The 57671-nt window shown below is 65.0% G+C and carries 47 protein-coding genes, 2 tRNA genes and 1 pseudogene; 17 read left to right on the forward strand and 33 right to left on the reverse strand.

All coding sequences use genetic code 11. The annotated features are described in order from the left end of the window. The coding region (locus ACS5PJ_RS20810; RefSeq protein ID WP_439436757.1) for a hypothetical protein at positions 1–426 on the forward strand (426 nt) is incomplete at its 5' end. On the opposite strand, the gene ACS5PJ_RS20815 is transcribed toward ACS5PJ_RS20810, so the two are convergent. The 3 genes from ACS5PJ_RS20815 to ACS5PJ_RS20825 are packed head-to-tail and all read right to left on the reverse strand — an operon-like array spanning position 423 to position 7997. After that, the gene (locus ACS5PJ_RS20815) at positions 423–4121 is read right to left on the reverse strand and encodes a 1,4-alpha-glucan branching enzyme (RefSeq protein WP_439436758.1); all 3699 of its coding nucleotides are present in this window, start codon (positions 4119–4121) and stop codon (positions 423–425) included. The two genes, ACS5PJ_RS20810 and ACS5PJ_RS20815, sit on opposite strands and share 4 nt — an antisense overlap. A gap of 1 nt (position 4122) precedes the next feature. Next, a complete protein-coding gene (treS, locus tag ACS5PJ_RS20820) occupies positions 4123–5919 on the reverse strand; it encodes a maltose alpha-D-glucosyltransferase (RefSeq protein ID WP_439436759.1) in 1797 nt (598 codons plus the stop codon). Then, positions 5916–7997, reverse strand: coding sequence for an alpha-1,4-glucan--maltose-1-phosphate maltosyltransferase (locus ACS5PJ_RS20825; RefSeq protein ID WP_439436760.1), 2082 nt, complete (start codon positions 7995–7997; stop codon positions 5916–5918). The genes treS and ACS5PJ_RS20825 overlap by 4 nt, the downstream gene beginning before the upstream one ends. 152 nt (positions 7998–8149) lie before the next feature. Between ACS5PJ_RS20825 and glgP the strand changes: the two genes are divergently transcribed. Continuing rightward, complete coding sequence (glgP, locus tag ACS5PJ_RS20830) at positions 8150–10768, forward strand: alpha-glucan family phosphorylase (RefSeq protein WP_439436761.1); 2619 nt, start codon at positions 8150–8152, stop codon at positions 10766–10768. 11 nt (positions 10769–10779) lie between these two features. Here the strand turns inward: glgP and ACS5PJ_RS20835 are convergent, their stop codons facing one another. From ACS5PJ_RS20835 to glgX, 3 genes are read right to left on the reverse strand one after another with little or no spacing between them, the layout of a single operon-like run. Then, the gene (locus ACS5PJ_RS20835) at positions 10780–11136 is read right to left on the reverse strand and encodes a barstar family protein (protein ID WP_439436762.1); all 357 of its coding nucleotides are present in this window, start codon (positions 11134–11136) and stop codon (positions 10780–10782) included. An 8-nt stretch (positions 11137–11144) separates the two neighbouring features. Then, complete coding sequence (locus ACS5PJ_RS20840) at positions 11145–11624, reverse strand: guanyl-specific ribonuclease (RefSeq protein WP_439436763.1); 480 nt, start codon at positions 11622–11624, stop codon at positions 11145–11147. A gap of 15 nt (positions 11625–11639) precedes the next feature. Beyond that, on the reverse strand, positions 11640–13751 hold the full coding sequence (gene glgX, locus ACS5PJ_RS20845) for a glycogen debranching protein GlgX (protein ID WP_439436764.1): 2112 nt from the start codon (positions 13749–13751) through the stop codon (positions 11640–11642). A gap of 137 nt (positions 13752–13888) precedes the next feature. Between glgX and ACS5PJ_RS20850 the strand changes: the two genes are divergently transcribed. Continuing rightward, positions 13889–14728: a carbon-nitrogen hydrolase family protein gene (locus ACS5PJ_RS20850; RefSeq protein ID WP_439436765.1), complete on the forward strand. Its 840-nt coding sequence runs from the start codon at positions 13889–13891 to the stop codon at positions 14726–14728. A 155-nt stretch (positions 14729–14883) separates the two neighbouring features. Here the strand turns inward: ACS5PJ_RS20850 and rlmB are convergent, their stop codons facing one another. From rlmB to ACS5PJ_RS20875, 5 genes are all read right to left on the reverse strand, one after another. Then, positions 14884–15879, reverse strand: coding sequence for a 23S rRNA (guanosine(2251)-2'-O)-methyltransferase RlmB (gene rlmB / locus ACS5PJ_RS20855; protein ID WP_439436766.1), 996 nt, complete (start codon positions 15877–15879; stop codon positions 14884–14886). A gap of 69 nt (positions 15880–15948) precedes the next feature. Next, the gene (gene cysS, locus ACS5PJ_RS20860; RefSeq protein WP_439436767.1) at positions 15949–17406 is read right to left on the reverse strand and encodes a cysteine--tRNA ligase; all 1458 of its coding nucleotides are present in this window, start codon (positions 17404–17406) and stop codon (positions 15949–15951) included. Positions 17407–17473: 67 nt separating this feature from the next. After that, a complete protein-coding gene (ispF, locus tag ACS5PJ_RS20865; protein WP_439436768.1) occupies positions 17474–17971 on the reverse strand; it encodes a 2-C-methyl-D-erythritol 2,4-cyclodiphosphate synthase in 498 nt (165 codons plus the stop codon). A 2-nt stretch (positions 17972–17973) separates the two neighbouring features. Then, the gene (gene ispD, locus ACS5PJ_RS20870) at positions 17974–18756 is read right to left on the reverse strand and encodes a 2-C-methyl-D-erythritol 4-phosphate cytidylyltransferase (RefSeq protein ID WP_439436769.1); all 783 of its coding nucleotides are present in this window, start codon (positions 18754–18756) and stop codon (positions 17974–17976) included. A 154-nt stretch (positions 18757–18910) separates the two neighbouring features. After that, positions 18911–19393, reverse strand: coding sequence for a CarD family transcriptional regulator (locus ACS5PJ_RS20875; protein WP_026266570.1), 483 nt, complete (start codon positions 19391–19393; stop codon positions 18911–18913). Between the two features lie 270 nt (positions 19394–19663). Here ACS5PJ_RS20875 and ACS5PJ_RS20880 point away from each other — a divergent pair, with 270 nt between their 5' ends. After that, positions 19664–20209 carry a hypothetical protein gene (locus ACS5PJ_RS20880; RefSeq protein WP_439436800.1) on the forward strand — a complete coding sequence of 182 codons (546 nt, stop codon included), beginning with the start codon at positions 19664–19666 and terminating at the stop codon, positions 20207–20209. A gap of 133 nt (positions 20210–20342) precedes the next feature. Here ACS5PJ_RS20880 and ACS5PJ_RS20885 read toward each other — a convergent pair whose 3' ends face one another. Together ACS5PJ_RS20885 and ACS5PJ_RS20890 are read right to left on the reverse strand one after the other, a co-directional pair. After that, the gene (locus tag ACS5PJ_RS20885; RefSeq protein WP_108598564.1) at positions 20343–21023 is read right to left on the reverse strand and encodes a response regulator; all 681 of its coding nucleotides are present in this window, start codon (positions 21021–21023) and stop codon (positions 20343–20345) included. After that, a complete protein-coding gene (locus ACS5PJ_RS20890) occupies positions 21020–22237 on the reverse strand; it encodes a sensor histidine kinase (RefSeq protein WP_439436770.1) in 1218 nt (405 codons plus the stop codon). The genes ACS5PJ_RS20885 and ACS5PJ_RS20890 overlap by 4 nt, the downstream gene beginning before the upstream one ends. Positions 22238–22429: 192 nt before the next feature. Here ACS5PJ_RS20890 and phoU point away from each other — a divergent pair, with 192 nt between their 5' ends. Beyond that, positions 22430–23083, forward strand: coding sequence for a phosphate signaling complex protein PhoU (phoU, locus tag ACS5PJ_RS20895; RefSeq protein WP_439436771.1), 654 nt, complete (start codon positions 22430–22432; stop codon positions 23081–23083). A 147-nt stretch (positions 23084–23230) separates the two neighbouring features. Here the strand turns inward: phoU and ACS5PJ_RS20900 are convergent, their stop codons facing one another. Continuing rightward, positions 23231–23977, reverse strand: a complete 747-nt coding sequence (locus tag ACS5PJ_RS20900; protein ID WP_439436772.1) for a phosphoglyceromutase — start codon at positions 23975–23977, stop codon at positions 23231–23233. Positions 23978–24056: 79 nt separating this feature from the next. Here ACS5PJ_RS20900 and ACS5PJ_RS20905 point away from each other — a divergent pair, with 79 nt between their 5' ends. Next, on the forward strand, positions 24057–24929 hold the full coding sequence (locus ACS5PJ_RS20905) for a class I SAM-dependent methyltransferase (RefSeq protein WP_439436773.1): 873 nt from the start codon (positions 24057–24059) through the stop codon (positions 24927–24929). Here ACS5PJ_RS20905 and ACS5PJ_RS20910 read toward each other — a convergent pair. Both ACS5PJ_RS20910 and ACS5PJ_RS20915 read right to left on the reverse strand, forming a co-directional pair. Continuing rightward, positions 24914–25267 (reverse strand): DUF2516 family protein, encoded by a 354-nt coding sequence (locus tag ACS5PJ_RS20910; RefSeq protein WP_439436801.1) that lies wholly within the window; start codon positions 25265–25267, stop codon positions 24914–24916. The two genes, ACS5PJ_RS20905 and ACS5PJ_RS20910, sit on opposite strands and share 16 nt — an antisense overlap. A gap of 9 nt (positions 25268–25276) precedes the next feature. Then, positions 25277–26467 (reverse strand): trans-sulfuration enzyme family protein, encoded by a 1191-nt coding sequence (locus ACS5PJ_RS20915; protein ID WP_439436774.1) that lies wholly within the window; start codon positions 26465–26467, stop codon positions 25277–25279. A gap of 65 nt (positions 26468–26532) precedes the next feature. Here ACS5PJ_RS20915 and tmk point away from each other — a divergent pair, with 65 nt between their 5' ends. The 4 genes from tmk to ACS5PJ_RS20935 all read left to right on the forward strand — a co-directional run bounded on the left by tmk (position 26533) and on the right by ACS5PJ_RS20935 (position 30088). Beyond that, complete coding sequence (tmk, locus tag ACS5PJ_RS20920) at positions 26533–27189, forward strand: dTMP kinase (protein WP_439436775.1); 657 nt, start codon at positions 26533–26535, stop codon at positions 27187–27189. Then, positions 27186–28328 (forward strand): DNA polymerase III subunit delta', encoded by a 1143-nt coding sequence (locus tag ACS5PJ_RS20925; protein WP_439436776.1) that lies wholly within the window; start codon positions 27186–27188, stop codon positions 28326–28328. Before tmk ends, ACS5PJ_RS20925 begins: the two co-directional genes overlap by 4 nt. A gap of 22 nt (positions 28329–28350) precedes the next feature. After that, positions 28351–29919, forward strand: a complete 1569-nt coding sequence (locus tag ACS5PJ_RS20930) for an alpha/beta hydrolase (RefSeq protein WP_439436777.1) — start codon at positions 28351–28353, stop codon at positions 29917–29919. A gap of 96 nt (positions 29920–30015) precedes the next feature. Beyond that, a tRNA-Thr gene (locus ACS5PJ_RS20935) sits at positions 30016–30088 on the forward strand. A 182-nt stretch (positions 30089–30270) separates the two neighbouring features. Here the strand turns inward: ACS5PJ_RS20935 and ACS5PJ_RS20940 are convergent. Next, positions 30271–31806: an alkaline phosphatase D family protein gene (locus tag ACS5PJ_RS20940; RefSeq protein WP_439436778.1), complete on the reverse strand. Its 1536-nt coding sequence runs from the start codon at positions 31804–31806 to the stop codon at positions 30271–30273. 256 nt (positions 31807–32062) lie between these two features. Between ACS5PJ_RS20940 and ACS5PJ_RS20945 the strand changes: the two genes are divergently transcribed. After that, complete coding sequence (locus ACS5PJ_RS20945; RefSeq protein ID WP_439436779.1) at positions 32063–33010, forward strand: DUF6454 family protein; 948 nt, start codon at positions 32063–32065, stop codon at positions 33008–33010. A gap of 129 nt (positions 33011–33139) precedes the next feature. Here ACS5PJ_RS20945 and ACS5PJ_RS20950 read toward each other — a convergent pair whose 3' ends face one another. Further along, a complete protein-coding gene (locus ACS5PJ_RS20950) occupies positions 33140–34165 on the reverse strand; it encodes a patatin-like phospholipase family protein (protein ID WP_439436780.1) in 1026 nt (341 codons plus the stop codon). A 551-nt stretch (positions 34166–34716) separates the two neighbouring features. Continuing rightward, positions 34717–35622, reverse strand: a complete 906-nt coding sequence (locus tag ACS5PJ_RS20955) for a CPBP family intramembrane glutamic endopeptidase (RefSeq protein WP_439436781.1) — start codon at positions 35620–35622, stop codon at positions 34717–34719. Positions 35623–35801: 179 nt separating this feature from the next. Between ACS5PJ_RS20955 and ACS5PJ_RS20960 the strand changes: the two genes are divergently transcribed. Then, positions 35802–36704, forward strand: coding sequence for a DNA/RNA non-specific endonuclease (locus tag ACS5PJ_RS20960; protein ID WP_439436782.1), 903 nt, complete (start codon positions 35802–35804; stop codon positions 36702–36704). A gap of 319 nt (positions 36705–37023) precedes the next feature. Here ACS5PJ_RS20960 and ACS5PJ_RS20965 read toward each other — a convergent pair. Next, positions 37024–37778 (reverse strand): annotated as a pseudogene (locus ACS5PJ_RS20965) (ZIP family metal transporter). 177 nt (positions 37779–37955) lie between these two features. Here ACS5PJ_RS20965 and ACS5PJ_RS20970 point away from each other — a divergent pair. Together ACS5PJ_RS20970 and ACS5PJ_RS20975 are read left to right on the forward strand one after the other, a co-directional pair. Next, entirely contained in the window at positions 37956–38924 is a 969-nt protein-coding gene (locus tag ACS5PJ_RS20970) for a coiled-coil domain-containing protein (protein WP_439436783.1), read from the forward strand. A 39-nt stretch (positions 38925–38963) separates the two neighbouring features. Further along, positions 38964–39149 (forward strand): hypothetical protein, encoded by a 186-nt coding sequence (locus tag ACS5PJ_RS20975; protein WP_439436784.1) that lies wholly within the window; start codon positions 38964–38966, stop codon positions 39147–39149. A gap of 43 nt (positions 39150–39192) precedes the next feature. Here the strand turns inward: ACS5PJ_RS20975 and ACS5PJ_RS20980 are convergent, their stop codons facing one another. From ACS5PJ_RS20980 to ACS5PJ_RS21015, 8 genes are all read right to left on the reverse strand, one after another. Next, entirely contained in the window at positions 39193–40038 is an 846-nt protein-coding gene (locus ACS5PJ_RS20980) for an aldo/keto reductase (RefSeq protein WP_439436785.1), read from the reverse strand. Between the two features lie 62 nt (positions 40039–40100). Next, on the reverse strand, positions 40101–40577 hold the full coding sequence (locus ACS5PJ_RS20985; protein WP_439436786.1) for a hypothetical protein: 477 nt from the start codon (positions 40575–40577) through the stop codon (positions 40101–40103). Between the two features lie 8 nt (positions 40578–40585). Then, the gene (locus ACS5PJ_RS20990; RefSeq protein WP_439436787.1) at positions 40586–41260 is read right to left on the reverse strand and encodes a bacterial proteasome activator family protein; all 675 of its coding nucleotides are present in this window, start codon (positions 41258–41260) and stop codon (positions 40586–40588) included. A gap of 91 nt (positions 41261–41351) precedes the next feature. Then, positions 41352–41555, reverse strand: coding sequence for a YbdD/YjiX family protein (locus ACS5PJ_RS20995; protein WP_439436788.1), 204 nt, complete (start codon positions 41553–41555; stop codon positions 41352–41354). Continuing rightward, positions 41555–43855, reverse strand: a complete 2301-nt coding sequence (locus tag ACS5PJ_RS21000) for a carbon starvation CstA family protein (RefSeq protein ID WP_439436789.1) — start codon at positions 43853–43855, stop codon at positions 41555–41557. The genes ACS5PJ_RS20995 and ACS5PJ_RS21000 overlap by 1 nt, the downstream gene beginning before the upstream one ends. 314 nt (positions 43856–44169) lie before the next feature. Next, positions 44170–44454, reverse strand: a complete 285-nt coding sequence (locus ACS5PJ_RS21005; RefSeq protein WP_439436790.1) for a DUF1540 domain-containing protein — start codon at positions 44452–44454, stop codon at positions 44170–44172. A 197-nt stretch (positions 44455–44651) separates the two neighbouring features. Then, positions 44652–45263, reverse strand: a complete 612-nt coding sequence (locus ACS5PJ_RS21010; RefSeq protein ID WP_439436791.1) for a PadR family transcriptional regulator — start codon at positions 45261–45263, stop codon at positions 44652–44654. Between the two features lie 133 nt (positions 45264–45396). Further along, positions 45397–46380 (reverse strand): NAD(P)H-quinone oxidoreductase, encoded by a 984-nt coding sequence (locus ACS5PJ_RS21015; RefSeq protein ID WP_439436792.1) that lies wholly within the window; start codon positions 46378–46380, stop codon positions 45397–45399. 109 nt (positions 46381–46489) lie between these two features. Between ACS5PJ_RS21015 and ACS5PJ_RS21020 the strand changes: the two genes are divergently transcribed. The 3 genes from ACS5PJ_RS21020 (at position 46490) to ACS5PJ_RS21030 (ending at position 52242) form a co-directional block, all read left to right on the forward strand. Beyond that, positions 46490–46577 (forward strand) — tRNA-Ser (locus ACS5PJ_RS21020). A 73-nt stretch (positions 46578–46650) separates the two neighbouring features. Continuing rightward, positions 46651–47421, forward strand: a complete 771-nt coding sequence (locus tag ACS5PJ_RS21025; RefSeq protein WP_439436793.1) for a VOC family protein — start codon at positions 46651–46653, stop codon at positions 47419–47421. Between the two features lie 270 nt (positions 47422–47691). Further along, positions 47692–52242: an ExeM/NucH family extracellular endonuclease gene (locus ACS5PJ_RS21030; RefSeq protein WP_439436794.1), complete on the forward strand. Its 4551-nt coding sequence runs from the start codon at positions 47692–47694 to the stop codon at positions 52240–52242. 96 nt (positions 52243–52338) lie between these two features. Here ACS5PJ_RS21030 and ACS5PJ_RS21035 read toward each other — a convergent pair whose 3' ends face one another. The 5 genes from ACS5PJ_RS21035 to ACS5PJ_RS21055 are packed head-to-tail and all read right to left on the reverse strand — an operon-like array spanning position 52339 to position 57653. Further along, positions 52339–53721, reverse strand: coding sequence for an LLM class flavin-dependent oxidoreductase (locus ACS5PJ_RS21035; protein ID WP_439436795.1), 1383 nt, complete (start codon positions 53719–53721; stop codon positions 52339–52341). After that, positions 53718–54686: a TauD/TfdA dioxygenase family protein gene (locus ACS5PJ_RS21040; protein WP_439436796.1), complete on the reverse strand. Its 969-nt coding sequence runs from the start codon at positions 54684–54686 to the stop codon at positions 53718–53720. Before ACS5PJ_RS21040 ends, ACS5PJ_RS21035 begins: the two co-directional genes overlap by 4 nt. A gap of 46 nt (positions 54687–54732) precedes the next feature. Continuing rightward, entirely contained in the window at positions 54733–55662 is a 930-nt protein-coding gene (locus ACS5PJ_RS21045; protein WP_439436797.1) for an ABC transporter permease, read from the reverse strand. Further along, on the reverse strand, positions 55662–56546 hold the full coding sequence (locus tag ACS5PJ_RS21050; protein WP_439436798.1) for an ABC transporter ATP-binding protein: 885 nt from the start codon (positions 56544–56546) through the stop codon (positions 55662–55664). The genes ACS5PJ_RS21045 and ACS5PJ_RS21050 overlap by 1 nt, the downstream gene beginning before the upstream one ends. A 3-nt stretch (positions 56547–56549) precedes the next feature. After that, positions 56550–57653, reverse strand: coding sequence for an ABC transporter substrate-binding protein (locus ACS5PJ_RS21055; RefSeq protein ID WP_439436799.1), 1104 nt, complete (start codon positions 57651–57653; stop codon positions 56550–56552). Positions 57654–57671 lie beyond the last annotated feature (18 nt).

Consider the following 57671-nt stretch of genomic DNA (forward strand, 5'->3'; position numbering starts at 1 on the left):
ACCAGCTGTAAAAACCAGACCACAATCCACGGGATGGACAGGGCCCGGCCAAAACAACCAATCAATAAAACAATTGGTATCAACAAACTTGGCACACTATTGAGTTCTCAAACAACAGACACACCCGGCACCACCACAACATCTCAGCCGTGGATCGCTCCGGAGCAACTTCTCAAACTTACCGGCTGGCTTCCAACTTGTCAAACCGGCGTCCGCGACCTTCATCAGCCTGAGGCTTTCGTGTCGATTTTTCCGTCTGACTCCGTGGAGCAGCGCGGAAATAAACTCTACCACCACTTTTCCGGGATGGCCACCGCGCCTGCCAGGCAGCTCCCCCGGCCGCAACCCCGGGAGACAAAAAAGCCCGGAATCTCAAGGGATTCCGGGCTTTTCTGCCGCCGTCTTAGGAGAGCGGGATCACACTAGGGCAGTATGGCTGCTGCCTGTGCACCGGGCTTGAAGTACGCCGCACCCAAGGGGGGCAACGTGACGGTCAGCGATGCCGGCTGGCCGTCGCGTCCTTCGCCCGTGGCCGTCAGCGGTCCGGCATTCAGGACGCCCGATCCGCCGTAGTCCGCCGCGTCGGTGTTGAGGACTTCGGTCCAGGCCCCCGCAGCGGGAACACCCAAGGTGTACCCGACATGCGGACCCCCCGAGAAGTTGATGGCACACACCAGGGGGTTGCCGTCCTTGTCCCATCGGACAAAACTCAGGACGTTGTGGTCAGCGTCGCCACCGTTGATCCATTGGAAGCCGCCGGGTTCATTGTCCCGGGTGTAAAGCGCCGGCGTCGAGCTGTACAGCTCGTTCAGGGCCTTGGTGAGGAGCTGGATCCCACGGTGCGCCGGGATATCTGCCAGGTACCAGTCGAGTCCGTGCTGCTCGGACCACTCGGCTTCCTGGCCAAACTCAGTGCCCATGAAGATGAGCTGCTTGCCCGGGTGAGCCCACTGGTAAGCGAGGAACGCGCGCAGGTTAGCCAACTGCTGCCAGCGGTCGCCCGGCATCTTCCGGAGCATTGAGCCCTTGCCGTGCACTACCTCGTCATGGCTGATGGGAAGCAGGAAGTTCTCAGTGAACGCATAGACCATGGAAAAGGTCACCGTACCGTGGTGCCACTTCCGGTTGACCGGGTCCTCGGAAATGTACTTGAGGGAGTCGTGCATCCAGCCCATGTTCCACTTGAGGCCGAAACCCAGCCCATTGTGGCTGGTCGGGGCGGTAACTCCGGGGAACGCCGTGGACTCCTCGGCGATCATCACCGCGCCCGGGTGGGTCTTGTAGACAGTGGCGTTGACTTCCTGGAGGAACGACATGGCTTCGAGGTTCTCGCGGCCGCCGAAGCGGTTGGGCGACCACTGCCCTTCTTCCCGCGAGTAGTCCAGGTAGAGCATGGACGCCACGGCATCCACCCTGAGCCCGTCAATGTGGAATTCGTCGAGCCAGTACAGGGCGTTGGCCACCAGGAAGTTGCGTACCTCCGTCCGGCCGAAGTCGAAGATCAGGGTTCCCCAGTCGGGGTGCTCGCCCAGGTTCGGGTCGGCGTGCTCGTACAGCGGTTCGCCGTCGAACTGCGCCAGTGCCCAGGCGTCCTTGGGGAAGTGTGCAGGGACCCAGTCCAGAAGCACACCGATTCCGGCCTGGTGCAGCGCATCCACGAGGTACCGGAATTCGTCAGGGTGGCCAAACCGTGAGGTCGGCGCAAAGTAGGAGGTCACCTGGTAGCCCCAGGAGCCGCCGAAGGGGTGTTCGGCCACTGGCATGAACTCCACGTGGGTGAATCCCAGCCATTTGACGTACTCCACCAGGTCCTTGGCGAGTTCGCGGTATCCCAGGCCGAGGCGCCAGGATCCGAGGTGGACTTCGTAGACGCTCATCGGCGAATTGTGGGGGTCCCGCTGGGCGCGGGCTTCCATCCACTCGGCGTCCTGGAACGCGTAGGACGGCTCAACCACCTTGGACGCGGTCAGCGGCGGGACCTCTGTACCGAATGCCAGTGGATCGGCTTTTTCGACCCAGTAACCGCTCTTGGTCTTGATTTCGAATTTGTAGCACGCCCCTGCTAAAACACCAGGCAGGAAGACTTCCCACACCCCCGAGGAACCCAGTGAACGGAGCGAGTTTTCGCGGCCGTCCCACGCGTTGAAGTCGCCTTTGATCCTGACGGCCTGGGCGTTGGGGGCCCATACAGCGAAGGAGACGCCGTCCACATCGCCGAGGGAAGACTTGTAGTGCTGGACGTGGGCGCCAAGCACTTCCCACAGTTTCTCGTGCCGGCCTTCGCCGATGAGGTGAAGATCCACTTCACCCACGGTGGGAAGGTACCGGTAGGGCTCGTCCATGGTCTGGGGTGCCATGCCCGGGTAAGTGACTTCCAGCCGGTAGTCAGGCACGTGGCCGTGCTGGAGCGGCTCCAGTACCGCCACCCACACACCGTTGGCCTCGTGCGTCATGGGAACCGCACCGGCGGCAGTGACTACGCTGACTTCTTCGGCGAGGTGCTTCACCGTGCGGACCGTCACGTGTCCGTGGTCGTCCAGATGGGCGCCGAGCACCGAGTGAGGAGCATGGTGTTCGCCGTTGCCCACCCGGGCGAGCGTGTCCGCATCAACGTGAAGCGGCACACCGGGCCTGTCTGTTTGTGCTGAGCCTGTCATGTTAATACCTTCCGCTGCTGCCCCGGCATGATCGTCGGGGCCTTTACCGCTGAGGAGCCGTCTGGACGCATTCGCAGGAATGGCCAGCCAGTCAGGTCTGTTCCGCAATTCATAAACCACTTCATAGAGCGCCTTGTCCAGCCACAATGCCACAAAGAGCGGTGAGCCGCGGTCGATCGTGCCGGGCGTAACTGCGGCATAGCCGGCAAGGAACGCGTCCGCGCAATCATCGACCCAGGACGAGGGAACATTGGCACCCTGGTATTCGCGCTCGGCCGCGCCCGCGGCGTAGTCAAAGGACCGCAGCATCCCCACGACATCCCGGAGCGGGACATCGGGGAAGTTCCGTTCAGAGATGGGCCGCAGGGGCTCACCTTCAAAATCCAGGATCGCCCAGCGGTCCGGCTCTTCGCCGCGGCCGGGGACCTGCAGGATCTGGCCCAGGTGCAGGTCGCCGTGGATCCGCTGCAGCGGTCCGGCCGGAACGCCGTCAAGCTCACCAAGCAGCTTGTTCAGCTCGTCGTCGTAAGGCCCGACGGCGGCACCGGCTTCCGCCCATGCCTGGCGGACCCGCTGGGCTACCCCGGGAGCAATGATCTGGCCCGGGGCGGACTCACCGGTCATGCCGAGAGCGTCCGAAAGCCTGCGGTGGACAGTTGCCGTGGCCGCACCGAGGCCGCGTGCCTCGGCGGTGAAGTCGGTTCCGGTGCGCGCGGCGTCCACTGCCAGGCGCCAGGCATCGCGGCCTCCCGCGAGGAATTCGTGGGCCACGGCAAGCTCACCCTGGACCTGGCGGGAATCCGCCGGCACCTGGCCTGATGGCTGGGACAGGGGTGCGATCCACTGCCCGCGCACCCATCCGAGGGTGGCCGGAACCTCGGAGGTGCCCTGGGCGGTCAGGGCTGCTCCTACCTCTACCTCGGGATTCACTCCTTCGGAGAGGACCCGGAAGAATTTCACAATCGCCGCCGACTCGCCGTCGTCCACTATGACCGAACTGTTGGACTGCTCGCCGGAGAGGACCTTGACAACTCCGTGGGCCGTGGGCAGGCGGTGCTCCGACCGGGTCCGGTGGCCCGTCGCGGTTCCGCCAGTGGACCCTTCGGACCGGATCAGCTCCAGCCAGGCGGCGACAAACGACGGGTCGTATACGGCATCGTAGATCCAGGGCATCCCGGCATCAGGCCTCCGCCCGACCAATCCACGCTCGGCACCGGCGAGCGGGAAGTCCCGGTAACTCAACGGAACCTGGACGACGTCCGTCCGGCGTCCGCCGTCGGCCGTGGGGTACGAAACGGCCAGCAGGAAGATCTCCAGCCGCGCCTGCCCCGCCGCGTCCTCGAGCCGCAGGCTCCCCGCCTGTTCCAGCGCAAAATCTGCTGTCTTGACCGGGAACCAGCGCTGGAGCGGAAGCCACTCGCGCAGGACCGGGACCAACATGGCTGTGACGGTGGGTTCGTTCATGTCAGTTCTCGATTGACAGGACGGGAAGGGCCTGCGTGTAGGGCGAGGACGGGTTCGAGGTTGCCGAACGGATGCGCAGCCAGAAGAAGTCGTGGCTCCCCAGGGTGAGGGTCAGTGTTCCGTCGCCGTCGATTCCCGGGAACGGCTGGCCCCCGAACACATCACGCAGTCCGCGGCCTGCGAACTGGGGAATCCGGAGTTTGGCAGCGACAGGGTGCTGCGAGAGGTTGAAGGCGCACAGGATGGTCTCGCCTTCCTCGCCCACCGTGTTGTCATCCGAGAGTTCCCGCAGATATGCCACCACGGAGTCGTGATCTGCCTCCACATGCTTGAACGCCCCCAGCCCGAACGCAGGGTGGTTCTTGCGGACGCTCAGGATCTGCCGGGTCCAGCGGAGCAGGGAACCGGAGTGGGCGGCTTCGGCTTCCACATTGGCCATGGAGTAGTTGTACACGAGCGACTGGATCACGGGGAGGTACAGCTTGCCTGGATCGGCATGGGAGAAGCCCGCGTTCCGGTCCGGATTCCACTGCATGGGCGTACGGACGGCGTCACGGTCCTCGAGCCAGATGTTGTCGCCCATGCCGATCTCGTCCCCGTAGTACAGGAACGGACTGCCCGGCAGCGACAGCAGCAGGGCGTTGATCAGTTCGATCTCGGCCCGGGAATTGTCCAGCAACGGCGCAAGCCGGCGGCGGATACCGATGTTGGCGCGCATCCGGGGATCCGGGGCGTACCAGCCCAGCATGGCCGCACGCTCGTCAGCAGTGACCATTTCGAGCGTCAGTTCATCGTGGTTCCGCAGGAACGTCCCCCACTGGGCCCCTTCGGGGATTTCGGGAGTGTCCTGCATGGTCTCGATGATCGGAGCGGCCTTCTGGTCCCGCAACGCGTAGTAGAGGCGCGGCATGATGGGGAAGTGGAAGGCCATGTGGCATTCCGGTTCCTCAGCTGTGCCGAAATACTCCACTACCTCGTTGGGCGGCTGGTTGGCTTCTGCGATGATGACGCGGCCCGGGTAGCTTTCGTCCACCATGGCCCGCAGCTTGCGAAGGAAGTCATGCGTGGCAGGCAGGTTTTCGCAGTTGGTCCCTTCCTCCTCGAAGAGGTAGGGGATGGCGTCTGCGCGGAACCCGTCAATGCCCTGGTCAAGCCAGAAACGGACCACGTCGAAGAGGGCCTCGATGACCTTCGGGTTCTCGAAGTTCAGGTCAGGCTGATGCCCGAAGAAGCGGTGCCAGAAGAACTGCCGGCGGATGGGATCGAAGGTCCAGTTGGACTCTTCGGTGTCCACGAAGATGATGCGGGCGTCCTGGTACTTCTCGTCCGTATCGCTCCAGACGTAAAAGTCGCCGAAGGGACCGTCGGGGTCCTTCCGCGATTCCTGGAACCAGGGGTGCTGGTCCGAGGTGTGGTTCAGCGGAAGGTCGATGATGACACGGACACCCCGGGCGTGGGCCTCGGCCACCAGCCTCTTGAAGTCGGTGATGGTGCCGAACTCGTCCAGGACAGAGTTGTAGTCGGAGATGTCATAGCCGCCGTCACGCAGCGGTGACTGGAAGAACGGCGGGAGCCACAGGCAGTCCACCCCCAGCCATTGGAGGTAGTCCAGCCTGTCGATCAGGCCGCTGAAGTCGCCCGAACCGTCGCCGTTGGCGTCCGCGAAGGCCCTGACCAAAACCTCGTAGAACACGGCCTTCCTGTACCAGAGCGGATCATGGGGAAGGCCAGGGGCATTGAGCTCAAAGGTGCTCTTAGGGGTGAAATGCTGGCTGGAACTCTGCGGGTTAAAGCTCACTGATGCAATCTCCTCACGCTCAGGATGTGTGCGGGTTCGACGTGCGCGTCCAGGCGGACGTAGTTGTATTCGCCCCATTCCCAGGATTCTCCGGAAATGAGGTCTTCCACCAGGAAGCCGCCGTTGGGCGAGAGGTCTTCCGGGTCAAGTTCGAGGGCTGCGAGGTCAAGCGATACGGTGCTCTCCCTGATGCCGTGCGGATCAACGTTGACCACCACGAGGATGGTGTCCTTGGTGCCGTCCGGCAGCGTCTTGTGCTTGGAGTACACCACCGTGGCGTCATCGGTGCTGTGGTGGACCGTGAGGTTCTGCAGGTCCTGCAGCGCCGGGTGGGCGTGCCGGATCGCGTTGAGCCGGGTCAGGTATGGCGCCAGGGTACGGCCGGATGCGGCGGCAGCGTCCCAGTCGCGGGCTTTGTACTCGAACTTCTCGTTGTCGATGTACTCCTCCGCCCCCGGGCGTGCTACATGCTCGTAGAGTTCGTAGCCGGCGTAGACGCCCCACAGCGGGCTGGCCGTGGAGGCCAGGGCCGCCCGGATCTTGAACGCCGCCGGGCCGCCGAACTGAAGGTATTCAGTGAGGATGTCCGGGGTGTTGACGAAGAAGTTGGGACGGAAGTAGGCCGGAGACTCGTGGCTGACCTCGTTGAAGTACGTTTCGAGTTCCTTTTTGGTGTTCCGCCACGTGAAATAGGTGTACGACTGCTGGAAGCCGGCGCGGCCCAGTGCGTGCATCATGGCAGGACGGGTGAATGCTTCAGCGAGGAACACGACGCCCGGGGCCTTCTTGTTGACCTGCCCGATCAGCCATTCCCAGAACCACACCGGCTTGGTGTGTGGATTATCAACCCTGAAGATCTTCACGCCGTGGCTGACCCACAGCAGCACGATCCGCAGGATTTCCTTGGAAAGCCCCTCGGGATCATTATCGAAATTGAGCGGGAAAATGTCCTGGTATTTCTTGGGCGGGTTTTCCGCGTAGGCGATGCTTCCATCAACCCGGGTGGTGAACCATTCCGGGTTGGACTGCACCCACGGATGGTCCGGCGCGGCCTGCAGGGCCAGGTCCAGCGCGACTTCCAGCCCGAGTTCCTTCGCCCTGGCCACAAAGGCATCAAAGTCCTCGAACGTTCCGAGGTCCGGGTGGATGGCGTCGTGGCCGCCTTCTTTGGCGCCGATTGCCCAGGGCGAGCCGGGATCGTGGGGCCCTGCAATGAGGGTGTTGTTCGGGCCCTTGCGGTGCTGGATCCCGATGGGGTGGATGGGCGGCATGTAGATCACGTCGAAGCCCATGTCCGCCACAGCGTCCAGCCTTTTCGCCGCCGTCTGGAAGTTACCGGAAGTCCACGCCCCCGTGGTGTGGTCCCGCACGGCACCCTCGGAACGGGGAAAGAACTCGTACCAGGCGCCGCGGCCCGCGAGGTCGCGTTCGACCAGCAGCGGATACTGCTGCGAAACGGTGACCAGTTCCCGGATCGGCTGGCGGTCCACGATGGCGGCCACGTCCGCACTGAATCCGGCGCCGAGGCGTTCCTCCTCGGTCAGGGACTTGTCAACGAGCGAAGCCGCAGCCATGCGCAGGGTCCTCCGGTCAGCCGCTGTGCGGAAGACGTCCTCGGCCGCGTCCAACAGCAGGGCCGAGCCTTCGGCGAGCATCAGCTCGACGTCGATGCCGGCGGCCACCTTGACTTCCGCGTTGTGGTGCCAGGTCCCATAGCGGTCGTGCCAGGCCTCAATGAAAAAGGTCCAGTTGCCAACGGCCGACGGCGTGAGGACACCCTCCCAGCGGTCGGTCCCCATCCCGCGTTCCCCCCGGGGCGGCGCCAGCCTGACGCGCTGGCGCTCCTTTCCGCGGGGATCGAGGAGCACTGCGGAGACGCCGAGCTGATCGTGCCCTTCCCGGAAGGCGGTGGCACCCACCACGATCCCTTCCCCCGGCAGAGCCTTGGCAGGATATTTTCCGTCCTCCACCACTGGTTGCACGGCGGTGATCGGAAAACGGCCAAACCTTAGCCCGTCGGTGATTTTGCCTTTCGGCTTTTTCTTGGAAGAGGCGATGGTTCCTGAGTTAGTCGTCACATGCTCGACGTTAGCGAGAAATGGCCCAGATTGCTAAGCCTGCTCCTGTTTTTCCACTGCGGTTTCGACTTTTCCGGCACGTCAACTGTCATTTACCTAAAAGAAAGCCAAAGCAGTTCCGGCGGTCCTTGTTGTCGGTTAGTGTGGCGCAGGTGAAGGCAATCCGCAGATTTACCGTCCGAACTGTTCTCCCGGAACCCATCCGGCCGCTGGCCCGGCTGGCGACCAACCTGCGCTGGTCATGGCACCGGCAAACCCGTGATTTGTTCGCGGGTCTGAACGCCCGGATCTGGGAGGAATGCGGGCAGGATCCCGTCAGTTTCCTCGGACGGGTCAGCCGCGAGGAATTCCAGAGCCTCGCCGCAAACCAGGCGGTGGTTGATAAGGTGCGGGCCGCCGCGGAGGACCTGGACCGCTACCTTGAGGAACCGCGCTGGTACCAGAGCCTGGGCCAGGACGCCCCGGCCGCGATCGCCTATTTCTCCCCCGAGTTCGGCATCACCGAAGTCCTGCCGCAGTACTCGGGCGGCCTCGGCATCCTCGCAGGCGACCACCTCAAGGCCGCCTCGGACCTGGGCGTGCCCCTGATCGGCGTCGGCCTGCTCTACCAGGCCGGCTACTTCAAGCAGTCACTTTCCCGCGACGCCTGGCAGCAGGAAACCTACCCGGTCCTTGACCCGGACGGCCTCCCCCTGACCCTGCTCCGCGAGCCCTCCCCGGACGGCAACGGCCGGCCGGTACAGGTCTCCCTGCCGCTGCCCAACGGCCGCCGGCTGCTGGCGCACATCTGGCGTGCCGACGTCGGGCGCGTTCCCTTGCTGCTCCTGGACTCCAATGTCCCCGGCAACGACGACGCCGCCCGCGGCATCACGGACCGCCTTTATGGCGGCGGCGGAGACCACCGCCTCCAGCAGGAACTCCTGCTGGGCATGGGCGGCGTGAAGGCGCTGCGCGCGTACCAGCAGCTCACCGGAACCCCCGCGCCGGAGGTCTTCCACACCAACGAGGGCCACGCGGGCTTCCTGGGGATTGAGCGGATCCAGGAGCTGATGGCCGGTGAAGCTGCCCTCAGCTTCGACGAAGCCCTCGCCGCGGGGCGGGCATCCACGGTCTTCACCACCCACACTCCGGTCCCGGCCGGCATTGACCGCTTTGAGATCTCCCAGATCCAACACTTCTTCCAGGCCGGGCTTGCCCCCGCAGTCCCGGTGGACCGCATCCTGGAACTTGGCCGGGAAAACTACGCTGACGGCAACCCGTCCGTCTTCAACATGGCGGTCATGGGCCTGCGGCTGGCACAACGGGCCAACGGCGTCGCCAAACTCCATGGCGAAGTCTCCCGCGGGATGTTCTCGGCCCTGTGGCCCGGGTTCGACCACTCCGAAGTCCCCATCACATCGGTCACCAACGGCGTGCATGTGCCCACGTGGGTTGACGGGCGCATCTCGAAACTGGCACGTGAACAGTTCGGCACCGAAGCCGAAACCATGGGCCGCTGGGACCTTGCCTACAACGTCAGCGACGCCGATGTGTGGGCGCTCCGCCGTGAAATGCGCACGGCATTGGTGGAGGACGTCCGCCGCCGCCTCCGGGCCGCGTGGAAGAAGCGCGGTGCCGCCGACGCCGAGCTCGGCTGGACGGACAACGTGCTGGACCCCGACGTGCTCACCATCGGCTTCGCCCGGCGCGTCCCCACGTACAAGCGCCTGACCCTGATGCTGCGCGAACCTGACCGGCTCAAGGCCCTGCTCCTGCACCCGGAGCACCCGATCCAGCTGGTGATCGCCGGAAAGTCCCACCCGGCCGACGACGCCGGAAAGAAGATGATCCAGGACCTGGTCCGTTTCACTGACGATCCTGAGGTCCGGCACCGGATCGCCTTCCTGCCGAACTATGACATCGCCATGGCCAGGACCCTTTTCCCGGGCTGCGATGTGTGGCTGAACAACCCGCTCCGTCCCCTGGAAGCCTGCGGCACCTCCGGCATGAAAGCCGCCATCAACGGTTCGCTGAACCTTTCGGTGATGGACGGCTGGTGGGACGAGATGTACGACGGCGAGAACGGCTGGGCGATCCCCACCGCCAACAATGACGCGTCCCCCGAGGAACGCGACGACATCGAGGCGGCAGCGCTGTATGAGCTGCTGGAAACGCAGGTGGCGCCGCGCTTCTACGGCAGCACCGTGTCCGAAGCCGCGGGTGCCGCCGGCCCCTCAACCACCGGGTCGGAGAAAGTCCCCACCCACTGGGTCTCCATGATCAAGCACACGCTGTCCCACCTGGGGCCGGCCGTTTCCGCGGAACGGATGCTGCACGATTATGTCAACGTCCTGTACCGGCCCGCAGCGGAGGCAGGCCGCCGCGCCGTGGCTGATTCCTACGCCCAGGCCCGCATCCTGGCGGCATGGACCGCGAAGGTGCGGTCCGCGTGGCCGCTGCTGCATGTGGAGCACGTGGATTCCGTGGGAGTGTCCGAGGACCCGCAGATCGGCGACATCCTTCAGGTGAACGCCTACGTGGCGCTGCACACCCTGACACCGGAGGATGTTTCCGTGGAGGTTGCCTACGGACGCGCCGAGGAAAGTGACACGCTGACCGAGGTAACGGTGATGGACCTGCAGCCCAAGGAGGATCTCGGCAACGGGCGGCACCTGTTCAGCGGCTCCCTGGTCATCGACCGTTCCGGCCCGTTCGGCTATACGGTACGCGTCCTGCCACGCCACGAGGCACTGGCTTCGAAGGCCGAGCTGGGGCTGATCGTCAACGCCTGACGCCCCAGGGGCTACAGCAGTACCGCGGTGACCGCCAGATCGCTCCCGGCGTAGCTTTCGGCGTCCTGCAGGATCTCGCAGATGATCCCGAAGGACCGGTCGCCGCGGAACCGGGCTGCCACCTCCCAGAGGACGGTGACCGGCTCACTGCCGTTGTCGGTGATGCTGTCGGCGAAGTCATGCAGGGAATCGTTCAGCGCATCAAGGTTCACGCCGTAGTGCTCAGGGAACTCCAGGACCTCGCCGAAGGTCTCGAGAACCGCCCTTTTGCTGTCGGCGGCCGGAACCACCAGGCTGCGCCGGCCTGCGTCGGCCACCTGTGCCTGCAGCTCTTCCATGGTCCAGGTATCGGCGGAGTAGATCTTCATGGGGTTGTTCAGCTTCCTTCTGCGATGAATTTGAACGAATCGTAGTGGTCCTGCGTGTAGTACTTTTCTCCCCCGGAGCCGGTGATGATCCGGCGGGCTCCCCTGTCGGACTCCCCCGGGGTGGGAACGGTGTACTCGCGGTAGTAGCCGGAATCCTGCCGCGGGAGGATGCGCTCAAAATTGCCGAAGGTCTTATTGTCCTGGCTGTAGCGGTAAGGTCCGCCGGCACGGATCGAGGCGAGGGTCTGGCGTGCTTCCGCCGGGAGCAGCGACTCGTTGATCTCCGCAAGTGAGGAAGGGTTCGCCGGTGCGGCAGAACCGGCCGGGGCGGCAGGACCGGGAGCCCCCTGACCTGCGGCCGCGCCGGAACTTACCGCCGGCGTCGGACTTCCCGTCAGCGATTCAAGGACGCCGGTACCGCCGAAAGCGAGCAGTACCACCACTGTCAGCCCGGTCAGCAGCAGGGCAGCAACGGAACGGTTGCGCATCCGGTTCCTCCGCCGCTAGGTACGGTAGATGTTGATCGAGTTTGCCTCAATGAGGTCCGTCTCACCTGACGCGACCCGCCCGCCCTGGCGGAGCTCATGGAGCGGCGACGTGGTGAGGCGCAGTTCGAACATCCGGCGCGGCGTCCCGTCGTCGTTCGTGAGCTCCGGCAGGGTGATTCTCACATCGGAGTTGCTGCCGTTGACCACCACGAGCCCTGCCAGAGCGCCGTCGTCGGACCCGAGCAGGAGCTGCATCACCCGGTGACTGGGATCGTTCCAGCGTTCCATGGACATCGGCTGGCCTGAATGGTCGAACCAGTAGAGGTAGGACTGCTCGTCCCGGGCGGGAAAGTCGTGGGGCTGGCTTGCCAGGAACTCTTTGCGCAGCCGGACAAGGCGTTTGGTGCTGCGGAGCATCTCGGAGGACTCGGGCGTCCGCGTCCAGTCGATCCAGGCAATGGGGTTGTCCTGGCAGTAGGCGTTGTTGTTGCCCTGCTGGGTGTGCGCCAGCTCGTCACCGGCAGTGATCATGGGCACGCCCAGGGAAATCATCATGGAAGCCATGAGGTTCCGCCGGGACTGGGCACGCTGCGCCAGGATGCCCTCGTCCTCGGTCCGGCCTTCGAAGCCGTGGTTGTAGCTGCGGTTATCGCCGTGCCCGTCCCGGTTCTGCTCGCCGTTGGCCTCGTTGTGTTTGCGGTCGTAGGAGACGAGGTCGTTCAGGTTAAAGCCGTCATGTGCCGTGACGAAGTTGACCGATGCCAGCCTGGAGCGGCCTGAGCCCTCAAAAAGCGCGGCAGAACCGGACAGCGCATCTGCCAGCCGGGCGACGGACCCGCCATGCCCGCCCGCCTCGATGGCCGCCCGGTCGGAGAGCCAGAAGGAGCGGACGCTGTCCCTGAAGTGATCGTTCCAGTCCACCCAGCCCATCGGGAACTTACCGGTCTGCCAGCCGCCGTAGCCGACGTCCCAGGGTTCGGCTATCAGTTTCACGTCGGACAGCACAGGATCTGCAGCCACCGCCACCAGGAAAGGGTGCCGGGGATCAAACTCGTTGTGGGAGTTCCGGCACAGGGTCACTGCCAGGTCAAAACGGAACCCGTCGATATGGAATTCGTCCACCCAATACCGGAGCGAGTCCAGGACCAGCTGGACAACGCGGGGGTTCCCGAAGTTCAGGCTGTTGCCGCACCCGGTGGTGTCCACGTATTTTCCGTGGCCATCCATACGGTAGTACGCGTTCTCGCCGAGCCCGCGGAAACTGAGGGTGGGCCCGTCAGCGCCGCCCTCGGCAGTGTGGTTGTAGACGACGTCAAGGATCACTTCGAGTCCGGCCGCGTGAAGGAGTTTGACCATTCCCTTGAACTCGTCCTGGATGGCCTGCGGACCGGCCTCCTGGGCGGCCTTCGTTGCGTACCCTGGGTGCGGCGCGAAGAATGCGGCTGTGTTGTAGCCCCAGTAGTTGGTCATGCCGAGGTTTTGCAGATGTGGCTCGTCCAGGTGGAAGTGCACCGGGAGCAGCTGGATTGAGGTCACACCCAGGCTCTTGATGTGCTCGATGATCGCCGGATGTGCCATGCCCGCGTACGTTCCGCGCAGTTCCTCCGGCACGTCCGGGTGCAGCATGCTCTGGCCACGGACATGAGCCTCGTAGATGATGGTGTTCCGCCATTGCAGCCGCGGCCGCTCGTCCTGTCCCCAGTCGAAATCGCCGGCCATCCTGACGTTCGTCAGGAATCCTTCCCGCTGGTCCACCGCACGGCCGTAGGGATCAAGCAACAGGGGCTGGCCGCCGTCGTCGTCCAGGTCCATGGTTGGCACTGACAAAGGCAGCGGCTCGGCCTTGGAAGTAGCACGGAACCCATAGCGCGAGCCGTACGGGAAATCATCAACTATGCCGTGGTGCACACCGTGCGTGACGTTGGGCAGCGTCTGCAGGCGCCATTCGCCGCCGGGGGCCTTGTAGGCAATCTCGAGGGTCAAGACGCCGGGCGCATAGACAGCGACGTTGGCGCTGGAGTGCAGGGCGTTGTCCGCGCCGGGACCCGGGCGCGGAACGCTGACACCGAGTGGATGTGCAGAGGAGGCATCCATGGTGGAAGCGGTGTCGAAAAGCGGCATGACCATCACGTCAATGGTAGCCGCCGGGGCCGGTTCATCCGCACTCCGGCCATTGTGACACCCGCAAGCCGCCGCGGACGTCATGCCGCCTCATGCGGACCCGGGTTGCATACTGGAAGGAAACGTCGAGGCGGAGGTACCAAGTGCGGGTTGTACTGGCTCAGATCATCAGCGGCCGGGACCTGGCCGCCAACTTGTCCACCATCGAACGCGAGGCGCAAAAGGCCAAGTCGGGCGGTGCCGACATGGTGGTTTTTCCCGAAGCCTCCATGCGGGCCTTCGGGAACCCGCTGGTGGACATCGCCGAACCGCTGGACGGACCGTGGGCCTCGCGGGTGCGTAGCATCGCGGCGTCCCTGGACATGGTTGTGGTGGCGGGGATGTTCACCCCGGGGTCGGCTGCCGGTCCGGGTTCCGCCGGCGGAAAAGTGCGGAACACGCTCCTGGCCACCGGGCCCGGCGTCGAGGCGCACTATGACAAGGTCCACCTCTTTGACGCCTTCGGCTTCCTTGAATCGGACACCGTTGATCCGGGTACTGAACCGGTAACGTTCGACGCCGGCGGCCTCACCTTTGGACTGTCCACCTGCTATGACATCCGTTTCCCGGCCCTGTTCACCGCGAACGCCGAACGGGGCGCGGAGGCGAACATCGTCTGTGCCTCGTGGGCCTCCGGGCCGGGCAAGGTTGAGCAGTGGCAGTTGTTGGCCCGTGCGCGTGCCCTGGACTCCACCACTTACGTCCTCGCCTGCGGACAGGGTGACCCCGTCACCCAGGGCGTCCGCGCCAAGGCCGGTTCCCCGACCGGGGTGGGGCATTCGGTCTTCGTCTCACCGTTGGGCGAGGTGCTGGACGAGCTCGACGCCGCCCCGGGCCTGCTCTATGCCGACCTGGACGCCGCCGTGGTCAGGGAGGCCCGCCAGCGGCTCCCGGTTTTGGCCAACCGCCGCGACTTCCAGCCCGCTCGACGCTCTCTTACTTAATGCAGTAAAACCGGCAACCCTCTCTCACCGTGTGAGAGAGGGTTGCCGGTTTTACTGCAGGTAGTGCCAGAGCGTTGGTGGCGCGGCCGGCATCCGGAAGCGTGCGTCAAAGCCACGAAGGCGCAGCATGCGGAGGATGTCAGCCGTGCCGCCCACTACTTGGCGGCGCGCTGCCTGGAGACTTCGTACAGGGAGATGCCGACGGCCATGGAGGCGTTCAGCGATTCCATGGCGGAGTCGATCGGGATGGAGACGATCTGGTCGCAGTTCTCGCGGACCAGGCGGCTCAGGCCTTTGCCTTCAGAGCCGACCACGATGCACACAGGCTCCGTGGCGAGGGTGAGGTCCGGAAGCGAAACATCGCCGTCGCCGTCGAGCCCGAGGACAAAGATGCCCATGTTCTTGAACTGCTTCAGGGCGCTGTTCAGGTTCGCCGCACGGGCCACCGGAACACGCACGGCCGCGCCGGCGCTGGTCTTCCAGGCGGAAGCGGTGACGCCGACGGAACGGCGTTCCGGAACGATGACGCCATGGCCGCTGAAAGCAGAGACGGAGCGGATGATGGCGCCGAGGTTACGCGGGTCCGTGATGCCGTCAAGCGCCACGAACAGCGGCGCGTTGGGTACGTGCCCCTTCTTCCAGGCCGCCACGGTTTCCTCAGCGAGGTCGTAGGCGTCCTGGTACTCGTAGGGCGGGATCTGCAGGACGAGGCCCTGGTGGACGGCGTCGTCTGTCATGCGGTCAAGCTCGGGCTTGCCCGTCTCGAGCAGCGGGATGCCGCGTTCTGCAGCAAGCTTCAGCGATTCCTTAACACGGTCGTCCATCTCAATCCGGATGGCGATGTGCAGGGCTTTGGCCGGGATGCCGGCACGCAGGGCTTCGACAACCGAGTTGCGGCCGGTGACGACTTCCTCGGTGGCGCGGCCCTTGGGACCGGAGCGGGAAGCACCGGCGCTGCGGGCACCGGTGCTGGTGCCACGCTTGGCGGCGGACCGATCCGCGAGCTGCTTGCTCTTGTGGGCCTTGTGGTACGGGCGGTCCTCCGCCTTGGGCGTGGGCCCTTTGCCCTCCAGGGCCTTGCGGCCATGCCCGCCGGTTCCGACGGTAGGGCCCTTCTTCGCTTTTACCGACCGGCGACCATTGTTGGCCATGAGAGTTCCACCCTTGATTGTTTGACTGAGTCTGCCTACCAGTCTACTGAATCAAGTAAAATCGCCGGTTCAGTCCCGCTGCAGGCTCCAGGTGGCGCCGTCGGGGCCGTCCTCAACAGCGACGCCGGCGGCCTTCAGCGTGTCCCGGATGGCGTCCGAGGCGGCCCAGTCCTTGGACGCCCTGGCCTGCGCGCGGGCAGCGAGCTGGGCCTCGACCAGGACCTGCAGGGCCGCTGATTCCCGGGTGTCCGCGACCGCGCCGGAAGCCACATCGTTCAGGCCCAGGACGCGAAGCATGTCGTGAAGGCTGTGCAACGCCTGCTGCGCCTCCTGCAGGCGTCCCTCCGTCAGGGCTGTGTTGCCGGACCGCACTGTCTCGTGGACCACGGCGAGGGCCTGCGGAACGTTCAGGTCCTCGTCCATGGCGCGTTCGAATTCCTCGGGCACCTTGCCGTCGGTGGCGAACGTATGGTTTCCACCGGCGGACAATGCCTGAACGGCGCGGCTCATAAAGCCCTCAATGCGTTCGACAGCGGCCGCAGCTTCGTGCAGCGACGTGGGGCGGTAGTCCAGCACCGACCGGTAGTGGGCCTGCCCGAGGTAGTAGCGGACCACCCGCGGGGAAGCCAGCTCCAGCATCTCCGATGGGCTGATGGTGTTGCCGATGGACTTGGACATCTTGTCGCCCTCGTAGGTGACCATGCCGTTGTGCATCCAGAAGTTGGCGAAGCCGTGCCCGGCGGCCTGGGACTGCGCCATCTCGTTCTCGTGGTGCGGAAACCGGAGGTCCAGGCCGCCGCCGTGGATGTCGAATTCGGTGCCCAGGTACTTGGTGACCATCGCCGAGCATTCCAGGTGCCAGCCCGGCCGGCCGGCACCCCACGGCGAAACCCAGCTCGCCGTCGTCGGCTCGCCGTCCTTGTGGCCCTTCCAGAGGGCGAAGTCACGGGGGTCTTTCTTTCCCCTGGGGTCCGCGTCCGGTGCACCCTGCATGTCCTCGATGTTCTGGCGCGTCAGGGAACCGTATTTGTCCCAGGACCTCACATCGAAGTAGACGTCGCCGGAATCGTCGAGAGCCGGGTAGGCGTGGCCGCGCTCGATGAGCGACTGGACCAGTGCATGCATTTCCGGGATGTGGCCGGTTGCCCGCGGCTCATAGGTGGGGCGGGAAACGCCGAGGGTGTCGTAAGCCTTAAGGAATTCCTGTTCGAAGCGGTAGGCCAGCGCCCACCATTCCTCTTCGCGGACGGCGTCCGGCCCATCCTCGAAATCCGGGCCGAAGGACTCGGCGGATTTGGCGAGGATTTTGTCGTCGATGTCCGTGACGTTGCGGATCACCGTCACGCGCAGGTTCCTGTACTCGAGCCAGCGGGTCAGCTGGTCAAACGCGATGGCCGAGCGGATGTGGCCCACGTGGGGCATCCCCTGCACTGTGGCTCCGCAGTAGTACAGGCTCGCTTTTCCCGGGACGAGGGGAACGAAGTCACGGACTTCGGCGGATGCTGTGTCGTAAAAGCGGAGGGTCACCGCTCCAGATTAGCCGAAAAGATGTCGGCGCCCGCTGCCTGTCAGGGTTGCCCGGCAGCCGATCCGGTCAGCGCGGATAAACGAGGGCCGTGGCCACGGCGGCTATGCCCTCACCCCTGCCAGTGAAACCCAGTCCGTCACTGGTAGTGGCTGTGACGCTGACGGGCGCTCCGGCGGCTTCGGTCAGTACATTCTGCGACTCCTGCCGCCGCGGACCGAACTTGGGCCGTCCGGCAACAAACTGGACCGCCACGTTGCCGATCTCGAACCCGGCGGCCCGGACAATCCTGGCCGCCTCTGCGAGCAGCGTGACGCCGGACGCCCCGGCGAATTCCGGCCGGTCCGTCCCGAAGTGTGTCCCGAGGTCCCCCACGCCGGCAGCCGAGAAGAGGGCATCCGCAGCCGCGTGGGCCACCGGATCCCCATCCGAGTGTCCGGCCAGTCCGCGCTCACCTTCCCAGAACAGCCCGCCGAGCCACAACGGCCGGGGAAGGTCCTCGGACGCATAGGCATGGACGTCCATGCCGATGCCGGTGCGCGGGATGATCACCTGCTTCGCGTTCATGCTTAGCCCTCCACCCATCGGATACCCAGCGGGCCCTCCAACAGCCCTTCAGCGATGATCAGGTCGAGGGGCGTAGTGATCTTCAAGGACTGCGTGGAGCCGTGGACGGCGTGCACCCGGACTCCCAGCAGTTCCACCAGCATGGCGTCGTCGGTGACCGCGGCCGACTGCTTCTCATCAAAACCCGACGCCGCCTCGTGAGCCTGAAGCAGAGTGGACAGCCGGAACCCTTGGGGTGTCTGCACCGAACGCAGTTCCTCCCGCGGAGCCGTACCGGTAACGACTTCAGGCGCGATGGCGGTGTCGGCCCCGGTTGTCCGGGCAACCGTCTTGACGGTATCCACCACCGGGACACCCGGGATCACCGCAACGGCGCCGGCTGCCAGGGAATCAACCACACGGTGGAAGACATATTCAGGCGTCAGCGCCCTGGCGGCGTCGTGCACCAGCACCGCTTCGACGCCGTCCATCAGTGCAGCGATGCCCGCCCGGACGGAGTCCGCCCGCGTCGAGCCGCCAACAACAAGGGTAAGAAGGGGACCGCCGTCGGCCAGTTCCTGCCTGAATTCCTCGCAGAGCTGGTGGAGGTCCTCCGCCTCTGCCGGCAGCACCACACAAACCTGGCTGCTGACCCCGGAGGCGACGACGCCCCGAAGTGCGTGCATCAGGATGGGCTCTCCACCCAGCGGCACCGCGGCTTTGGGCAAACCGTAACCCAGCCGCTCACCGGAACCTGCGGCCACGATGATGACGGCGGTGACAGGGCGGGGCAGTCCGTTGTTCATGCGCTCCAGCCTACGTCCCGGACACCCACGCGTGGTGGAACCGGCGCGGGGGAAACGGGCGGACAAGCGCAACCGCTTCCGGAGAACCCGCGCCCAGGCCAAAAAGGGCAAAAAGAAACCCCGGCGGTACTCACGTACCCCCGGGGCTCAATTCTTAGGAAGCCAGGACCTCGTCGAGAACGCTTGCTGCCTTCTCTTCATCGGTCTTTTCAGCCAGCGCCAGTTCTGAAATCAGAATCTGCCGGGCCTTGGCCAGCATTCGCTTCTCACCTGCGGAAAGGCCCCGATCGTGATCGCGGCGCCAGAGGTCGCGAACAACCTCTGCAACCTTGATGACGTCACCGGAAGCAAGCTTCTCCAGATTTGCCTTGTATCTGCGTGACCAGTTGGTGGGTTCTTCAGTGAACTCAGCCCGAAGCACATCGAAAACGTGCTCCAAACCTTCCTTGCCCACTACGTCACGGACCCCAACAAGGTCAACGTTCTCTGCTGGAACTTCAATGGTCAGATCACCCTGAGCCACCTTGAGCTTGAGATACATCTTCTCTTCGCCCTTGACAGTGCGCATCTTGATTTCTTCAATTTTTGCTGCACCGTGGTGAGGGTAAACTACTGTCTCGCCGACCTCAAATACCATGTGGACATTCCCCTTTCCCGCAGACCAGTTTATCACGATTCAGGCATATGACTGGCCTCTGCAGGGGCCCGGAACCGCATGAATCCGCGGAAAATGGGGCAAATCAACCCCCTCCACCCCCTTGACGAACGCGGATAATAGTGCATCCGCTGCCTGCTGCCAAGGACAATATGACCGCGCGGAATCCTCGTTTGGAGCCGATTGCCGCTAGGCTATGGCTGAATAATGTTTCAAGACTCTCGAGGAGTACGTGACGTGCGTTTCACTGCGATGAACCGGGCCCAGAGCGCCAAGCTGGCACTGGCAGCAGGAGCCCTGGCCCTGGGCCTGGCGACTATGACCGGCTGCGGCTACATCAACCCCCAGCAGACCTCTCACCAGTACTCCTCCTCCGATGGCATCCGCGCAGACCTCGGCCCGCTGCAGCTTCGGAACATGCTGATCGTTTCAGATGGCGAGGACAAGCCCGGCCGCCTGCTCGGCGCCGTGTACAACTCCTCATCGAAGGACGTCAAACTCACGGTCAACGGTGCCAAGGGTTCCCGGACGCAGGTTCCGGTGAAGGCGAACTCCTACACCCTGCTCAACGACTCCACCGATGAAGCCATCCTGAGCACGTCCGGCGGCATTGCCGGTTCCCTCGTGGACGTCAAGGTCAGCGAGGACGGCACCGATGTCAGCAAGACGGTCCGCGTGCCTGTCCTGGACGGCACCCTGGCTGAGTACAAGGAGTACCTGCCGGCAGGCAGCGAACCCACCACCTCCGGCTCCCCCACCCCGTCGCCGTCGGCCACCGCCACGGGGGCAGCCCACTAGACGCTCCCGGCCGGCCGGGCAGGGTGCAAAGGTAGAAACCGGCAGAACTGCACAGGCACAAAAAGGAGGGCTCCCCGTGGGGGAGTCCTCCTTTTGCGTAGTTACAGTTGTTGGCTGCTGTTGCCCGGTTTTCCTACGGCTCGAACTTGTAGCCGAGGCCGCGGACGGTGACCAGGTAGCGGGGCACGGAGGGGTCCGGTTCGATCTTGCCGCGAAGCCGCTTGACGTGGACATCCAGGGTCTTGGTATCCCCCACATAATCCGAACCCCAGACCCGGTCGATCAGCTGGCCGCGGGTCAGCACCCGGCCGGAGTTGCGCAAAAGCATTTCCAGGAGCTCGAATTCCTTCAGCGGAAGCAGGACCTGTTCGCCGCCCACGCTCACTACATGGCGCTCGATGTCCATCCGGACAGGGCCGGCCTGAACCGTGGCGGAGATCAGTTCCTCGGGCTCGCCCTGCCTGCGGAGTACCGCCCGCACGCGGGCTACGAGTTCCCGGGACGAATACGGCTTGGTGACATAATCGTCGGCGCCCAGTTCCAGGCCAACCACCTTGTCAATCTCCGAATCCTTGGCGGTCAGCATGATCACCGGGACGCTGGAGCGCTGACGCAGCTGGCGGCATACCTCGGTGCCTGACAGGCCCGGGAGCTGCAGGTCCAGCAGCACCAGATCCGCACCGTTCCGGTCGAATTCGGTAATGGCGTCCAGTCCGTTGTCCACAACCTCGACTTCGAACCCCTCTTTGCCCAGCAAATACGACAGCGGGTCGCTGAACGACTCTTCGTCCTCGACTATCAAAATACGGCTCAAGCGCTGGCTCCTTGCTCATGTACGCCGCGTTCTTTAACGCGCTCGTGTACGGCTCGTTCTTTGACTCCTGCGGTTTCGGGTTCGTCCTGCGTTTCCATTTCAGGCAGCCTCAGGGTAAACGTGGAACCCTGGCCGGGCCGGGACCATAAGGTCACCTCACCGCCATGGTTGGAGGCGACGTGCTTGACGATACTCAGCCCAAGGCCCGTCCCGCCTGTGTGGCGCGACCGCGCAGCATCCACGCGGTAGAACCGCTCGAAGACGCGCTCCTGGTCCTCCAGGCTCATGCCCTCACCCTGGTCCGTGACAGAAACGGCGATGAGTCCTTCCTTGGACCGGACGCCGACGCCCACCTTGGTGTTTTCAGGCGAGTAGCGGATGGCATTGTCGATCAGGTTCCGCAGCGCCGTAACAAGCAGGTCCCGGTCACCGAATACCTTGGCCTCCACCCGGTCACCGACAACTATCTGGATGTTCTTGCTTTCGGCGGGGAGCTGGGAGCGGTCCACGGCTTCGGAGATGACGGCGTTGATGTCCACCGCCGTGCCTTCCTGGGAGACGCTGGCTCCCTGGAGGCGTGAGAGTTCAATGATGTCCTGGACCAAGGCAGCCAGCCGGCCTGATTCCTTGTGCATGCGCTTGGCGAACCGTCGGACGGCTTCGGGGTCGTCTGCCGAAGACTCCAGTGCCTCGGCCAGCAGGGAAATTGCACCTACCGGGGTCTTGAGCTCGTGTGAGACGTTGGCGACGAAGTCGTTCCGGATCTCTTCCGTGCGGGTGATCTCGGTCCGGTCATCGGCAAGCAGCAGGATGTATTCCTCGCCGAGCATGGCTGCACGCACCTGCACGATGATTGTTCCCTGGCCCAGCGGACCGCGCGGAAGCTCCAGGCGCTTTTCCAGGATGACACCGTCCCGGCGCACCCCCGCCGTCATGTCCAGCAACTGCTTGTGGACCACAGTGTGGCCGCGGACGAGCCCGTAGGCGTAGGCGGCCGGGCTTGCCCGGACCACGCCGTCCACGGCGTCCACCACCACAAAGGCCCGCCCGACGACGGCAAGCACCTCCGCGGCGCCCGGCGGCAAGGTGAGTTCGTCGTCGTCGACGTCAACAAGCTGCCGCTGCTGTTCACTGACCCTGAACGCGAGCACGCCGAAAGTGCCTAACGCCAGGCCAACCAGGCCGGCGATGACACCGATGAGCGTAGAATCCACGGCTCCAGCTTATGCTGTGAGGAGTGGCCTACCGGTGCGTCCCGGGCCATTGCACGAACGGTTCAGCTAACGTTCATCTACAAACGACAAAGAGTTCACCGCCCGCTGACAGAGTTACCCGTCGGAGTGCCGAACGGCGACATGAGTTCCGTCTGCCATGGGCGGTGCGGAGTTCCAAGGAAAGGACGCCACGTGCGTAAGGTTTTTCAGGAAGAGCTGACCCAGGTGGGTGAACAGCTCGTTGAGATTTCCGGGTTGGTCAGCGAGGCCATCGGGAAGGCCACCACCTCCTTCCAGGTCGCCGACGTGGATCTGGCCGAAGACGTTATTACTGCAGACGCCCGCATCGACTTCCTGCAGAACAGCCTGGATGAGCGTGCCATTGACATCCTCGCCCTGCAGGGACCGGTAGCCAGCGACCTCCGCATGATCGTGGGCGCCCTGCGCATGAGCGCTTCCCTGGAACGGATGGGTGATCTTGCCCGCCACATCGCACAGCTCGCACGCCTGCGCTTCCCGTCCACCGTGATCCCGGCCTCCATGACGGCCACGTTCGAGAAGATGGCCGAACTGGACCGGTTGATTGCCCAGAAACTCACCGTGCTGCTGGAAACCCGGGACCTTGAAGTTGCCCGGGATATCCTCAAGGCCAACACCACCATCGACGACCTTCACCTGAGCGTCTTCAAAGCGATCGCTTCCCCGGACTGGGCCGAGTCGCCCGCCACCACCGTGGACGTGGCCCTCGCCAGCCGTTACTTCGAACGCTTTGCCGACCACGGTGTGTCGGTGGCCCGCAAGGTGACCTACCTCGTCACCGGCGAATGGCAGCCACAGGCCCTCTAGCCCACGCTTCAGCCAACGACGGCGGGCCGGTCACCTCAGGTGACCGGCCCGCCGTCGTTGCTTTACCTTAATGCGAAGCCAGGATCCCGGCTGAGCTGCGTCCAAGGGAGGAACGACCGAGCAGCCAGCGGGATTCTCGGCGTAGCCCTATTTTTTGCCCTGGTTGGCCACTGCCAGAATGGCCTCCGCAGCGGCTTCCGGGTCCAGGTACGTTCCGCCTGCCTTAATCGGCTGGAAGTCCTCGTCGAGGTCGTAGACCAGCGGGATTCCGGTGGGGATGTTCAGGCCGGCAATAGCGTCGTCGCTGATGCCGTCCAGGTGTTTGACCAGCGCGCGCAGCGAATTGCCGTGCGCGGTGACCAGGACGGTCTTGCCGGCCTTCAGGTCTGCCTTGATGTCCGATTCCCAGTAAGGCAGCAGGCGGACCAGGACATCCTTGAGGCATTCGGTGCGCGGCATGGCGTCGCCCAGGTCCGCGTACCGGGGATCCCCCACCTGGGAGAACTCGGAGTCATCGGCAAGGGGCGGCGGCGGGGTGTCGTAGGAACGGCGCCATTCCATGAACTGCTCTTCGCCGTACTCGGCAAGCGTCTGGGCCTTGTCCTTGCCCTGCAGGGCGCCGTAGTGGCGTTCGTTCAGGCGCCAGTCGCGCTTGACCGGGATCCAGCCGCGGTCGGCCTTGTCCAGCGCGATGTTCGCCGTGTTGATGGCCCGCTTCAGAAGCGACGTGTACAGAATGTCCGGCAGGACGTTGTGCTCCACCAGGAGCTCACCACCGCGGGCTGCTTCCTCGCGCCCTTGGTCGTTCAGGTCTACGTCCACCCAGCCGGTGAACAGGTTCTTGGCGTTCCATTCGCTGTGGCCGTGGCGCAGCAGAATCAGCTTGTAAGTCATGATTTTCATCCTAGCTGAGCGGCGTTGCAGCCCGCCCAGCATTACAAGCCCTGTGCCGTTGCGAGGATAAGGTTGGGCAGTGGTGCAAAAAGCTGAACGGGTGGCGTCCGCCCGGATCTCCGGCAACAGCCCGGTCAGGATGGCCTCCAAGGGCAATCCCGGCCGTCCCGTCGGAAACGCCACCCGCGGCACCACCAATCCCAACCGGATGCGACGGCTGGACCGTTGGCTTACCGGACCGCAGGCCTGGCGGCTGCGGGCGGCCGAAGACCCTCTGGTGGTTGACCTGGGCTACGGCGCGACGCCGGCCACTGCCGTCGAACTCTTTGACCGCCTTCGCACTGTCCGGCACGATGTCCGGGTCTGCGGGATCGAAATAGAACCTGAGCGGGTCCGTGTGGCCAGGGCACTGGAACGGCCGGGGCTGACCTTCCTCGTGGGCGGCTTCGAATTGCCACTTGCCGGGCGGCCCGTGCTGGTCAGGGCCTTCAACGTCCTGAGGCAGTACGAGGAAGCGGATGTGGCAGGTATCTGGCGGCTGGTCCAGGGCCGTCTGGCTCCGGGCGGACTCTTTATTGACGGAACGTGCGATGAAATAGGACGGCGCGTGACGTGGGTTGCCCTCGATGCGGAGCGGCCATTGTCTCTGAGCATGTCCGTGCGGTTCGGCAGCTTTGATCTGCCCTCGGAAGTTGCGGAGCGGTTGCCGAAGGCGCTCATCCACCGCAACGTCCCGGGCGAACCTGTCCATCGGCTGATGCAGGCCATGGACCGGGCCTGGCTGGAGTCAGCGCCGCTGGCCCCCTTCGGCAACAGGCAGCGGTGGCATGCCATGTGCAAGGCACTGCGCGACGGCGGGTGGCCGGTTCAGGACGGGCCGTCGCGGTGGCGCCTGGGTGAGCTGACCGTGGGTTGGGAGGCGGTGGCTCCGCTGGGTTACCAGGGGCCGTAGGGCCCGGTGTTGCGGTTGCCGCCGCGGCCGGCGTCCTTGACTGCCGGCCGGACATCGGCCAGGTAGACGGAGGCGGCCACGACGGCGGCGAGGCCGAACAGGCCGAGGGTGCCGAAGATTCCGCCGCCGCTGCCAAAGAACGAGATGACACCGACCAGGGTGGCGCCACCGGTCAGCGCCAGCCAGAACGTCTTGGTCCGTTTGCCTGTGGCTTCGAAGGCGCCGGGCTTGTGCCGGACACAATCCAGCAGGGCCCACACTTCAAGCCCCAGTGCCACCAGGGCAAGGATAAAAAACAGGGCCGTTTCAACAGGCCGAATTATCAGTTCACCGTCCACCATCCAAGCCTAGCGGCCCAGTGAGTCCAGCGCCTGCTTCAAATCGGCCCAGAGGTCCTCGACATTTTCGATGCCTACACTCAGGCGCACCAGGTTCTCCGGCACACTCAGCGGTTCAGCGGTGTGCCGGCGGCGCCGTTCGATCAGCGATTCCACGCCGCCCAAGGAGGTAGCCGGCAGCCAGAGCTGCAGTTCCCGTACCAGTTTGTCCGCAGCGTCCGCCCCGTTCAGGCCGGCCGTGGGCGCGATCTCCACGCACACGATGGAGCCAAAACCCGTCATCTGCGACTTTGCCCGTTCATGGCCAGGGTCTGTGGGAAGTCCCGGAAAGCGGATGGCTTCGATGAGGGGGTGCGTGCTGAGGCGTTCGGCCAGGATGGCAGCCGAGGCCTGAGAGCGTTCCACGCGCAGGGCCAGTGTGCGGAGCCCGCGAAGTGCCAGCCATGCCTCGAATGGGCCTGCGATGCCGCCGTGGATGATGCGGTGGTGCAGCAGGGCCGCCCGGATGTCAGGGTTGGAGGTCACCAGGGCGCCGAGAACGACGTCGGAATGGCCGGCCAGGTACTTTGTCACGGAGTGCAGTACGACGTCCGAACCCAATGACAGGGGCTGCTGCACCAGCGGGGTGGAAAAGGTGTTGTCCGTGACGACTATGGCTCCCACCGCGTGGGCGGCCGCCGTGAGTTCGCGGATGTCCGCAATGCCCAGCATCGGGTTGGTGGGGCTTTCGAGCCAGAGCATCCTGGCCGCTTTCGCGTTCTGTCCCTGCGGGGCCAGCTGTTCCTTCACGGCGTCAGTGTCGGAGATGTCCACCGTCCGGAGTTCCAGGAAGCCCTTCTGGGCCAGCTCTGTGGCCATCACCAGCGAGCCGGCGTAGCTGTGCGAGGGCATGACCAGGACACCGCCTGCCGGCAGCAGGGACAGCGCGGAACTCACGGCGGCAAGCCCGGAAGCATAAAGCAGCCCGGGAAGCTCAGAGCCTTCCAACTGCCCGAGGGCTTCTTCGAAGGGGTCCCAGGTGGGATTGGCGTAGCGGCCGTAGCCACGGTCGCCGTCAGCCAGTGCGCCAGTTCCGAAATACGTCGAGGACAGCACGATAGGCGGGTTCACAGGCTCATCCCGCCTGCGTGGCGGCCGGCCGGCGGCAACCACCACCGTTTCGGCCGACAGGGACGCTGCGTGCTGCTCCGAAAGACTCATGGGGAAAGCGTACTTGGACGCCGGGCCGGGCCCGAAGTCGGCTGGGAAGTCGGTAGGCTTGAGCAGTGAACACGCAAAACCCCGGACTTTTCATCGCCTTCGAAGGCGGCGACGGTGCCGGCAAGTCCACGCAGGCGGCCCGGCTAGCCGGCGCCCTTGAGGCGCGCGGACTGAAGGTCCTGCAGACGCGCGAGCCCGGCGGCACTCCCATTGGCGAAAAGCTGCGCTCCCTGGTCCTTGACCACGGCCATGGCCACATCGATGCGCACACCGAAGCCCTGATTTTCGCAGCCTCGCGTGCTGCCCACGCCAGCCAGGTGATCCGCCCGGCGCTGGAACGCGGCGAGGTTGTCCTGACTGACCGTTACATTGACTCCTCCGTGGCGTACCAGGGCGCCGGCCGTGACCTCGGCGCCGATGCCGTCCGGTCGTTGAATGAATGGGCCACCTCCGGGCTCCAGCCCGATCTCACCGTGCTCCTGGATGTGGATCCCGCCGACGGGCGCCGCCGCCGCACCGCCGGTGATGCCGCTGAAGACCGCCTCGAATCTGAGGCGGACGAGTTCCATACCACCATCCGCGCGGCGTTCCTCGATCTGGCGGACAGCCGGCCGGAAACCTACCTTGTGGTGCCGGCCCACCTGCCCGTAGAAGAAATTGCGGAGCGGATCCTTGCCCGCGTCGACGCCCTTCTTGCTTCTGCGGGCAGGGGTGCCGCGTGACGGTCTGGGACGACCTGCAGGGCCAGCCCGCCGTCGTCGAACAGCTCCGGCACGCAACTTCCGGTGAGGGGCTCACCCATGCGTGGCTGTTCACCGGGCCGCCAGGGTCGGGGCGTTCCAACGCCGCCAAGGCCTTTGCCGCAGCGCTGAACTGCGATCAGGAGAACGTGGAGATGCGCGGGTGCGGTGAGTGCCCTGCCTGCCTGACCATCCTCGGGGAGACACATTCGGACGTCACGTTCGTCCGTACCGAAAAGGTCACCATTACCATTGATGAAGCGCGCGAGCTGGTGTCCACCGCGGGCAACCGGCCCTCGTCCGGGCGCTGGCGCATCATCGTGGTCGAAGATGCAGACCGGATGGCCGAACGCACCACGAACGTCCTGCTCAAGGCCATCGAGGAACCCACGCCGCGGACCATCTGGATGCTGTGCGCGCCGTCGCCTGCCGACGTTCTGGTGACCATCCGTTCCCGGTGCCGCGCTGTGGCTCTTCGCCTGCCGCCGGCCGCCGACGTCGCGGCGCTGCTCGTCAAGCGCGATGGCGTGGACCCTGCGCTGGCCGAACGTGCAGCCCGCGCTGCCCAGAGCCATGTGGGCATCGCCCGCCGGCTGGCGCGCGACCCCGAGGCGAGGGAACGCCGGCTGGAGACCGTCAGATTCCCGCTTGGGCTGCGCGGCGTGACCGCGGCGGTGATGATGGCGGACAAGCTGGTGAAGATCGCCACCGCAGAAGCCAACAGTTCCAATGAAGAGCGCGACGCCGCCGAGAAGGCCGCGCTGCTGGCCTCTCTGGGTGCCCCGGAGTCCGGGACGCTGCCGCCGGCCATGCGCAGCCAGGTCCGGCAGCTCGAAGATGATCAGAAGCGCCGGGCCAAAAGGTCCATCACCGATTCCCTGGACAGGACCCTGACAGACCTGCTGTCCTTCTACCGGGATATCCTGATTATCCAGCTTGGGAATGCTGTGGAGCTGGTGAACGTTGAGCTTAGGGGTGAGCTGGAGGAATTTGCCGGCAGGTCCACTCCCGAGACCACTTTGGCCCGCATGGATGCCATCAACAAAGCACGCCAACGCATCACCACCACCAACGTTGCTCCGCTGTTGACCATTGAGTCCATGGCAGCCAGCCTGATCTAGCCCGTTACAAGGAGACCTCTCGATGACTGCTCGCCCCCTGCCCGCGCGTTCCAGATCCCTGATGACTGGAATACGGGCTGCCGGCGCCCTTGTCCTGGCCCTGACGCTGGCTTCGTGCAGCATCCTCAACGGGGGCACCGAGGACAAGGCCCCTGCCACGGCAAAGGCAGACCCGTCCATCGTGGCGTCAGCACCGGCCGGACTGGATTCGTTCTATTCCCAGGAAGTCGTCTGGGAAGCATGCGAAGGCGGCGGCTTCCAGTGTGCCAAGGTGACGGTGCCCCTGAATTACGCGGAGCCCGACGGCGGGAAAATTCAGATAGCAGCGCTGAAGGCCCCCAGCACCGGCAATAAAACGGGAACCCTGCTGGTGAACCCCGGGGGTCCGGGCGGGTCCGGCTACGACTTTGTGAAGGACGCCGCCGCAACGCACTTCTCCCAGTCAGTCCGCGCCAGCTATGACGTCGTGGGCTTCGATCCCCGGGGGGTCAAGCGCTCCGCCCCCGTGAAGTGCATGACCGATGCAGAGCGGGACGCTTCCCGTGCCAAGGTGTACGCCCTGGACACCGACGCCGGGCTGGCGGCTGCGCTGGCGGACAACAAAGCCATCGCGGCGCACTGCGCCGAACAGACCGGACCCGTCCTCGCTCACATCGACACGGTCAGCTCGGCCAAGGACCTGGACATCCTGCGTGCGGTGGTCAACGACTCCAAGCTCAATTACCTGGGGTACTCCTACGGCACTTTCCTCGGCTCCACCTACGCCTCCCTCTTCCCGGACAACGTGGGCCGCATGGTCCTCGACGGCGCACTTGATCCATCCATCAGCAACGAGGAACTGACCAGCGGCCAGGCCGTTGCGTTTGAAAAAGCCATCAGAAGCTACGTCGCGCACTGCCTCGGGGAAAAGTCCTGTCCCCTCAGCGGCAGCGTCGACGACGGCGTCGGACAGATCCAGGACCTCATCAAGTCCGTCCAGGAGACGCCCCGGACGGCCAAGGACGGCCGCGTGGTGAACGCCAATACGTTCGTCAGCGGCCTTATCACGCCGCTCTACAACGACGAGAGCTGGCCGGCCCTGACCCAGTCCCTTGAAGCCGCATTCGCCGGCAATGTCAGCCTGATGCTCCGGCTGGCCGACCTCGGCGCGGACAGGGCCCCGAACGGGGAATACACGTCCAATTCGACTTTTGCCTTCAACGCGATCAACTGCCTGGACTACCCGATGGTTTCCGACACGGCCAGCATGCGCGCCGATGAAGAGAAGCTGCGTCAGGCCTCCCCCACGCTGGGCTACTTCTTCGCCTACGGTGGCACCAACTGTGCCGACTGGCCCTACGACAGCATCCGCACGCCCGCACCCGTGGAGTACAGCGGCCAATCTCCCATCGTCGTCATCGGAACAACGGGCGATCCGGCCACTCCGGTGGAGTGGGCCGCGTCCCTCCGCAAGCAGCTGGGGAACTCATCCCTGCTCACCTGGCAGGGTGAAGGACACACTGCCTACGGCCGCTCCAACAGCTGCCTCGAGGACGCTGTTGACGGTTACCTCGTGAACGGCAAGGTTCCCGCCGACAACACGGTCTGCTGACGGTTCGCTTCCGGCCCATTTTGACCCGGGCGGCGGGACTCTATTACAGTTGACTCTTGCATGAACCGCCCGGTTAGCCGGGAGTTCTCATGCGGTGCTTCCTTAGCTCAGTCGGTAGAGCGTTTCACTCGTAATGAAAAGGTCATCAGTTCGATTCTGATAGGAAGCTCGGGATAAACCCCGGACAGCCCCTAGTTCTAGGGGTTTCCGGGGTTTTTCGCTGGTTAAGCTCTGGCGGCCTTTTGGGCTCAGTGCACAGTTACGGCACACTTTGAGCTCTTCTGTTCGGTGTGAAACGGTCTGGACCGACCCGCGGCAGCGGGCGGCCCGCATGGCCGCCCGCTGCCGGTGTCAGGCCCGCTGGGCGCCCGGCTGGCCGTTACGGACCACGAAGGAAGCGTCGACGACGGCCGGCGCGGCGGTGTCTGCGGCAGAAGCCACTACGAGGTAATCGCTCCGGAACTCATCCGGGGTCACCGTGCAGCGGGTCCAGCCCCGCTTGTCCGGGTTGATGTAGCGGGTGTGCGGGTTGGCGGGCAGGCCGTTCTTGATTGCCTGGGCCCAGCCGCATCCGGAGCTGATCGAGGTTCCGACGAACTCCGTGGTGACGACCTTGGAGGCCGGGTCCGCGTGGTCGAGCAGGACATCGTTGACAAACGCGGAGTGCCAGTCGCCGCTCAGGATCACCGGGTTGGCCGGGTTCTGCTGGTTGATGAAGTTCGTGAGACGGTTCCGCGAAACGACGTAGCCGTCCCACTGGTCATGGTTTACCGAAATAACCTCGGACGGGTCATAGTCGTACTGGGCCATCATGGTCTGCTGGGCGATGACATTCCAGCGTGCGGACGAAGATGCGAGCCCCTGGAAGAGCCACTGTTCCTGCGCGTCCCCCATCAGCGTGCGTGAGGGGTCGTACACGCCGGGGTGCTGCGGGCCGCCCGGGAAGTTCTCGGTCAGCTGGTCCGAGCGGTATTGGCGGGTGTCCAGCACGTGGAATTTTGCCAGGTTGCCGTAGTCCAGTCCCCGGTAGAGGACCATGTCCGGGCCGGTGGGCCGTTGCGGACGGCGCAGCGGAAGGTGCTCGTAGTAGGCCTGGAAAGCGTTGGCGCGCAACTGCAGGAAACGCTGCGGGTCATTGGACGCCTCGTTGTCCGGCTGGGACACACCGGCAGCCCAGTTGTTTTCGACTTCGTGGTCATCGAAAGTCACGACGAACGGGAAGCGGGCGTGCGCGGCCTGCAGGTCGGGCGAACTCTTGTACTTGGCGTGGTTGTTGCGGAAGTCTGCCAGCGTCTCGTGGTTCCGGCCCTCATAGGTGTAGTCCCCTACGTGCACCACCAAGTCGAGGTCCTCCTGCGCCATGGTGCGGTACGCGGCATAGCGGCCGCCGGCCCAGGACTGGCACGAAGCAAGCGCGAAGGTGATCTTGCCCGGATCCGACTCTGCCGCCGGCGCCGTGCGGGTGTGTCCGACCGGGCTTTCCTCGCTGCCGACGCGGAAACGGAACCAGTAGTCCGCAGAGGGCAGCAGCCCGATGACTTCGGCGTGCACGGAGTGGGCAAGTTCAGGGGTGGCGCTTTCACTGCCCGCCCTAATGACTGTGCGGAATTCCGGGTCAGCGGCAACCTGCCAGCTCACCTGGACCGTGTACGGGGGCATCCCGCCCAGTCCGTCCGCAGCCTGGGGTTCGGGAGCCAACCGGGTCCACAGCACGACGCCGTCGGGTGTGGGGTCACCCGAAGCGACGCCAAGCGTGAAAGGGTTCTGCGGAAAGCGCGGTTCAGCCCATGCGGGGGCAGTGGAGAAGCCGTAGATGGCTGCTGTCGCGGCCGCGCCGCCCGACAGGGCGAAGAACTGGCGGCGGGATGTGGCAAAAGAACGGGACATGATGTCTCCTCAAAGGATTCGGCTGATGTCCCGCCCCATTCAGCCAGTGTGATCTGAGGGGACTATGAACCCATGGTGAACGTACTGCCAACTCGCACGGATGCGCCCACATCCATTACCGGGTGCCCGGCTTCCGGCGGCCCGGGTCGCATGCTTCACCCGCTCGACACCTGCCGTTGTCTGTCCTGCCATCCCAAGGGCCTAGGTTTGATCGCGCCCGGCCCACCGGGCACCCCAACACGCACCTGGAGCAGACATGAAAATGAAGCGCGTCCTGGCCATTGCAGCAGTCGCCGCGGCCACACTGACAGCCGGAACATCCGCTGTGGCCACTAACGGGCAAACGCCCGCGGGCCTCACAGCAGAAGCAGAGGCCTTCACCAGGGTGGACCGCAACACCCAGTGGGACCAGGTCCAGAAGCTCAAGCTGGACTTCCCGACCTTCCACCCGCAGGGCATGTCGCTGGTGGGCGACAAGATCTTCCTCAGCAGCGTCGAGATCCTCGAACCGACAGTGCGCTACCCCTCGCCCGTCGACGGATACGACCGCACCACCGGCAAGGGCCGCGGCCACGTCTTCGTGATCGACCGGCAGGGGAAGCTGCTCAAAGACATCGTCGTGGGTGAGGACACGATCTACCACCCGGGCGGCACGGACTTCGACGGCGAGAAGGTCTGGGTTCCGGTGGCCGAGTACCGGCCCAACAGCAGCTCCATCGTCTACACCATCAACCCGGACACCTACGAGCTCACGGAGCAGTTCCGTCAGGCGGACCACGTCGGCGGAGTCGTCGCCGACCGCAAGACCAACCGCATCAGCGGCGTCAGCTGGGGTTCGCGCAAGCTGTTCACCTGGAACAGCCAAGGCAGGCTCCTGGGGACGCAGGCCAACCCAAGCCACTTCATCGACTACCAGGACTGCGAGTACGCGGGCGCCGGGCACCAGCTCTGCTCGGGTGTTACCGGGCTCAAGACTGCTGACGGGAAGCCTTTCGAGCTCGGCGGCCTCGCCCTGACCGACCTCACGGACGGAACGATCGTCCACGAGGTCCCGTTCCAGAAGTTCTCCACCGCCGGCCACTCGATGACGCGAAACCCGGTTGCCCTGGAATCCGACGGCGGCGTGCTGCGCCTGTTTGCCGCCCCCGACGACGGCGAAGAAGCCGCGGGCACCGAACTCTTCGTGTTTGAAGCCCGGCCCTGACCAGGCCCGACCCCAGGCGATAGTAATCCGGGGCCACGGAGGGGACCGTACTCATGTCCCCTCCGTGGCAACGCCGCCTGACGGGCAGCACTCTCACGCCAGAGTGCTGCCCCTCAGGCGCCCCCCCGGTCAGCCCCAGACTTCGGTCATCTGCTCGGCAAGGGCTCTGCCTTGGTTGTAACCGGCCCGGGCAGCAGGCTGACGCAGCGACGGATCCATCGCATTGGCGCCGAACATGTGCTCGGAACTGTTATCCGGGAAGACTGTTTCGACTCTGCTGCCATGGGCGCGTAGTTCGTCGACCTGTGTTGCTAGATGCGTGCCCCAGCCCATCGGAGTCCGTGACCTGCCGCCGAATGGTGACAGCACCAGCACCCGTGCGTATCCGGCTGCCAGATCGGCATTATCGGCGTTGGACCGGTAGCCGCCGTCGATGTACCGGTGGTCCCCGATCCTGTAAGGAAGGCCGCTGGCACAACTGGCGGCCACGGCGTCCACCAGGTCCACCCCGCTGTGGCGGTCGAATACCACCGGTTCACCGGTGAAGGCATCCACCGCCGTCAATAGCACTGTGCGTTCAGGCCAGCGCTGGGATGGCAGCCGGGCGGCGACGGTGGCGCGCCACCGCATTTGCCAGGAGCCGTCCGACGCCGCATCCATGTCCAGTGCCGCCGCACCCATCCTGCGGCGCATGTCAGCCGCATCCTCAGCGGCGGCGATGATTCTGCCCGTTCTCTCCATCTGGTCCGCCGCCAGCCCCGTGCGAACACGGGTACCCCCGGATCCGACCGGAGCAGTTTGTGGCTGGGGCATGGCGGAAAGGATGTCGGCGAGCAGCCGGGCCGGGCCCGCGCCGGCTATCTGGGCCGCGGCAGTCGATCCGGCTGACGTCCCGACGGTGAGGTCGGCTGTGGTCACGTCCAGCCCGGCGTCGAAGAGGCCGGCGATGACGCCGATCAGCCACGCATTGCCTGACGATCCGCCGCCGCCGAGGACCAACGCACGCTCGTGCGCGGCGCGCACCGGCCTTGCGGCGTCGACCTGCGGATGCTCCTGGTCGGAGGCTGGCAGGTCGGAGGCCGACAGATCGGAGCCTGGCAGGTCGGAGGCCGCCGTCGGGGTTAAGTGCATCGGTGAAGAAGGTTTTGTATTCATGGGAGTCGCCTTTCGCGAATTGCCTGTCAGGCGCTCCCGGCTGCGGCTATCTCAGTCGCGCGATCGTGAACTGCAAGGGAGCACCCACTGTGGATACTGCGTTCATGGGTCTCACCTCCTGCGAAATTTGGTCACGATTACCGGAAAGCTATCACGACGCCGGCGCGGTGCGCCATGGGTACTTCCGGCTGGACACGGAATCTGGGATCATGCAGACAAGTCTCCAGACAAAGGGACACCGACTACCGGTAACGGCGAAATTCTGCCTCACCGAGGTATCCCCCTGGAAGACCACATGGACACATTAACCTCGATTTTCATCGTCCTTGCTGCGGCGGTGCTCTGGGTCGCGGTCACCTCCAGCATGCTTGCCCTTCTCGGCCACGCTGAACGCCGCGCAGGGCTCAGGGAGCCACGAAAGAGGCCCGCTGGTCTCAGGCGGAGGCATGTGACCGGAAGGCCACGAAAACTGAGAGTGGTACGCAGTCGCACATCCCGGCTGATAACCACGCACCGCTGAGGCAGGTAGCCAACACATGACAGGGCACCGGTCACCGGCGCGTGAGCCGGCCGCCGTTCACCCAGGCCACTACTCCGACGATCAGCCAGAGTACCGCACCCCAGATAAGCACCGGGATCACGAGCGGGACCCCTGATGTAGCCTCTGAGCCCAGGGCGGCAAGGACGAACGTGGTTGCCGAGATGGGCGCGTGCATCAGGATTGCCAGGAGCAGGCTCTGGGTCCGATCGTAAACCCACACCACGAGGACCCTGTACGGAGGCAGCCACGCGAACAGGAAAACCACCACCACAAGTAGGTTCGGCAACGTGCCCGAGGGATCCGTCGTCCCGCCGAACATCGGGAAGTGCCAGGCGCCCCACAGCAGACCCATGATGAGCCCGGTGATGAGAACGCTGAAACGCCGCCGCAGCCAGGGCAGGGCAAATCCTGTCCAGCCGAGCTCTTCGAGCAGCCCGACCATAAGTCCAAGCGCCAGGCCGGCCGCCACGAGGCCGAAGGCGTCGGCAGCGGGAACGAAGTTCGGACGGAACTCCTGGAACGAGAAGGAAAGGCCCAGCGTTGTTGCCCCAGTCACGGCCGGTCCGGTCAGAAGCGCGACGAGGTACCAGCGGATTCCAACTTGCCAGCGCCGCAATCCTGCGGCGAGCCGGCGCAGACCAGCCCTTCCATCCACCAGAACTGTCATGGAGAGGCCGGCGACGCTTGGGCCGGCAGTCAGCATCACTCCCCCGACCATTGGCATCGTCGCGCCGGTGCTGAACATCCCGCGGGGCCCCATGACTAGGACAATTCCACCCCACGAGATGGCGAACACCAGTATGTAGTAGGAAACCACCGGGTGATGCCTGAGGAACGGTCTGATACCGTTCCCGGATTCCGCTGGAACCCCGGGCTCCAGCGTTGCGCCCCGCCGTCGTTGGTTAGCCGTTGCCATCCCGGCCTCCTCGCGAACACCTCCCGTGCCATCTTTCAGATGGCATATCCCCCTGAATCAAACGTCCAACGCCGGCACCGGCGGCGCAAGGGACGAAGGTCCCACCCCGGGCCCGCGCATTGTCCGTGTGGACACCCTCAGTTCATCCAGATGTCACTCCCCGCTGCTAGTGTCCGGCCATGGATGAACTGTTGCTGGTGCCGGGTTCTGCCGCTTTACGTGATCTGACGGGAAGGACCGGCTTCGACGTCGACTTCCTCGGCCTGCGGGTGGGTGTTCCTGTGTTGGCCGGTACTGAAACTGTGCTGCTGCCATACACACACTTCTCGGTGCTCATGCGGCTGGACAAGCGCCTTGCCGCGGTCACTGCCCTCGGTATCGACGGGGACAAGCTGATGGACCTGGACCGGTCCGGCATCCAGTGGCGTCTGGACACCAGGCTGGCGGACCATCAGCAGACCGGCGAGCGGGTCTATGCGCGCAATGACATCGACCGTGGACACATGGTCCGGCGCGCCTCAGCTGTCTGGGGCGAGTCCCGGGCCGAGGCAGCGCAGGCCAATGAGGACACATTCCACTACACGAACGCCGCACCGCAGGCCGCGAACTTCGACCAGGGCCTGGACCTGTGGCTCGGCATGGAGTCCTATCTGCTGGAGCACGCAGCAGACTATGGACGCCGGCTCATCGTCTTGACCGGGCCGATTTTCGGGGACCACGATCCGGTGTACCGGGGAGTGGACATCCCCTTGATGTTCTTCAAGGTCGCCGCGTTCCTGCAGGAGGGGCAGCTGGCGGCCACCGGCTACATCGTGGATCAGACACCCCAACTGGCCGACCTGCCCGGTTTTCCCCGGCCGGGCACCGTCGACGAGGCGCCCCCGTTGGGCCCGTTCCGGACCTACCAAGTGCCCATCCGGGACATCGCCGCCCTCACTGGCCTGGATCTGGACCAGCTCGTGGCCGTGGACCGGATGCCCATCGCCGCGGAACTGCCCACAGCCCGCCTGACCTCCACGTGGCGGAGGATTGCCTCCCCAGAGGACCTTGACCTGGATTTCGACCTGAACGGCGTCGAATAAAGCGTGCCCGATGGGCCTGCAGCGCGTACCGCAGGTCCGCGGAATCAGGTACCGGCTACTCGGGCGCCTTTCCGTTGTTTCTTTTAGGCTGTGTGAACAGTCCAGGTCACACCAGGGCTGTCGGCTTCGGGGTCAACCCCGATTCCCCTGGCTGGGCAGGGGCGCGAGACCGGGGCCGGTGACGAAGGTGCGCGACTGAGACCGCGCGCACCCGCCCCCAGCCGTCACCGGTCCCTCAACTCCTAGCCTGCGTGTCATCTCCGCAACCCCTCCGGACTCCATGTTCACGACGTTGTCCAGCCACCGTTCAGAGGGCCGTTCAGCCGCCCACATGATGAATCGTGAAGGCAGTGAGGAAGCCGACTGCCGCCGTTAAGCCCGTCAGATTATGGTGTTCTTCAAAAGCTTCGGGAATCATCGTGTCAGCGAGCATGGCGAGGATGCCACCTGCGGCTATGGCTGTAATGAACGCCACCAGTTCCGCCGGGGCGTTCTCCAGAGTCGTGTAGCCAAGCAGGGAGGAAATCCCGCAGAACACCGCTATGGACGTCCAGACCCCAAAGACGTAGAGCGGACTTCGGCCTGCCCGCTTCATCCCCGCGGTGCTGGACAGCCCCTCCGGAACGTTGGAGATGAAAACGGCGGCAAGCATTGCAGGGCTGACCGTGCCGGCCGCGACCAGTCCCAGGCCGAGAACCACTGACTCGGGGATGCCGTCGATCAGGGCACCGATGGCAATAGCTGTTCCGCTGCCGGGTGCTCCTGTTCCGAAGGATGCATTGGCCCTGACCGCTTCCGGTGCTTTGCACCGGCCCGGCTGAGCAGGATGTTCGAACCGACAAAGATCAGCGCGCCGGCAAGGAAACCTACGACGGTTGGCATAAGCCCGCCGCCCCGGACAGCCTCATCGACAAGTTCAAAAGCCAGAGCCGAGATCAGGACACCCGCGCCGAAGGCCATGACCGTTGACACGACTTTCTTCGGGACCTTCCAGACCCAGGCGATCCCGGATCCCAGGACCAGTGCCGCACCCGCCACTGTTCCCCAGATCAGTGCCTGCATCCACATTGGCATGAGTTACCCCTCCGGTCCGGTCGCCGTGACTGCCAGCGGACATGCGTACCGGCCTCAGGGGAGAATACAGTGCTTTCGTGCCCCGGGCATGCGGCCCGTCCGTGGGTTGTGGATTCCTGCCCGGCCCATGCCTTCTTCAGCCGGGCATCCCGCGCACCCTCCCCTAAGATGGCGTGCATGGATGACAAGGCCCTGGCAGCGATCGCTCTGGAGCTGTACGCCTTGCCTTTGGATGATTTCGTCGCCGCCCGGACAGCCGCCGCCAAGGCTTCCGCGGGTTCCGGGAAGGAACTCCCCGCTGCAGTCAAGTCCTTGCCCAAGCCCTCAGTTGCGGCCTGGGCCATCAATATGCTTGCCATTCATCAGCCGGAGGCGCTGGATGAGCTGGCCGGCCTGGGCGAAAAGATGCGAGCCGCCCAATCCTCCCTGGACGCCGCTGCGCTGCGCGAGCTGGGCCGGGAGCGCCGCACCCTGCTCGCCGCCGCCGTCGACGCCACCCGGGCTGAGGCGGAACGGCGGGGCCGCAGCATCAGCGCAACCATCGCCTCCGACGTTGAGCGGACCCTGCGGGCGCTGACTGCGGACCAAGGAGCCGCGGCAGCGGTCCAGAGCGGCCTGCTGGTGCAGGCACTGTCCGCCGACGGTGTGGACACCGTGGAGCTGGACGGGGCCGTTGCGGTGCCCGGGGTTGTGCGGGTAAAGCGGGCTGCAGTTGCCCCGTCGGCGGCCTCCGACGATAAGGAGAAACAACGGGCGACGGCGGAACGCACCACCCGCCCGGCGGCTGACCAGCCGCGGCTCAAGGCGGTCCGACAGACTCCGCGGCCCGCTTCCCCGTCTGCCCTGGAGAAGGCAAAAGCCGCCCTGGCCGAAGCCAAGGCGGCCGAGGAAGAGTCGGCCCTCCTCGCGGAGGAGCGGCGGACCCAGCTGGAGGATACTGAAGCCGCGGTCTCGGACCTCACCCGCGAAACGCGGGAGCTCCGCACCAGGCTCCAGGCCGCTGAGGAGAAGCTTGAGCGCTCCCGCAAGCAGCTGGGAAGCCTGGCGGCAGAGGCCAAACAAGCAACGAGGGCGGCCGAGAAGGCACAGCGATCAGCCATGCTCGCCCAGGAACGGGTGCTGCGCCTGGGCAACACGCGGGACTGATACACGGTTAATGTCAGACCCCGGTTGCACACTGGATTTATGGAAAACCGAACCGCACAGGAATATCACGTCACCTACTTCGACGCCGAATGCAGCCGGATCCGAAGCGAAAGCTTCGATTCCCGGGAGGACGCCGAACGCTTCGCCAGCCGCAACTGCACCGGCGAAGAGTCCTGGGCCCTCATCGATGAGGTCATCGTCGAGCAGGCCCGGATCGCCGCCTGACCAACTGCCGCCTGACCAAAGTGCCGCCTGAGGGATTGCCTGCCTAGGCGAAGTCGGACACCGCTGGATCCGAACCGATGCGGCCCTCGCCCCGGGCTGACCTGTCCAGGCCGTTGAGGGCGTCCAGGTCCTCGCTGTCGAGGGCGACGTCCAGCGCGGCGAAGTTTTCATGGATGCGCGTTTCCGTCACTGACTTGGGGATCACCACGTTGCCGATGGCCAGGTGCCAGGCAATGATGACCTGCGCCGGTGTCGCCCGGTGCTTGGCAGCAATAGCGGTGACGGCCGGATCCTCGAGGAGCTCGCCGCCCTGGCCCAGAGGGGACCAGGCCTGAGTCAGGATTCCCTGCTCGGACCCGAATTCACGCAGTTCACGCTGGCTGAAGTAGGGGTGCAGTTCGATCTGGTGGATGGCAGGCACCACGCCGGTCTCGTCAATGAGGCGCTTCAGCCCTTCCACCGTGAAGTTCGAGACACCGATGGAACGGACCCGGCCGCGCTTCTGGAGTTCAATCAGCGCCTTCCACGTGTCCACAAACTTCTCCTGCTTTGGCTGCATCCAGTGGATCAGGTAGAGGTCCAGGGTTTCCAGGCCCAGCCTGTCCATCGATTCCTCGAACGCGGCCAGCGTGGATTCGTAGCCCTGGTCGGCGTTCCACAGTTTGGTGGTGATGAAGAGCTCCTCGGGCCTGAGGCCTGAGCTGGCGATGGCGCGCCCGACGCCGGCCTCATTGCCATAGATCATGGCAGTGTCCACGTGGCGGAAGCCGGCTTCGAAGGCTTGGCGCACCACCTTTTCGGCGACGTCGTCCTCAACCTGCCACACGCCGTAACCGAGCTGGGGGATGGTGTGTCCGTCATTGAAAGTGAGTGTCGGTGTAGAAGTCATTCACCCATCCTGCCAAAGGAAACGCCCGGCCCGGCGGGGAATGGCGCGGCTAAGCCAGACGCTTAACCCGGAATACTTTCGGGCTGGCCGCTGGCGGCATCCTCTGCGAGCCGGCGTTCGGCGTCAGTCACCTGTTCCACAACCGATTCCGCACGGCGCCGCACTGAAGCCGCCCCCACGGGGACAGGCCCGACGGCGAGCCGGAGCATCGCGGCTGCCTCGGCCGTAGTGGCGAGCGAGTTGCCGGCCTTGGAAAGTGCCCGGTGAACACCGGCCAGGGGTCCTGGAATATCCAGCCCCTCGCTCGGGGAACGCCTCTGGGCTTCGACGCAGACCGCGCGGACACGTTCCAAAAGCTCCGAAAGCTCGTTGGCGACTTCAACCAGTTCCGCGTAGAGCAGCTCGTCCTCGACGCCCTCAAGGACCTGGTGATAGCGGTCAAGGCCGCGGTGGAACCGGTCATGTGCGCGCCGCCAGAGGCCCTTGCCCAGTTCGGCATCGTCCCTGCGCCCTTGGCGGGCAGCGGTGAAAAACCCCACCCGGGAGCCTAGAGGTACTGGCCGGGGCCGTGGTCCGGGTCCTCCGGCCGGCCAGGTGAGCCCGGACCGGAATGCTGCCTGCCGGCCGTGGCACGCTGCGGCTCACCGTTCTCGCCGATGACCACGCCGGGGGCTATCACCGTGCCCGGGGGCAGTTGCTTCATCTGAAGCTGCGCGGCTGTGTGCTCACGAGCGGCATGCTGCGCTGCAATAGCCGTCTGGATGCCGTGGAAAAGACCTTCCAGCCACCCCACCAGCTGGGCCTGGGCGATCCTGAGCTCGGCGTCCGACGGCGTCGCATCCTCCGGGAACGGCAGGCTGATCCGCTCCAGTTCTTCAACGAGCTCGGGGGCAAGCCCGTCCTCCAGCTCCTTGATGGAGCGCTCGTGGATTTCCGCCAGGCGTTCGCGTGCAGCCTGGTCCAGCGGAGCGGACTTAACCTCTTCGAGAAGCTGCCGGATCATGGTGCCGATCCGCATGACTTTCGCAGGCTCGTCCACCAGGTCCTGAACGTTGCTGCCCTTGGGCTTTCCGGCTGGCCCCGCCCCGGCGGCCGGACCGCGACCAGGAGCAGGGCCGCCCAGCGCCGGGTTTCCAGCGGTGGGCGGCACCGGTCCTGCATTGTCCAGGGTTTTGCCCTCGACGGGGACGTCGTCAAGCTGAGTGTCGTTCGGATCGCTCATGCGTTCATACTCTCACGAGCCGGTGATGCTCAGACCACTCGATGAAGCGCGGCCCGGCCTGGTGACCCGGCGTTCCGGGCGATGAACCAGCTCAGCAGCACCTGCCCTGCGGGTTGGAGTCCTGGCGGTCCGTCCGGTCCCGCCAGAACTCACGTTCACTCAGGGGCGGCAGCCCATGTCCGGCTGCGCGGTGGTGCTCCAAGTACTTCGTGTAGGCGTCCGCGCCGAGGACACCGCCGAGGTAGCGTGCAAACCCGCGGAAACCAGTGGCCACTACGGCAAGACGGGCGCTCATCAGTGGTGGCCCGGCCTTTCGTAGCGAAGTTCCGCCGGCAGTTGGTTCCACTCGGCCATCAGCTCCTTTTCTGCGGGCGTCGGGATGAAGCCGGCCGGTGCGAAGACCCGTGAAGGAAGGGCCGCGTCCTCATGGTCGTCGTTGGGGATCCCCGCAACCTGGTTCCGGTATGCCTTGTATGTGGCAATGAGCGCCGTGGCAATAACGATGATGCTCAGGACCACGAATATCACGGACAGCCAGCCCTGGATTGAAGTGTTGCGGACCACAGCCTCCATGGCCGCCACGGACTTTGCTGTTCCGAACTCGGTCTTACCGTCGGCCAATGCCTTGGAGAACGCCGCGTTGTTGGCGAAGTACCCCACCGCGGGAACCGGCGAGAAGATCTTGTGGAAGCTGGCCGTGATGGTCACTACTGCCGCAAAAGCAAGCGGCAGGGCCACAATCCAGATGTACTTGAAGGAGCCCCGCTTGGCTGCGATGGCCAGGCAGACGGACAGGGCTATGGCTGCCAGCAACTGGTTGGCGATGCCGAACAGCGGGAACAGGGTGTTGATGCCACCTAGCGGGTCCGTGACGCCCATCAGCAGCACTGCACCCCAGGCCCCAACCATCACGGCGGTGCAGAGCCAGGCACCCGGACGCCAGGAGTGTTCCTTGAACTTGGGGATGAAGTTGCCGATGGAATCCTGCAGCATGAAGCGGGCCACACGGGTACCGGCGTCCACGGCGGTCAGGATGAACAGCGCCTCGAACATGATGGCGAAGTGGTACCAGAACGCCATCATGGTGGTGCCGCCGATGAACTGCTGCATGATGTGGGCCAAGCCGACGGCCAGCGTAGGCGCACCGCCTGTGCGGGACACGATGCTTTGTTCGCCCACGTTCCTGGCCGTCTCAGCCAGGAGGTCGGGGCTGAGGTTCACGCCGGCAAGGCCGAGGCTGTTGACCCAGGCGGCGGCGGTCTGCACGGTTCCGCCGGTCAGTGCGGCAGGGGCGTTCATCGCGAAGTAAAGGCCGCGGTCAATGGAGATGGCTGCAACGAGGGCCATGATGGCCACGAAAGATTCCATCAGCATCCCGCCGTACCCGATCAGGCGGGTCTGGCGTTCCTTTTCGATCAGCTTCGGCGTGGTGCCTGAGGCGATAAGGGCGTGGAACCCGGACAATGCGCCGCAGGCAATGGTGACGAAGAGGAACGGGAACAGCGCCCCGGGGAACACAGGACCGTTCTCCCTGCTCGCGAACTCGCTGAAGGCGGGGACGTTGATTTCGGGGCGGACCACAATGATGGCCAGCGCCAGCATGACAATCACGCCGATCTTCATGAAGGTGGAAAGGTAGTCGCGCGGAGCGAGCAGCAGCCAGACGGGCAGGATCGCGGCGATGAAACCGTAGACAATCAGGCTCCAGGCGATGGTCACCTTGTCCAGGTGGAAGAATGCGGCCCCCCACTCGGTGCCGGCCACGGCGCCGCCGCCGATGATGGCGGCCATCAGCAGGACGAAACCGACGATAGAGACTTCCATGACCTTGCCGGGGCGGAGGTAGCGCAGGTAGACGCCCATGAACAGTGCGATCGGGATGGTCATGCCGACGGAGAAGACACCCCAGGGGCTCTCGGCCAGCGCGTTCACGACGACAAGGGCCAGAATGGCCACGATAATCACCATGATCAGCAGTGTGGCAATCAGGGCAGCGGTGCCGCCGATCACGCCGAGTTCCTCACGGGCCATCTGGCCAAGCGAGCGGCCGCCGCGGCGCATGGAGAAGAACAGGACCAGGTAGTCCTGCACCGCCCCGGCAAGCACGACGCCGACGATGATCCAGATGGTTCCGGGCAGGTAGCCCATCTGCGCTGCGATGACCGGCCCGACGAGCGGTCCGGCGCCGGCGATGGCGGCAAAGTGGTGCCCGAAAAGGACATTCCGGTCGGTGCGGACGTAGTCCTTTCCGTCGGCCTTGTACTCCGCAGGTGTTGCCCGGCGGTCATCAGGCTTGGTGATGTAGCGTTCGATCACCTTGGAGTAGAAGCGGTAGCCGATCAGGTAAGTACAAACCGAGGCAAAGACGAACCAGATGGCGTTAACCGTCTCGCCCCTGACAATTGCCACCATGAACCAGGCAACGCCGCCAAGCAGTGCTATTGCCGCCCAGAGCGCGATCTTGGCCGGGGTCCATTTCCTTTCTTCGGCCTCGCTGACTGCCGCATCCACCGCCGTTGGCGGCAGCGCCGGATCGGCGGTCAAGGGACCGCCCCGTTTCGCTGAACCTGCCGGTTCATCAGACCTGTTGGCCATGTCTCCTCCTCGAGAATTCCTGCTTGAGTCGTTTGCTCGTTGTGTGGCTCAAAGGCACCCTACCAATGCCGCCCCAACGGGAGAGCGGCTTCGGGACCGCGCCGTGTGTCCATGCGGTGAACGGCGGGCTGCAGGAGCCGAACGCGCGGTACAGGTCGTCGCCGGCGCGCTGCCTGTGATGCTTGCGCTGCCGGACGCAGGAAAGGCCCCCGCCCGGGCATTCCCGGGCAGAGGCCTTCTCAGTGGCTACGCCCTGGCGGGAGCAGCAACTGCACGTACCGTGGCGGCACGTGCCGTGTCTACGTGGGTGGCCCCTACGCGTGTGCGTAGGTGAGGCAATCAGCGTTGTCCGCGCCGGGGCCAACATGGACTTCAGGTGCATTGCACATCAGATGGTCGTTATGGACGCACTCGGCGCGCTGGCACGCCCCGACGTCGGCCAGGACCTTGGGCAGTCCTCCGTGCAGGCCCGTATCAATGAAGGTGGCGCAGCTGGCATGGTCTTCACTGCCCGCTACCGTGATGGCATGGGCGGTACAGCCTTCGTGGTCGTTGAAGGAGCAACGGGTAACACTGCAGTCTGCAACATGAGTTGTCATAAGAGGTTCCTCCGTGGTTCGGCTGCCCCGACCGGACAGCCTCCTGTGTCCCACGCTAAGCCTGTTCAGCCCAATCAAAAAGACCCAACTGTGTGACGTAATTCAGGTATGCGACGTATTACAGGCCCCCACGCCCCGGCGGGACACCGGTAGCCTTGCATGCGCGAAAATCCAGGCCAGGGCTGAACCGGTAACGCTCATCGGCGGTTGTCCGCAATGAGCGGGGCAGCCTCTTCCACGGTGGCCCCGTTGGACGGCTTACGTGCCGCAGCCCTGCCCGCCGTCTGTGCCTGCTGGATCATCCGCGCTTCGCAGAGATCCAGCCAGCGGACTTCCGCCTCCTTCTGGAAGATCAGCGAGTCCAGCACCAGGAGCCAGGCAGTATCCGCCGATTTGGCACTGGCCGCGGTATCCCGGCGGGCCTTTGTGTAGTCCTGCAGCGCCCGGATGGACGCCACGCGCTGGGCCTGGATGATGGCCTGCACATCCACCCCCGGCAGCGTCACAGCGAGCGCCAGTTTGATGGCGAGCTCGTTGCGCGGCGGGTTGCTGCGCTCCACCGGGGCGGCAAACCAGCCCTGCACGTCAGCCTTTCCCGCGGCGGTGATGCTGTAGATGACATGGCCTTCGCCGTCGCTGCCGTCGTTGCTGACCAGGCCGTCGCGCTCCAGCCGGTCCAGTGTGGTGTAGACCTGACCGATATTCAGGGGCCAGGTGGACCCGGTGCGGTTCTCGAACTCGACCCTCAGCTGGTAGCCGTAGCGCGGCTGGTCCTGCAGCAGGGCGAGCAGGCTGTGGCGGATGGACATGATGCTCCTTGCGACGGCGTCAGCGTACGGTACGCACAGACCCCCAACACCCGTGCATACCGCGTATGGACTGACGCTAACGCAATCCTGCGTCGGGCACAATACTCAGTATCTAGCCTGGAGGGGGCGCCGCCTACATGACGAGCAGGATCTTCCCCACGTGGTCGCCGGTGTCAAAGTACTCGTGCGCGGCCTGGACCTGGTCCAACGGAAAAGTCCTCGCCACCAGCGGGCGGATCCGGCCGTCGGAGATCAGCGGCCACACCGATTCCCTGACCGCGTTCATGATGGCGCCCTTCTCTGCCACAGGCCGTGGCCTCAGCGCCGTAGCCACCACAGCTGCACGCTTCTTCAGGAGCTGGCCCAGGTCCAGTTCACCCTTGGCCCCACCCTGCAGCCCAATGACCACGAGCCGGCCGTAATCAGCAAGCGCATCAACGTTCTGTGCAAGATATTTGGCCCCCACCACGTCCAGGATGACATCGGCGCCCTTGCCGCTGTTCTGTCGCCGCAGGCTCTCGGGAAAGTCTTCCTCTTTATAATTGATGGCTATGTCAGCCCCCAGGAAAGCCTTGGCCGTGCCAACTTTCTCGTCCGTTCCCGCCGTGGTGGCCACTTTGGCGCCGAATGCCTTGGCAAGCTGGATGGCCATGGTGCCGATCCCGCCGGTGGCGCCGTGGATCAGTACAGTCTCGCCCGCCTGCAGCTGCGCGGTCATGATCAGGTTCGAATACACGGTGGCCGCAACTTCCGGGAGGGCCGCGGCAGTGACCACGTCAACGCCGTCGGGGATCCGCAGCACCTGCTCCGCCGGAACCGCAACCTGCTCGGCGTAGCCGCCCCCGGCAAGCAGCGCCACCACCTTGTCGCCGATGGAGAATGCTTTGGTGACACCGGGGCCGAAACCCGAGATGCGGCCGGACACCTCAAGCCCCGGAACCTCGGACGCACCCGGCGGTGGCGGATAGAAGCCGCGGCGCTGCTGGATGTCGGCCCTGTTCAGGCCCGCCGCGACAACGTCGATCAGCACTTCGCCCTGCCCGGGCACTGGGGCATCCACCTCACGGACCTCCAGCACCTCCGGACCGCCAGGCTCTGTTATGTAGACGGCTCTCATCGCGAACTCCCGTTTCTAGCTGATTAGTGCACCAGAACCAGTGTGCACCGGGCCCATGCCGGACTGACGTTTTGTTGCAGCCAACTGCCTATGAAACACTACTCGTTAGGGAAGGTTGTCCGAGCGGCCGAAGGAGCTAGTCTTGAAAACTAGTGTGCGGTAACCCCGTACCAAGAGTTCGAATCTCTTACCTTCCGCAAAGGGAACCCCGGTTCGCCAGTACTGCTGGCAAACCGGGGTTTCTTAGTTTCGCAAACTGAGGAGCCCACCATGCCCGCACCCGACATCACCCCCGGCGCACCCTGCTGGATCGACCTCATGACATCCGACACCAACACCGCCCGGCGGTTCTACGGCGGACTGTTCGGCTGGGAATTCGAAACCGGAGACCAGGACAAGTACGGCGGCTACATCATGGCGCGCAAGAACGGAAAATCCGTGGCCGGCATCATGCAGAAAGACGCGGACCAGGCCGGCATGCCCGATGTCTGGTCCACCTACCTCCGCTCGGACGACGCCGAAGCCACCGCGTCCGCCGTCGCTGCGCACGGCGGCCAGATCTACATGCCGCCCATGGATGTCCCGGAACAGGGCCACATGGCCATCTTCGGCGACCCGGCAGGCGCGGCCATCGGCGTCTGGCAGCCCCGGGAAATGAAGGGCTACGAAGTGGTGGCCGAGCCGGGCACCCCGGCGTGGCATGAACTGCACACCAAGGACTACGACGCCGCAGTGAAGTTCTACCAGGACGTGTTCGGCTGGGATACCGACGTCATGAGTGACTCCCCTGAGTTCCGCTACACCACGTTGGGAGCCGGCGACGCCGCGAAGGCCGGCATCGCCGACGCCTCGGGCTACCTCCCGGCCGAGGTTCCTTCCAACTGGCAGATCTACTTCGCGGTGGAAAATGCGGACGCCTCGATCGAGCAGGCCGTTGGCCTCGGCGCCACCGTGATCGACGGCCCGGAGGACTCTCCATTCGGCCGGCTCGCCACGCTGGCTGACCCTACTGGGGCAACGTTCAGGATCATCGCAGGCTAGTCCCGCACACCCCGCAGCCTTACCCCACCGCACCACCCGGAACCGGCCGGGGTCTTGCCAACCTTGTTGACAAGACCCCGGCCGGTTTTCTGCGCTATGCTCCGACCTCGGAAACCTACCTCGCGGTAACCTCGCGTTCACTGAGTGCTGCTTGGATCTCCAATGGACACGTCTGGCCGGATGAAATGACCGGCTGATTTGCCGGTGAAAAATCGCTCCGGCTCAAGAAAGCGCCCCCAACCCACGGGCCCACAGTGAAAGTTAGAGCGGATGAATCACTCCACCTTGAGGGCGGCGCTCGGCACCGCGCTGGCAGCAGGGCTCATTGCAGCCCCGCTGGCAGCCATCCCCGCCTTCGCCGTCGACGCAGCACCCGCTGCCGCGGGCACCTCGCCCGTTGTCATCAACGAGGCCTATCTCAGCGGCGGCAGCGCCGGCGCAGCCTACAAGAACAAGTTTGTCGAACTGTACAACAGCTCCGATTCCCCGATTGCCCTGGACGGCTGGTCACTCCAGTACAGGTCAGCCACCGGAACGACACCCCCCGGCAGCGTGGCACCACTGAAGGGCGCCATCCCGGCGAAGGGGTACTACCTCATCCAGGGGAGCAGCAACGGCACGGGCGGCGCGGACCTGCCCGCAGCCGATGTCGTAGCCACGAACCTGAATTTCCAGGGGCAAAACGGGACCATTGTGCTGGCCAGGCAAGCAACCGCCGTCGCGCTCGCCACCGGCTCCGTCATTGAACCGGCCGGAGTAGCAGACCTTTTGGGCTACGGCACGTCCAACACCTTTGAGACGCTGGCCGCGACCGGAACGTCGAGCAACACCGACGTCCGGAGCCTGAACCGTGCCGGCGGTGCGGACAGCAACAGCAATGCTGCTGACTTCTCGCTGAGCGCCAGCATTACGCCGACGGCGGCCGGTGGCACCGTTGATCCGGGCCCGGTCCCCACGCCGGATCCGACCCCCGCTCCCGCTCCCGCTCCCGCGGCAAAGACCATCGCCGAAATCCAGGGCAGCGGCTCCGTTAGCCCACTGGCCGGGACCTCCGTGACCACGCGCGGCAAGGTCACCGCGACATTCCCCACCGGCGGATTCGCGGGCTACTACATCCAGACCCCGGGAACCGGCGGTGACCTGAGCCCCGCCAACCACACGGCCTCGGATGCGGTCTTCGTCTACTCAAGCGCCACCGTTGGCTCTGTCCAGATCGGCGACTACGTCGAAGTGACAGGCACCGTCAGCGAGTACTTCAATATGACCCAGGTGACGGTCGCGGCCGCGGCCGACCTGAAGAAGCTCACCGAGGCCGCGCCCGAGGTCAAGGCCACCGGCTTCGCCCTCCCTGCGGCTGAAGCCTTCCGCGAGTCCCTCGAGGGCATGCTGCTCGCGCCCGAGGGTCCGGCCACCGTCACCGATAACTACTCGCTGAACCAGTACGGCGAAATCGGGCTGTCCGGCGGGACCACCACGCTGGTCCAGCCCACCGCCGTCGCGCCTTACGGCTCGGCCGAGTACCTGGCCGCCGTCGCGGACAACGCCGCACGGGGCATCAAACTCGACGACGGATCCACCACCAATTTCCTCAAGGACGCCACCACGAAGGCCCAGGTGCTTCCGTACCTGACCGCCACGGACCCGGTCCGCGTCGGCTCGCCGGTAACGTTCAAAACCAACGTGGTGCTCAGCTACGCCAACAACTCCTGGAAGTTCCAGCCGCTGACCCACCTGACGGAGGCCAACAAGGCCACGGTCCAGCCAGCGGATTTCGGCGCCACCCGCACCGAGGCTCCGGCGGCCGTGGGCGGCAACCTGAAGATCGCCTCCTTCAATGTGCTGAACTACTTCCCCACCACCGGCGATACCCTCGCCGGCTGCACCTACTACACGGACCGCGATGGCAACCCCATCACCGTCCGCGGCGGCTGTGACGCCCGGGGCGCCGCGAACGCGGAGAACTTCGAACGCCAGCAGGCCAAGATTGTCGCCGCGATCACCAAGACCGGCGCCGACGTCGTGTCCCTGATGGAAATCGAGAACTCTGCCAAGTTCGGCAAGGACCGCGATGATGCCCTGGCCAAACTCGTGGACGCCCTCAACATCGCGACCCCGGGAATCTGGGACTACGTCCGGACACCAGCCAACGCTCCCCCGCTGGTCGACGAGGACATGATCCGCACCGCGTTCATCTTCAAGAAGGCCGTGGCCGAACCTGTCGGCGACTCCATCATCCTCAACGACACCGTCGCCTTCGCAAGCGCCCGCAAGCCCCTGGCGCAGGTCTTCAAACCGCTGGGCGCGGCGGATGACAAGCAGTTCATCGCCATCGCCAACCACTTCAAGTCCAAGGGTTCCGCGGCGACCCCGGAGGACACAGACAAAGGCCAGGGCGCATCCAACCTCGCCCGCACGGCCCAGGCCACGTCCCTTCGCGACTTCGCCACCAGGCTGCAGGCGGAGAAGGCAACTGACAAGGTCTTCCTGATCGGCGACTTCAACTCCTATGCCAAGGAGGATCCGATGAACGTACTGGCCGAGGCCGGCTACGTCAACCAGGACGAGAAGGCAAAGAACGACGACGGCTCCGCCAAGCACTCCTACCTCTTCGGCGGGCTGGTGGGCTCCCTTGACCACATCCTCGCTTCCCCGGCCGCAAACGCCGTGGTCGCTGGCGCGGATATCTGGAACATCAACTCCGTGGAGTCCGTGGCGCTGGAGTACAGCCGCTACAACAACAACGTCACCAATTACTACGACCCGGACCAGTTCCGCGCCAGCGATCACGATCCCGTGGTGGTTGGCCTGGACCTGCCGGCCACCCCTGCCACGGTTGAGCTGAATTTCCTGGGCATCAACGATTTCCACGGCCGGATCGACACCAATACCGTGCTCTTCGCCGGAACCATTGAAAAGCTGCGCGCCGCCGCCTCAGGGGCCACTGCTTTCCTGTCCGCCGGTGACAACATCGGGGCCTCGCTGTTCGCTTCGGCAGTTGCCAAGGACCAGCCCACCATCGAGGTATTGAACGCGTTGGACCTGAAGGCATCCGCAGTGGGCAACCACGAGTTCGACGGCGGCTGGGCAGACCTGCGCGACCGCGTCATCGCTGACGGAAGCAACGCCGGGTTCCCTTACCTCGGCGCGAACGTGTACAAGAAGGGCACCACCGAACCGGCGCTGCCCGAATACACCGTCCTGGAGATGGACGGGGTCAAGGTTGCCGTCATCGGCACCGTCACCCAGGAAGTTCCATCGCTGGTCACTCCGGCAGGTATTGCGGATCTGGAGTTCGGCGACCCCGTCGACGCCATCAACCGCGTCGCTGCGAGGATCACCGCGGAGAACCTGGCCGATGTCATCATCGTGGAGAACCACGACGGCGCCGGGTCCGGTACGCCGGATGGCGCCACCCTGGAACAGGAAGTCGCAGCCGGCGGCCCGTTCGCCAGGCTGGTCACCGAAACCTCCCCTGACGTGGATGCCATCTTCACCGGCCACACGCACAAGGAATACGCCTGGGACGCTCCTGTCCCCGGCGCGGAGGGCAAGACCCGGCCGGTCGTCCAGACCGGCAACTACGGCGAAAACATCGGCCAGATCCGCCTCACCGTGGACACCGCCACCAAGGATGTCACCGCCTACACCGCGGGGAACGTCAAACGGACCACTGACGCTGCCGCTGGCCTGGTGGCTGCCTATCCGCGGGTGGCAGCAGTCGACGCCATTGTGAAGAAGGCACTCGCTGACTCCGCAGTGATCGGCAACCAGCAGGTCGGAGCGGTCACGAAGGACATCACCACCGCCTTCACCCCGGACCCGGCGGGCGGGCCGGCAAAGCGCGATGACCGTGCCAGCGAATCCACCCTGGGCAACCTCGTTGCGGACTCGCTCGTGGACGCACTCAAGGCACCCGAACTCGGGGCCGCGGAGATCGGCGTCGTCAACGCCGGCGGCCTGCGCAACGAGCTGTACTACGCACCTGACGGCACCATCACCTACGCCGAGGCCAACGCGGTCCTGCCGTTCGTGAACAACCTCTGGACCACCACGCTCACCGGCGCGCAGTTCAAGACGCTCCTGGAGCAGCAGTGGCAGACCAACGCTGACGGCACAGTCCCCAGCCGCGCCTACCTGCAGTTGGGCCTGTCCAAGAACGTCAACTACACCTACGACGCAACGCGCGCAGCAGGTGACCGGATCACCTCGATCCGGGTCAACGGTGCCCTGGTCGACCCGGCGAAGGCCTACCGGATCGGCACGTTCAGCTTCCTGGCAACGGGCGGCGACAACTTCCGGATCTTCACGGAGGGCACGGACACCAAGGACTCCGGGCTCGTGGACCGCGACGCCTGGATCAAATACCTGCAGACGAACAGCCCTGTTTCGCCGGACTTCGCCCGCCGCACGGTTGCCGTGGTGAACACGACGGCCACCGAGGTCAAGAGCGGGGACGCCATCACCATGACGGTATCCAAGCTCGACCTGACCTCCCTCGGCAGCCCGGTCAACACTGCCCTGTCTGCGGTATTTACCGACGCAGCAGGCACGGTGACCGCCCTTGGCAGCATCCCGGTGACAGCCGGTGCAGCCACGGTGAACGTGCCGGTTCCGGCCGGCGCGGCAGCCGGCACGGGCACCCTGGTGCTCACCGCCGTCGAGTCCGGCACCGTGGTCAAAACGGACGTGAACGTGGCTGCCACGGTCCCCGTCCCGCCTGTCTGCACCGCCCCGGTGCCGCCCACGAAGTGGTACGACTTCGCGGGCTGGATCCGCTACAGCATGGCGTGGGTCCAGTACCAGCAGTGCCTGCGAGGCTAGGAGCTTCCCACCAAGGCCAACGCGGGGTCACTCTACGCCCATTCCGAAGGGAAAATCAGGCGTGAAGTGACCCCGCGTTGCTTTAAGTGAGGCGGGTCAGGCAGGCTGCGGGACCCGGTCCGGGATCTGGGCCGGGTCCTCGGCGTCCGCGAAGGAGTTGGCCGGCCGGGCCAGCCCGTAGTGCTCGCGGAGGGTCCGTCCGGTGTACTCGCGGCGGAACAGCCCGCGGTCCTGCAGGATGGGCACCACCTGGTCCACAAAGATGTCCAGGCCTGATGGCAGCACGGGCGGCATGATGTTGAACCCGTCCGCGGCGCCGGACTGGAACCAGTGCGTGATGGCATCGGCCACCTGCTCCGGCGTCCCGGCGAACGTGCGGTGCCCGCGGCCGCCGCCTAGCCTGCCGATCAGCTGGCGCACCGTGAGGTGTTCGCGACGTGCCAGGTTCACGATCAGCGTGTACCGGCTCTTCGCACCCTCTATCTCGTCCTCCGAAGGAAGGTCGGCCGGCAACTGGACGTCCAGCTTCAGCGATTCAGGGTCAACGCGCAGGACGTTGGCCAGCTGCTTGCGGGCGTGCTCGGGCAGGATCAGCCCGTCCAGTTCCCGTTCCAGCCGAAGTGCTTCAGCTTCCGTGGACGCGATGACCGGAACGATGCCGGGCAGGATCTTGATGGACTGCGGGTCCCGGCCCGCCGCCGTCGTCCGCCCTTTCAAATCGGCATAGAAGTCCTGCGCGTCCGCCAGGGTCTGGTGCGCGGTAAAGACCGCCTCGGCATACCGGGCAGCGAAATCCTTTCCGTCCTCGGAGGAGCCCGCCTGGACAATCACCGGGTGCCCTTGGGCTGACCGGGGCACGTCCAGGGCGCCTTCCACCCGGAAATGCTGCCCCTCGTGGTTGGCCGGGTGCACGCGGGAACTCTCGGCCCACACACCCGCACCCTTGTCCGCCAGCACGGCGCCGTCTTCCCAGCTGTCCCAGAGTTTCTTCGCCACATCCAGGAATTCCGCAGCCCGCTCATACCGCTTCGAATGCGCGGGCTGCCCGGCCAGGGAGAAATTCCTGGCGGCCGCGTCACCCGCCGTGGTTACTACGTTCCACCCCGCCCGGCCGCCACTGATGTGGTCCAGCGAGGCAAATCGGCGGGCCAGGTTGTATGGCTCGTTGTACGTCGTGGAGGCGGTGGCAATGAGCCCGATCCGCTCCGTCACGGCTGCGATGGCGGCGAGCAGCACCGTGGGTTCGAGGCTGGTGTACGGCCGCTGTCCCACGTTTCCGTGCAGCACCGGCGAATCGGCAAAGAAAATCGAGTCCAGCTTTCCGCGCTCGGCGGTCTGCGCGAGCCGCTGGAAATGGGCCACGTCCGTGCCGGCAAAACTGTTGCTTTCCGGCAGCCGCCACGACGCCTCGTGGTGGCCCGTGCTCATCAGGAAGGCGTTCAGGTGCAGCTTCCGCGCCCCGTTCTCCCGCGCGCTCACTGGTTCACTCCGGCTGCTGCGAAAGCGGTGGCCTGGGAAAGTTCAGGTACGACGACGGTGTCGGAGTAGGCAGCTGAGTCACCTTTGATGGAGGTGCTGCTGCGGCCGTCGACGCCGCGGGGGATGTCGCCGGCGATGGTCACCCGGTTCAGCTGGCGGGGCTGGCCGTCGTAGTTGTCCGGTGCGTAGTGCTGGGTGATGCGGTTGTCGAAGAGCACCAGCTGGTCCGGCTCCCAGTTCACCCGCACCACGTTCTCAGGGCGGGTGACGTAGGCCTGAAGGAGGCGAAGGATGTCCTTGGATTCGGTGTTGGACAGCCCCACGATGCGGAGCCGCTGGGCGAACCCGCCGATGAACAGACCCCGCTCCCCGGTCAGCGGGTGGACGCGGACTACGGGGTGGGCGGATTCGAACTGGATCCTGGTGAATTCCTTTCGGCGTTCGTCTGCGTTTGCGTGTTCCAGGTTCTTGGGGACCGAGTAGTCGTAGTCATTGGTGTGGATGGCCCAGAGGGTGTCGGCGAAGTTGCGCAGTTCCTCGGGCAGGTCCTGGTAGGCGCCCGCCGAGGAGGCGATCAGGGTTTCTCCGCCGTAGCCGGGCAGCGTGATGCTGCGCAGGGTGGAGGCCTGGGGCGGGTTCACTACGAACGTGACGTCCGTGTGCCAGTTGTTGGCGCTGCCGTTTTCGCTGTCCACGGGAAGGACCGCGGGCTTTCCGTCCACCGATGCCACGGTGGGGTGTGCCTTGGTCAGCGGGCCAAAGTGGCTGGCGAAACGGACCTGGTCCTCGTCGGTCCGGATATTCGCTTCGCGGAAAACGAGGGCCTTGTGGGTGTTCAGGGCGGCACGGATCCGGGCCACCGTGTCTGCGGGCAGATCACCGCTGAGGTCCAGGCCGCGGACTTCCGCGCCGATGCGGGCGCTGAGCTTGGTGAACTGGAGCTTGGTTTCGGTAATGACGGTCATGGGATTTCCTTTGCAGTTCAGGAGGTGCGGTTCGGTAGTGATTGGTTCAGGACGTTGAGCCGACGGCGGTGCGCCAGCGGGAGAAGTGCCGTTCCAGCGCCACGAGCAGTGCGTTGACGGCCAGGCCCAGCACGGAGACGGTCAGGATGCCCGCATACATGTCCGGGATGAGGAAGCTCATCTGCGAGTTGACGATCAGGTAGCCCAGCCCGGCCTTGGCACCCACCATTTCGGCCGCGATGAGCACCAGGATGGACGATGTCCCGGCCATCCGGATCCCTGTAAAGATCGTGGGGACCGCTGACGGCAGGATCACTTTCTGGAAGAGCCGGAAGCTGTTCAGGCCCAGGGATTTTGCGGCCCGGATCAGCAGCGGGTCCACGGTCCGGACACCGGCGATGGTGTTGAGCAGGACCGGGAAGAACGCGGCGTAGGCGACGATGGTGATCTTGGATTCCTCGCCGATCCCCAGGAGCAGGGTGAACACCGGCAGCAGGGCCAGGGTGGCGGTGTTGCGGAAGAGTTCCAGCAATGGGTTCAGGAACGAATTCAGCCAGCCGTACCAGGCAATCAGCAGCCCCAGCACCACGGCCGATACAACGGCGATCCCGAAGCCGGATACCGAGCGGGTCAGGCTGGCCTGCAGATGGCTCTGCAGCTGCCCGTTCTCAACGAGCCTGGCGCCCGCCGCCAGCACTTCATGCAGCGGCGGGAGAAAAACCCGGGTGGCCGGAGTGGCAAGGTACTGCGGACCAAACTCCCACAGCGCCAGGAACAGGATGACGGCCAGGGATTTCCAGCCGGCCCGCGCGGCGAGGTGGGCAGCGGCACGCAGCCCGGCCGCCGGCGTCGGGCGTTGTCCGCTTTCGGTACCGGGCCCCCCGGGCTGCCCGCCTCCGGACTGCCCGTCTCCGGACTGCAGGGAACGGTCGACGGCGGCAGCCGCCTCTGATGGTCGGGTCAACACAGTGCTCATCAGGCGGCACTCCTTTCAAAGGGCTGTTCATCGGGGGCGGTGCCGTCCGGGAGGATCTTCCGGTGGCCGGAGTCCTGGGCGAGGCGGACTTCGTCGTGCAGCAGGGACCAGACCTGGTGGCGGTGTTCCACAAAGGCGGGGTGGGAGCGGATGTCCGCCTCGCCGCCGCGGTCCGGGATGTTAATGTCCACGATTTCCTTGAGCTTTCCCGGCCGGGCGCTCAGCACTGCCACGCGCTGGCCGAGGTAGACCGCTTCGTCGATCCCGTGGGTGATGAAGACGATGGTCTTCCCTGTCGCCTTCCAGATCCGCAGGAGCTCGTCCTGGAGCTGTTCGCGCGTCTGGGCATCCAGCGCGGCGAAGGGCTCGTCCATGAGGAGTACGTCCGGCTCATAGGCGAGGCTTCTGGCGATGGCCACGCGCTGCTTCATACCGCCGGACAGTTCGTGCGGGTACCGGTCCTCGAAGCCGGCCAGGCCCACAAGGTCCAGGAATTCGCTGGCCTTGGCCGCCCTTTCCTTCCTGGTCAGGCCACTGTTCTCCAGGCCGATCGAGACGTTGGCTGAGGCTGTGCGCCACGGGAACAGGGCGTACTGCTGGAAGACCACGGCCCGGTCCTGGCCCGGCCCGGTGACTTCCTTGCCGTCCACCAGGACCTTCCCGGACGTGGGGCGGGAAAGCCCTGCCAGCAGGTCCAGGAGGGTGGTTTTGCCGGAGCCGCTGGGGCCCACCAGGGTGAGGAACTCGCCGGCGGCAACGTCCAGGCTGAGGTCATCGATGGCCGTGAGGACTGAGGGCTCGCTTTGGCGGCGGATGCCTGAGCCCTTGCCCGGCCGGACTGCGAACTCCTTGGCGACGTTCTGGAGAGTGATTTTGGGTGTCATGTCCTATCCTTTCGAGGTTGCAGCAGGCGCCGGGGTTTCCAGCACGTTGAACTCATTCGTGTAGAGCTTTTTGGTGTCGAGTTCGCCGTTGATGATTCCCGCTGATTTGAGATAGTCGGACCAGCGGGTGAAGTCGGTGTCCTGGATCCGGCCACCCGGTGAGGCCACTCCGACGCTCTTCCAGTACTTCAGCGCTTCGGTGCTCTCGTTCCGGCCGCGTTTGGCGATGATTTCCTCGAACTTGGCGATCACCTGCTCCCGCGGGGTGGTCCGCTCCCACTCGATGGCCTTGGCGACGCCCGTGACCAGCGTGCGGCTGGTTTCGGGGTTTTTCGCCAGGAAATCGTTGCGAAGGACATACTGGCCGGCATCGAAGGGACCGCCGATGACGCCGACGTCGGTAAACAGGGCACGCACGCCACCCTCGGCGAGCGCACGGTCCTGGAGCACGCCACCCAGCGTCCCGACGTCGACCTGCTTTTTGCGCAGTGCCACTTCGGTCTCGTTGGGCGGAACCACCACGAGCTGTACCTGCTTGATCTCCTCGGGAGTCAGGCCGCTGTTCTTCAGGTGGGTGTTGATGACCGCTTCGTGGCGGGCGCCCAGGGTGTTAACGGCGATCTTCTTGCCGATCAGGTCCCTGGCGGTCCTGATGGGGCTGCCTTCCTCCACGTAGTACCCGGTGAAGGTGTCTTTGTCCTCGCCGTAGTAGTTGATAACGGCTTTCACCGGCGCGCCGGCCTCGATCAGCTTGATCACGGCGCCGGTGAATGCTCCGCCGATGTCTGTCTGGTCCGTGGCAACCGACTGGATGCTCTGCGGGCCGCTGGTGGTGTTGCTGACCCACTCGAGTTTCACGTCACCGAGATAGCCGAGGTCCTCCGCCACCTCCACCAGCGCCACTGTGTTGGGCGAACCCTGGTAGCGGACAGTCTTGACCTCTGTGCCTTGGCTGCCCCCTGACTGCGCCGTTGCAGCGCCGCCACAACCCGTCAGCACCAGGGACAGGGCCACGGCTGACGCTGCGGCGGCAGCCATACGCCGTGCCAGGCCTCCCGTGGTCCGGGCGGTTAAGGGTGTTGGTGCGGGCTGGTTTCGGTATTTCATAGCGGATTCTTTCTGCAC

This window comes from Pseudarthrobacter cremeus (assembly GCF_051857465.1).
In the GTDB taxonomy this organism is placed as follows: Bacteria; Actinomycetota; Actinomycetes; order Actinomycetales; family Micrococcaceae; genus Arthrobacter.

What these genes read in the sequence shown, in the direction of transcription:
- ACS5PJ_RS20815 (WP_439436758.1), bottom strand. Translation starts at nt 4,121, where the DNA reads ATGAACGAACCCACCGTCACAGCCATGTTGGTCCCGGTCCTGCGCGAG.
- ACS5PJ_RS20835 (WP_439436762.1), bottom strand. Translation starts at nt 11,136, where the DNA reads ATGAAGATCTACTCCGCCGATACCTGGACCATGGAAGAGCTGCAGGCA.
- ACS5PJ_RS20840 (WP_439436763.1), bottom strand. Translation starts at nt 11,624, where the DNA reads ATGCGCAACCGTTCCGTTGCTGCCCTGCTGCTGACCGGGCTGACAGTG.
- glgX (WP_439436764.1), bottom strand. Translation starts at nt 13,751, where the DNA reads ATGGTCATGCCGCTTTTCGACACCGCTTCCACCATGGATGCCTCCTCT.
- rlmB (WP_439436766.1), bottom strand. Translation starts at nt 15,879, where the DNA reads ATGGCCAACAATGGTCGCCGGTCGGTAAAAGCGAAGAAGGGCCCTACC.
- ispF (WP_439436768.1), bottom strand. Translation starts at nt 17,971, where the DNA reads ATGAACGCGAAGCAGGTGATCATCCCGCGCACCGGCATCGGCATGGAC.
- ispD (WP_439436769.1), bottom strand. Translation starts at nt 18,756, where the DNA reads ATGAACAACGGACTGCCCCGCCCTGTCACCGCCGTCATCATCGTGGCC.
- ACS5PJ_RS20875 (WP_026266570.1), bottom strand. Translation starts at nt 19,393, where the DNA reads ATGGTATTTGAGGTCGGCGAGACAGTAGTTTACCCTCACCACGGTGCA.
- ACS5PJ_RS20880 (WP_439436800.1), top strand. Translation starts at nt 19,664, where the DNA reads ATGAACCGGGCCCAGAGCGCCAAGCTGGCACTGGCAGCAGGAGCCCTG.
- ACS5PJ_RS20900 (WP_439436772.1), bottom strand. Translation starts at nt 23,977, where the DNA reads ATGACTTACAAGCTGATTCTGCTGCGCCACGGCCACAGCGAATGGAAC.
- ACS5PJ_RS20915 (WP_439436774.1), bottom strand. Translation starts at nt 26,467, where the DNA reads ATGAGTCTTTCGGAGCAGCACGCAGCGTCCCTGTCGGCCGAAACGGTG.
- ACS5PJ_RS20930 (WP_439436777.1), top strand. Translation starts at nt 28,351, where the DNA reads ATGACTGCTCGCCCCCTGCCCGCGCGTTCCAGATCCCTGATGACTGGA.
- ACS5PJ_RS20940 (WP_439436778.1), bottom strand. Translation starts at nt 31,806, where the DNA reads ATGTCCCGTTCTTTTGCCACATCCCGCCGCCAGTTCTTCGCCCTGTCG.
- ACS5PJ_RS20945 (WP_439436779.1), top strand. Translation starts at nt 32,063, where the DNA reads ATGAAAATGAAGCGCGTCCTGGCCATTGCAGCAGTCGCCGCGGCCACA.
- ACS5PJ_RS20950 (WP_439436780.1), bottom strand. Translation starts at nt 34,165, where the DNA reads ATGAATACAAAACCTTCTTCACCGATGCACTTAACCCCGACGGCGGCC.
- ACS5PJ_RS20955 (WP_439436781.1), bottom strand. Translation starts at nt 35,622, where the DNA reads ATGGCAACGGCTAACCAACGACGGCGGGGCGCAACGCTGGAGCCCGGG.
- ACS5PJ_RS20960 (WP_439436782.1), top strand. Translation starts at nt 35,802, where the DNA reads ATGGATGAACTGTTGCTGGTGCCGGGTTCTGCCGCTTTACGTGATCTG.
- ACS5PJ_RS20970 (WP_439436783.1), top strand. Translation starts at nt 37,956, where the DNA reads ATGGATGACAAGGCCCTGGCAGCGATCGCTCTGGAGCTGTACGCCTTG.
- ACS5PJ_RS20975 (WP_439436784.1), top strand. Translation starts at nt 38,964, where the DNA reads ATGGAAAACCGAACCGCACAGGAATATCACGTCACCTACTTCGACGCC.
- ACS5PJ_RS20980 (WP_439436785.1), bottom strand. Translation starts at nt 40,038, where the DNA reads ATGACTTCTACACCGACACTCACTTTCAATGACGGACACACCATCCCC.
- ACS5PJ_RS20990 (WP_439436787.1), bottom strand. Translation starts at nt 41,260, where the DNA reads ATGAGCGATCCGAACGACACTCAGCTTGACGACGTCCCCGTCGAGGGC.
- ACS5PJ_RS20995 (WP_439436788.1), bottom strand. Translation starts at nt 41,555, where the DNA reads ATGAGCGCCCGTCTTGCCGTAGTGGCCACTGGTTTCCGCGGGTTTGCA.
- ACS5PJ_RS21000 (WP_439436789.1), bottom strand. Translation starts at nt 43,855, where the DNA reads ATGGCCAACAGGTCTGATGAACCGGCAGGTTCAGCGAAACGGGGCGGT.
- ACS5PJ_RS21005 (WP_439436790.1), bottom strand. Translation starts at nt 44,454, where the DNA reads ATGACAACTCATGTTGCAGACTGCAGTGTTACCCGTTGCTCCTTCAAC.
- ACS5PJ_RS21010 (WP_439436791.1), bottom strand. Translation starts at nt 45,263, where the DNA reads ATGTCCATCCGCCACAGCCTGCTCGCCCTGCTGCAGGACCAGCCGCGC.
- ACS5PJ_RS21015 (WP_439436792.1), bottom strand. Translation starts at nt 46,380, where the DNA reads ATGAGAGCCGTCTACATAACAGAGCCTGGCGGTCCGGAGGTGCTGGAG.
- ACS5PJ_RS21025 (WP_439436793.1), top strand. Translation starts at nt 46,651, where the DNA reads ATGCCCGCACCCGACATCACCCCCGGCGCACCCTGCTGGATCGACCTC.
- ACS5PJ_RS21030 (WP_439436794.1), top strand. Translation starts at nt 47,692, where the DNA reads ATGAATCACTCCACCTTGAGGGCGGCGCTCGGCACCGCGCTGGCAGCA.
- ACS5PJ_RS21040 (WP_439436796.1), bottom strand. Translation starts at nt 54,686, where the DNA reads ATGACCGTCATTACCGAAACCAAGCTCCAGTTCACCAAGCTCAGCGCC.
- ACS5PJ_RS21045 (WP_439436797.1), bottom strand. Translation starts at nt 55,662, where the DNA reads ATGAGCACTGTGTTGACCCGACCATCAGAGGCGGCTGCCGCCGTCGAC.
- ACS5PJ_RS21050 (WP_439436798.1), bottom strand. Translation starts at nt 56,546, where the DNA reads ATGACACCCAAAATCACTCTCCAGAACGTCGCCAAGGAGTTCGCAGTC.
- ACS5PJ_RS21055 (WP_439436799.1), bottom strand. Translation starts at nt 57,653, where the DNA reads ATGAAATACCGAAACCAGCCCGCACCAACACCCTTAACCGCCCGGACC.